The sequence below is a fragment of the Paraburkholderia sp. J41 genome, from assembly GCF_905220235.1.
Taxonomy (GTDB): Bacteria; Pseudomonadota; Gammaproteobacteria; order Burkholderiales; family Burkholderiaceae; genus Paraburkholderia.
In genome coordinates, this window is the sequence record NZ_CAJMZE010000040.1 from 1 (window position 1) to 48,639 (window position 48,639).

The 48,639-nt window shown below is 66.8% G+C and carries 38 protein-coding genes; 18 read left to right on the plus strand and 20 right to left on the minus strand.

Features of this window, described 5'->3' with window-relative positions; translation table 11 throughout:
• Positions 1-39: 39 nt before the first annotated feature.
• From U5805_RS27560 to U5805_RS27580, 5 genes are all read right to left on the minus strand, one after another.
• Positions 40-1,350, minus strand: a complete 1,311-nt coding sequence (locus U5805_RS27560; RefSeq protein ID WP_322106678.1) for a class I SAM-dependent RNA methyltransferase — start codon at positions 1,348-1,350, stop codon at positions 40-42.
• Positions 1,351-1,458: 108 nt separating this feature from the next.
• On the minus strand, positions 1,459-2,193 hold the full coding sequence (locus tag U5805_RS27565) for a PqiC family protein (RefSeq protein WP_322106679.1): 735 nt from the start codon (positions 2,191-2,193) through the stop codon (positions 1,459-1,461).
• Positions 2,190-3,827, minus strand: a complete 1,638-nt coding sequence (locus tag U5805_RS27570) for an intermembrane transport protein PqiB (RefSeq protein ID WP_322106680.1) — start codon at positions 3,825-3,827, stop codon at positions 2,190-2,192. Before U5805_RS27570 ends, U5805_RS27565 begins: the two co-directional genes overlap by 4 nt.
• On the minus strand, positions 3,820-4,503 hold the full coding sequence (locus U5805_RS27575) for a paraquat-inducible protein A (RefSeq protein ID WP_322106681.1): 684 nt from the start codon (positions 4,501-4,503) through the stop codon (positions 3,820-3,822). Before U5805_RS27575 ends, U5805_RS27570 begins: the two co-directional genes overlap by 8 nt.
• Positions 4,504-4,511: 8 nt before the next feature.
• Positions 4,512-5,384, minus strand: coding sequence for a paraquat-inducible protein A (locus tag U5805_RS27580; protein ID WP_322106682.1), 873 nt, complete (start codon positions 5,382-5,384; stop codon positions 4,512-4,514).
• A gap of 510 nt (positions 5,385-5,894) precedes the next feature.
• Between U5805_RS27580 and U5805_RS27585 the strand changes: the two genes are divergently transcribed.
• Positions 5,895-6,422: a YceI family protein gene (locus tag U5805_RS27585; protein ID WP_322106714.1), complete on the plus strand. Its 528-nt coding sequence runs from the start codon at positions 5,895-5,897 to the stop codon at positions 6,420-6,422.
• 109 nt (positions 6,423-6,531) lie between these two features.
• Here U5805_RS27585 and secF read toward each other — a convergent pair whose 3' ends face one another.
• From secF to queA, 5 genes are all read right to left on the minus strand, one after another.
• Positions 6,532-7,482 carry a protein translocase subunit SecF gene (gene secF / locus U5805_RS27590; RefSeq protein WP_322106683.1) on the minus strand — a complete coding sequence of 317 codons (951 nt, stop codon included), beginning with the start codon at positions 7,480-7,482 and terminating at the stop codon, positions 6,532-6,534.
• 16 nt (positions 7,483-7,498) lie between these two features.
• Entirely contained in the window at positions 7,499-9,565 is a 2,067-nt protein-coding gene (gene secD / locus U5805_RS27595; protein WP_322106684.1) for a protein translocase subunit SecD, read from the minus strand.
• A 151-nt stretch (positions 9,566-9,716) separates the two neighbouring features.
• Positions 9,717-10,046: a preprotein translocase subunit YajC gene (yajC, locus tag U5805_RS27600; RefSeq protein ID WP_158948345.1), complete on the minus strand. Its 330-nt coding sequence runs from the start codon at positions 10,044-10,046 to the stop codon at positions 9,717-9,719.
• Positions 10,047-10,228: 182 nt separating this feature from the next.
• On the minus strand, positions 10,229-11,425 hold the full coding sequence (tgt, locus tag U5805_RS27605) for a tRNA guanosine(34) transglycosylase Tgt (protein WP_322106685.1): 1,197 nt from the start codon (positions 11,423-11,425) through the stop codon (positions 10,229-10,231).
• A 138-nt stretch (positions 11,426-11,563) separates the two neighbouring features.
• Entirely contained in the window at positions 11,564-12,625 is a 1,062-nt protein-coding gene (queA, locus tag U5805_RS27610) for a tRNA preQ1(34) S-adenosylmethionine ribosyltransferase-isomerase QueA (RefSeq protein ID WP_322106686.1), read from the minus strand.
• Between the two features lie 661 nt (positions 12,626-13,286).
• Here queA and recG point away from each other — a divergent pair.
• The 6 genes from recG to ubiA all read left to right on the plus strand — a co-directional run bounded on the left by recG (position 13,287) and on the right by ubiA (position 21,091).
• Complete coding sequence (recG, locus tag U5805_RS27615) at positions 13,287-15,764, plus strand: ATP-dependent DNA helicase RecG (RefSeq protein WP_415914678.1); 2,478 nt, start codon at positions 13,287-13,289, stop codon at positions 15,762-15,764.
• A gap of 222 nt (positions 15,765-15,986) precedes the next feature.
• Positions 15,987-16,946 carry a hydrogen peroxide-inducible genes activator gene (locus U5805_RS27620; RefSeq protein WP_322106688.1) on the plus strand — a complete coding sequence of 320 codons (960 nt, stop codon included), beginning with the start codon at positions 15,987-15,989 and terminating at the stop codon, positions 16,944-16,946.
• A 473-nt stretch (positions 16,947-17,419) separates the two neighbouring features.
• The gene (locus tag U5805_RS27625; protein ID WP_322106689.1) at positions 17,420-18,868 is read left to right on the plus strand and encodes a catalase; all 1,449 of its coding nucleotides are present in this window, start codon (positions 17,420-17,422) and stop codon (positions 18,866-18,868) included.
• A gap of 192 nt (positions 18,869-19,060) precedes the next feature.
• On the plus strand, positions 19,061-19,237 hold the full coding sequence (locus tag U5805_RS27630) for a hypothetical protein (protein ID WP_322106690.1): 177 nt from the start codon (positions 19,061-19,063) through the stop codon (positions 19,235-19,237).
• A 170-nt stretch (positions 19,238-19,407) separates the two neighbouring features.
• Entirely contained in the window at positions 19,408-19,899 is a 492-nt protein-coding gene (locus U5805_RS27635; protein WP_322106691.1) for a Dps family protein, read from the plus strand.
• Positions 19,900-20,224: 325 nt separating this feature from the next.
• The gene (ubiA, locus tag U5805_RS27640; protein ID WP_322106692.1) at positions 20,225-21,091 is read left to right on the plus strand and encodes a 4-hydroxybenzoate octaprenyltransferase; all 867 of its coding nucleotides are present in this window, start codon (positions 20,225-20,227) and stop codon (positions 21,089-21,091) included.
• Between the two features lie 175 nt (positions 21,092-21,266).
• Here the strand turns inward: ubiA and proC are convergent, their stop codons facing one another.
• The 6 genes from proC to U5805_RS27670 form a co-directional block, all read right to left on the minus strand.
• Positions 21,267-22,082, minus strand: coding sequence for a pyrroline-5-carboxylate reductase (proC, locus tag U5805_RS27645; RefSeq protein ID WP_322106693.1), 816 nt, complete (start codon positions 22,080-22,082; stop codon positions 21,267-21,269).
• Between the two features lie 22 nt (positions 22,083-22,104).
• On the minus strand, positions 22,105-22,803 hold the full coding sequence (locus tag U5805_RS27650; protein WP_322106694.1) for a YggS family pyridoxal phosphate-dependent enzyme: 699 nt from the start codon (positions 22,801-22,803) through the stop codon (positions 22,105-22,107).
• A 219-nt stretch (positions 22,804-23,022) separates the two neighbouring features.
• Positions 23,023-24,264 (minus strand): glycolate oxidase subunit GlcF, encoded by a 1,242-nt coding sequence (glcF, locus tag U5805_RS27655; RefSeq protein WP_322106695.1) that lies wholly within the window; start codon positions 24,262-24,264, stop codon positions 23,023-23,025.
• A 27-nt stretch (positions 24,265-24,291) separates the two neighbouring features.
• On the minus strand, positions 24,292-25,380 hold the full coding sequence (glcE, locus tag U5805_RS27660) for a glycolate oxidase subunit GlcE (RefSeq protein WP_322106696.1): 1,089 nt from the start codon (positions 25,378-25,380) through the stop codon (positions 24,292-24,294).
• 281 nt (positions 25,381-25,661) lie between these two features.
• Complete coding sequence (locus U5805_RS27665; RefSeq protein WP_322106697.1) at positions 25,662-27,167, minus strand: FAD-linked oxidase C-terminal domain-containing protein; 1,506 nt, start codon at positions 27,165-27,167, stop codon at positions 25,662-25,664.
• 96 nt (positions 27,168-27,263) lie between these two features.
• Positions 27,264-28,679 (minus strand): FAD-binding oxidoreductase, encoded by a 1,416-nt coding sequence (locus tag U5805_RS27670; RefSeq protein ID WP_322106698.1) that lies wholly within the window; start codon positions 28,677-28,679, stop codon positions 27,264-27,266.
• A 212-nt stretch (positions 28,680-28,891) separates the two neighbouring features.
• Here U5805_RS27670 and U5805_RS27675 point away from each other — a divergent pair, with 212 nt between their 5' ends.
• Together U5805_RS27675 and hmpA are read left to right on the plus strand one after the other, a co-directional pair.
• Positions 28,892-29,494: a cob(I)yrinic acid a,c-diamide adenosyltransferase gene (locus tag U5805_RS27675; RefSeq protein WP_322106699.1), complete on the plus strand. Its 603-nt coding sequence runs from the start codon at positions 28,892-28,894 to the stop codon at positions 29,492-29,494.
• 328 nt (positions 29,495-29,822) lie between these two features.
• On the plus strand, positions 29,823-31,025 hold the full coding sequence (hmpA, locus tag U5805_RS27680; protein WP_322106700.1) for an NO-inducible flavohemoprotein: 1,203 nt from the start codon (positions 29,823-29,825) through the stop codon (positions 31,023-31,025).
• A 108-nt stretch (positions 31,026-31,133) separates the two neighbouring features.
• Here hmpA and U5805_RS27685 read toward each other — a convergent pair whose 3' ends face one another.
• A complete protein-coding gene (locus U5805_RS27685; RefSeq protein WP_322106701.1) occupies positions 31,134-32,138 on the minus strand; it encodes a GlxA family transcriptional regulator in 1,005 nt (334 codons plus the stop codon).
• 293 nt (positions 32,139-32,431) lie between these two features.
• Here U5805_RS27685 and galU point away from each other — a divergent pair, with 293 nt between their 5' ends.
• Positions 32,432-33,388 carry a UTP--glucose-1-phosphate uridylyltransferase GalU gene (gene galU, locus U5805_RS27690; RefSeq protein ID WP_322106702.1) on the plus strand — a complete coding sequence of 319 codons (957 nt, stop codon included), beginning with the start codon at positions 32,432-32,434 and terminating at the stop codon, positions 33,386-33,388.
• Between the two features lie 232 nt (positions 33,389-33,620).
• Here galU and U5805_RS27695 read toward each other — a convergent pair whose 3' ends face one another.
• Both U5805_RS27695 and U5805_RS27700 read right to left on the minus strand, forming a co-directional pair.
• Entirely contained in the window at positions 33,621-34,073 is a 453-nt protein-coding gene (locus tag U5805_RS27695; RefSeq protein WP_322106703.1) for a GDP-mannose mannosyl hydrolase, read from the minus strand.
• A gap of 223 nt (positions 34,074-34,296) precedes the next feature.
• Positions 34,297-36,186: a hypothetical protein gene (locus tag U5805_RS27700; protein WP_322106704.1), complete on the minus strand. Its 1,890-nt coding sequence runs from the start codon at positions 36,184-36,186 to the stop codon at positions 34,297-34,299.
• Between the two features lie 754 nt (positions 36,187-36,940).
• Here U5805_RS27700 and U5805_RS27705 point away from each other — a divergent pair.
• The 7 genes from U5805_RS27705 (at position 36,941) to U5805_RS27735 (ending at position 47,211) form a co-directional block, all read left to right on the plus strand.
• Positions 36,941-37,936, plus strand: coding sequence for a GlxA family transcriptional regulator (locus U5805_RS27705; RefSeq protein ID WP_322106705.1), 996 nt, complete (start codon positions 36,941-36,943; stop codon positions 37,934-37,936).
• Between the two features lie 117 nt (positions 37,937-38,053).
• Entirely contained in the window at positions 38,054-39,646 is a 1,593-nt protein-coding gene (locus tag U5805_RS27710) for a mannose-1-phosphate guanylyltransferase/mannose-6-phosphate isomerase (RefSeq protein ID WP_322106706.1), read from the plus strand.
• A gap of 30 nt (positions 39,647-39,676) precedes the next feature.
• Complete coding sequence (locus U5805_RS27715; protein ID WP_322106707.1) at positions 39,677-41,065, plus strand: undecaprenyl-phosphate glucose phosphotransferase; 1,389 nt, start codon at positions 39,677-39,679, stop codon at positions 41,063-41,065.
• A gap of 95 nt (positions 41,066-41,160) precedes the next feature.
• On the plus strand, positions 41,161-43,392 hold the full coding sequence (locus tag U5805_RS27720; RefSeq protein ID WP_322106708.1) for a polysaccharide biosynthesis tyrosine autokinase: 2,232 nt from the start codon (positions 41,161-41,163) through the stop codon (positions 43,390-43,392).
• A 114-nt stretch (positions 43,393-43,506) separates the two neighbouring features.
• Positions 43,507-44,625, plus strand: a complete 1,119-nt coding sequence (gene gmd / locus U5805_RS27725) for a GDP-mannose 4,6-dehydratase (RefSeq protein ID WP_322106709.1) — start codon at positions 43,507-43,509, stop codon at positions 44,623-44,625.
• Between the two features lie 5 nt (positions 44,626-44,630).
• Positions 44,631-45,704 carry a GDP-L-fucose synthase gene (locus U5805_RS27730; RefSeq protein WP_322106710.1) on the plus strand — a complete coding sequence of 358 codons (1,074 nt, stop codon included), beginning with the start codon at positions 44,631-44,633 and terminating at the stop codon, positions 45,702-45,704.
• A gap of 136 nt (positions 45,705-45,840) precedes the next feature.
• Entirely contained in the window at positions 45,841-47,211 is a 1,371-nt protein-coding gene (locus tag U5805_RS27735) for a glycosyltransferase WbuB (protein WP_322106711.1), read from the plus strand.
• A 401-nt stretch (positions 47,212-47,612) separates the two neighbouring features.
• Here U5805_RS27735 and U5805_RS27740 read toward each other — a convergent pair whose 3' ends face one another.
• Positions 47,613-48,206, minus strand: coding sequence for a hypothetical protein (locus U5805_RS27740; RefSeq protein ID WP_322106712.1), 594 nt, complete (start codon positions 48,204-48,206; stop codon positions 47,613-47,615).
• Between the two features lie 164 nt (positions 48,207-48,370).
• Between U5805_RS27740 and U5805_RS27745 the strand changes: the two genes are divergently transcribed.
• Positions 48,371-48,639: hypothetical protein (locus tag U5805_RS27745; protein ID WP_322106713.1), on the plus strand; the 269-nt coding region annotated here is incomplete at its 3' end.

The window sequence follows — 48,639 nt, forward strand, 5'->3', positions numbered from 1 at the left end:
AATGGCGGCTTCGAGCCGCCATTTTTCTTTGCGCCGGACTTACTGCGCGTCGCTGTTTTTATCCGCCGGCGAGGCGGATTGCGCGGGACGCTGACGCACGCTGCCCGCGATCAGATCGAAGCGGAACAGGCGGCATTCGAGCGCGCCGTTGTAGAGCGGCGTCTTGGCCGACTCGCGCAGGCGCAACTGGCCCGGCAGCTTGCGGTCGGACGTGAGGACGAACGCGCGCCAGTTGGTGAAGCGCTGCTTGAGCGCGTCGCCGAGGGCGTGGAAGAACTCGGCGTCGGGCGCGTCGTCCTGAACGCGGCGGAAACCGTCGTCGTCGCCGCGCAGCTCGCGCGCGGTCGGTCGCGCCTCGCCGCGCGCGTTGCGGCCGCGCACTTCGATACGCTCGCCGTACGGCGGATTCGCCACCAGAATGCCGGGGCCGTCGGCGGGCGGCGTCATGTTGCGCGCGTCGAGCTGCTTGAGCGGCACATTGCCGAAGCCCGCGCGCTTGAAGTTCGCGCGCGCCTTGTCGAGCATGACGTCGGAAATGTCGCTGCCGAAAATCAGCAAATCGGGCTTGCCGCTCTGCGCGAGGTTGCGCGCGGTATTCGCCTCGCTTTTCAGATGACGCCACGCGGCCATTTCGGCCTGCTTGAGCCGCTCGAAGCCGAAGCTGCGGTCGAGGCCCGGCGCGATGTCGAGCGCGACCTGCGCGGCTTCGGCGAGGAACGTGCCGCTGCCGCACATCGGATCGTAAAGCGGCGTGCCGGCGGTCCAGCCCGTGAGGCGCAGAATGCCCGCGGCGAGATTTTCGCGCAGCGGCGCCGCGCCCTTGTCGAGACGCCAGCCGCGCTTGAACAGCGGCTCGCCGGAGGTGTCGAGATAGAGCGTGCAGTCGGTTGCCGTGAGGAAAGCGAACACGCGCACGTCGGGGTACGCGGTGTCGATGCTCGGGCGCGCGCCGGCCTTGTCGCGCATGCGGTCGCAGATGCCGTCCTTCACGCGCAGCGTGGCGAATTCGAGGCTACGCAGCGGCGACTTGATCGCGGTGATGTCCACGCGCAGCGTTTCGTTGGGCGTGAACCACTGGTCCCAGCGCTGCTCGCGCGCGAGTTCGTAGATGTCGTTTTCGCTGCGGTACGGACGCTGTGCGATTTTCAGCAGCACGCGGCTCGCGATGCGCGAATGCAGGTTCGCGGCCATGCCGCCGGCCCAGTTGCCGCGAAAATGCACGCCGCCGGGCACCTCGTTGCCGACCGAGAGCGCGCCGGGCGGCAGGCGGTTTTTGGCGGTCTCGATCAGTTCGGAGACGAGCGCGGCTTCGAGGCCGCGCGGGCAGGGGGCAAAAAAGTCGAAAGACATGAGGGAGAATGCGGACGCAGCGAGGAAGGCGCTATTGTACGCGCGTTGCGGCGTGCGGCCTTCCCGGCGGCCTCCGCGGTGGCTTCCGCGGCGGCCTCCCCGGCGACATTAACCGCCCGCCGCGCCGGCCAGCACCTGCGGACACGCCACGCCCGCCGGTTTCGCCTTTTGCGCCGCCGGTTTCGCGCCGCCCGGCGTGCCGGAAACGCTCAGGCGCGGCGCCGCCGCCAGCGCGCGCACGCCGCTCGCAATCGCGTCCGAAAGCGCCGCAATCGCGCGCCGGTGCCCCATCACCAACGCGTCGTAGCCGCCGCTCACCGGTTCGTCGAGTGTGCTGCGGCACGTCATGACGGTTTGCGAGTCGAGCGAGCGCACGCTCCACACGGCGTCGACGAGCGCGTGCGAGCCGGGCCACGACTCGAAGCGCTGCACGTTCACGCTCACGCGGTACACGGGCACGCCCGCGGGATGCGGCGAACCGTACACGTCGATGGTGTTGAGCGCTTGCGTGAGATCGCCCGAAAGCGCGCGGCGGATTTCGTCGCCGGGCAGCGAGGCCCAGCGCTCCTGTTCGAGCACGCGCACCTGGTTGGCGTCGGTTTGCACCACGAACTGCGCCTTCGCGACTTGCGGCGGAACTTCCACCGGCGCGAGTTCGATCAGCATCGACGGATTGCCGGCCGTGGTCGCGGCCGGCGTGGCGGCCGAAGCGCGCGAGGCGTCGCCGGTCGGGCTGAGCGTGTAGAAGTTGCTCGCGGGCGACGCGCAGCCCGCGAGCAGCGCCGTCAGCGCGAGCGAAGCGGTTGCCGCCGCGAAGCCGAAGGGGACACGTCGGAACGTCATGGCTTGTCTCCTGATTTGCCGCGTAGCAGCGATTCGGGATGGCGCTCCAGGTAGTCCGAGAGCGAGTTGAGCGATTGCAGCGTGCGCGTGAGTTCCTGCATCGCCTGATGCACGTCCGATTGCAGCGGCGAATCCTGCTGCAAGGTGGACTGCGCCGCGGCGAAGGTCTTTTGCGCTTCGTCGAGCGTGCCGCGCATCTGCGGCAGCACCTGGTCGTTCACCTGCGCGAACAGCTTGTTGGCGTTCACGAGCGACTCGTTCAGATTGTTGCCTATCTTGTCGAACGGAATCTTGTTGAGCTTCTTCGTGATGTCCGCGACCTGCTGCTGCAACTCTTCGAGCGAGTTCGGCACCGTCGGCAGTTCGATCGGCTCGTGGTCGAGATCGACCTTCGCCGGACCCGCCTTCGGGAAGATGTCGAGCGCGATGTAGAGCTGGCCCGTGATCAGGTTGCCCGTGCGCAACTGGCCGCGCAGGCCGCGCGCGACGAGCCGCTTGATCAGATCCTGGCTCTGCGGCGTATGCGGCTCGGGCGCCTCGCCTCGCGTGCGGCGCGACAGGCGCAGCGGATACAGGTCCATCGTCACCGGCATGGTGAAGTTGTGCGCCTTCGCGTCGTATTCGATGCCGATGTCGGTCACCTGGCCGAGCGCGATGCCGCGGAAGTCCACCGGCGCGCCCACCGACAGCCCGCGCAGCGACTGGTTGAAGTACATCACCACGCGCACCGGCGCGCCGTCGGGCTCGCGCATCGCTTCGTTTTCGTCCGAGGCGAGGTTGAAGGTGGCGTTGTCGGGCGCTTGCGGGCCGGTCGGCTGGCCGGCCGGCGCCTGGAACGCGAGGCCGCCCACCACGATGGTCGCGAGCGACTGCGTGTTGACCTTGATGCCGCTGGAGTCGAGCTGCACGTTCACGCCGCTCGCGTGCCACCAGCGCGTGTTGGTGCCCACGTACTGGTCGTAAGGCGCGCTCACGAACACCTGCACCGTCACGCCCGTGCCGTCCTTGTCGAGCGAATAGCCCGTCACCTGGCCCACCTGGATGCGGCGGAAGAAGATCGGCGTGCCGATGTCGAGCGAGCCGAGCGTCGAGCTATGCAGCGTGTAGCGATGGCCTTTCTCGTCGACGGTGACGGCGGGCGGCGCTTCGAGGCCGGTGAATTCGCTTTGCGATTCCTGCGAGCGCCCGGCGTCCGCGCCGATGTATGAGCCCGAGAGCAGCGTGCTCAGGCCCGAGACGCCGCTCGCGCCCACGCGCGGCTTGACGACCCAGAAGCGGCTGTCCTTCACGGCGAACGCTTCGGCGTCCTTCGTGAGTTCCACGGTGACGATCACGTGCGAAAGGTTCGGCGAGAGCTTGATCGTGCGCACCGAGCCGATGTCGACGTCCTTGTACTTGACCTTGGTCTTGCCGGGCTCGAGGCCTTCGGCGCTGGAAAAGCTGATGGTGATGGTCGGGCCGCGCGTGGCGACCGATTTGACCACGAGCGCCACGCCGATCAACGCGGCGACGAGCGGCACGATCCACACGAGCGAGGGCAGCCAGCGCCTGGGCTTGACGATCTGCGGCTCGGGCAGGCTGGGCGGGAGCGGTCCGCCACCCGCTGGCGGGGTCGGTCCTTTCGGGCTATTCATGAGGGTGGTCCTGAGTGAGTTGCGCGGGTTTGTGTTTGTCTTCGTCCACCGGGTCCCAGATCAGGCGCGGATCGAATTGCATCGAGGCGATCATCGTCAGGATCACGACCGAGCCGAACGCGATCGCGCCCGGCCCCGCCGTGATCACCGCAAGCGACTGAAAGCGTACCAGCGCCACGGTAAGCGTAACGACGAAGATGTCCAGCATCGACCAGCGTCCGATGAATTCGACGATGCGGTAAAGCTTCGTGCGCTCGACGGGCCGCCAGGTCGAGCGGCGTTGCGCGGTGAAGGCGAGCAGCGCGAGAACGGAAAGCTTGAGCATCGGCACGAGAATGCTCGCGATAAAAACGATCACGGCGAGCGGCCAGTCGCCCGAGGTCCAGAAGTAGACGACGCCGCTCATGATGGTGTCGTCCTCGTCGCCGACGAGCGAGGCCGTGTGCATCACGGGCAGCAGATTCGCGGGAATGTAGAGCAGCGCCGCGGCGATCAGCAGCGCCCACGTGCGCGCGACGCTGTCGGGATGGCGCGCGTGCATGGGCGAGCGGCAGCGCTCGCAGCGTTCGTGAGCGTGCTGGCGCGCCTGCGCGGCATCCGGCTCCACGTGCGGCTGGACGTGGCCGCACGCGTGGCAGGAGACATAGCCGGATTCGTGGGCGGTGTGGAATTTCATCGGGCGCCTCAGTGTGCGGGCTTGCCGGGCGGGCGCGGCGGCGCGGCAGCGCTCGTCGTTCCCTGCGCGGGCGCGCCGGGGTCGCGGATCTCGGGTTCGGCGAGCGTGCCCGGAAAAGGCTGCACCGTGCCGCTCGCTTTCGCAACGCCGGTTTCATTGGCTTCGCGCGCGACAGGTGCCGGCGCGCCGGGCAGCGCGGGCGCCGGCGGCGTGCCGGGCAGGCCGCCGCCCGGGTTGCCGGGTCCGGCGCCGCCTTCCCGGGGCGCGCGCGCGGCGTCGCGCAAGCCGTCGGCGATGTCCCAGAGCGTGCGCGAATCGAAGGTGACGACCACGGTGAACATCAGCGTGAGCACGCCGAACGCGAACAGCGCGGTTTCGGGAATCACGCGCGCGAGGCTCACCATCTTCACGATGGTAATGAGCACGCCGAGCATGAACACTTCGAGCATGCCCCACGGCCGCACGAACTGGATGGCGCGCAGCACCAGGTCGAAGCCGGGCGGAATATAGCCGCGCCGCACCGGCAGCAGCACGTAGAGGAGCGCCACCATTTCAGTGAGCGGGAACAGCACGGTTGCGCAGAACACCATCACGGCGACCACCTGCATGCCTTCCTGCCAGAGCACGACGAGTGCGCCGAACAGGCTCGATTCGGTGGTGATGCCGTTGGCGTCGAGTTCGATGATCGGAAACGACTGCGCGATGATGAACGTGACGAGCGCCGCGACCGTGATCGCGCAGATGCGGTCGAGCTGCGCGGACGCGCTGCTGTAGAGCGTGGCGCCGCAGCGCGGGCAACGCGCGCTCTGGCGGCCGAGCAGGCGCGGTTTTCGGAAGAGCGCGTCGCAATCGTGACACGCGATCAATTTGTCCTGGGCCATGCGGGCAGGTGACGCAAAACGACATGAGCGAAAGGCGCGCGGCGCCTCGCGCGCATGTCACGGGTTACGCGGAGCGCCTCGCGGCCATGTTACCAAAACGGCTCTCGCCGACGCGGCCAGGCGAAAGGGCAGCGCCGTGGCGGGGCCGGGCAGCAGCGCAAGCGGCGTGCCGCGAGGCTTGCGAGTGTGCCACGTTTTGACCCCTGAATGTATTCCGCGGCGGGGGGGCGCGGTAATGCGGCGTAACCAACCGCGCTGCGTTTATGCGCGCGCCGCCGTCGTCGGAATGTTTGCAGTCACGCGAATGGATTATCTTTCTCGCATGGCGGCGCGGCCGTGGGCCGATCGCACGCGAGCTATCCACGGCATCGCCGCGGATCACGAGCAGATCACGAGCAGATAACAACGCAGCCGTCGGCGAGGACAAGCGAGTCAAGCATGAAAGCATTAGCGGGGTGGAGGCATTCTTATCGGCATGGCGCGGCGGCGCGCGGCGTCGTCACGCTCGCCATGTTCGGCGCGGCATGGTGCGCGGCCGGCGCGGCGCGCGCGCAACTGGAAACGACGGCCAGCACGATTGTCGCGGTGTCGCGGCAGATGGGCGTGGCGGTGCAGGGCAGCTTCACGAAGTTCGATGCGCGGATCGCCTTCGATCCCGCGAAGCCCGCGGGCGGCACGGCGCGCCTCGTGGTGGATACGGGCAGCTACGATCTCGGCGACCAGACCTACAACGACTCCGTGCGCGGCGCGCAATGGTTCGACGCGAAGGCGTTTCCGCAGGCGATATTCAGCTCGACCGCGATCGTGCCGACCGCGCCGAACCAGTACCGCGTGGACGGCAAGCTCACCATCAAGGGGCACACGGAAGACGTTTCGGTTCCCGTCGTGCTCACGCAGCAAGGCGCGATGCAGACCTTCGACGGCACGCTGCCCGTGCATCGCTCGGCGTTCGACATCGGCACGGGGCAGTGGAAGGACACCTCCGTGGTCGCCGACGAAGTGCTGATCAAATTTCATATCGTCGTGGCGCGCAAATAAGCGCTCGCGGCCTGCGCCAGAACGAAAAAAGCCGGTTCGCGAGAACCGGCTTTTGCATGTCGTGCCGACGAAACGGCGCGACCACGAACGCAACGGGGAAGCGGAGCGCTTAGACCTGCGCGCCCGCGTTCGGATCGTTCGGATCGTACTTGTCCTTCTTTTCCTTGATGAGATCCTCGCGCTTCACGCCGAGCCACATCGAAAGCGAGGCCGCCACGAACACCGACGAGTAGATGCCGAACAGAATGCCCACCGTCAGCGCCAGCGCGAAATAGTGCAGCGTCGGGCCGCCGAAGAAGAACATCGAAAGCACCATCATTTCCGTACAGCCGTGGGTGATGATGGTTCGCGACATCGTGCTCGTGATCGCGTGGTTGATGACCTGCGTGACCGTCATCTTGCGTTCGCGGCGGAAGGTCTCGCGAATCCGGTCGAAGATCACGACCGATTCGTTCACCGAATAGCCGAGCACCGCGAGCACGGCGGCCAGCACGGAAAGCGAGAACTCCCACTGGAAGAACGCGAAGAAGCCGAGAATGATCACCACGTCGTGCAGGTTCGCGATCACGCCGGCCACGGCGTATTTCCATTCGAAGCGGAACGACAGATAGAGGATGATGCCCGCCACCACGCACGCGAGCGCGAGCAGGCCGTCGGTGGCGAGTTCCTTGCCGACCTGCGGACCGACGAATTCCACGCGCTGCAACTGCACCTGCGCGTTGTCGGCCTTGAGCGTGTTCATCACCTGATCGCTCTGCTGCGCCGACGAAAGCCCCTGCTTGATCGGCAGACGGATCAGCACGTCGCGCGAGGTGCCGAAGTTCTGCACCTGCGCGTCGCCGTAGCCGATCTTCGCGAGCGAGTCGCGCACCGGTTCGAGCGGCACCGCCTGCGGATACTGCACTTCGATGACCGTGCCGCCCGTGAATTCGATCGACAGGTGCAGGCCGCGGTGAAACAGGAAGAACACCGCGGCGATGAACGTGATGAAGGAGATCGCGTTGAAGATCAACGCGTGCTTCATGAACGGGATGTCCTTGCGGATGCGGAAAAATTCCATGATCTATGACTCCGTATCAGCGGGACGAACCCGGATTGCCGGGACCGTTCGGATCGTTGCGGCGGCGCACCTGCGGCTTCGCGCGCGCGCCGCCGGCATTGCCGGCTTTCGCGCCGGCCCGGGCCGTTTCGCGCTTCGCCACGGCGGCGTTGGCGCTCACGGCACGGCCCGTGCCGGTGCCCGCGTCGCCGGCGCTCAGCGCGGGCGCGGCCGCCGCTTCGGGCTCGGGACGCCAGACCTGGCCCACGGCCAGCGACTTGAGCTTCTTCTTGCCGCCGTACCAGAGGTTCACGAGCCCGCGCGAGAAGAACACGGCCGAGAACATCGACGTGAGAATGCCGATGCAGTGCACGATCGCGAAGCCGCGCACCGGGCCGGAGCCGAATGCGAGCAGCGCGAGGCCGGCGATGAGCGTGGTCACGTTCGAGTCGAGAATGGTCGCCCACGCGTGCGCGTAGCCGTTCTGGATGGCCAGTTGCGGCGGCGCGCCGTTGCGCAGTTCCTCGCGCACGCGCTCGTTGATGAGCACGTTCGCGTCGATGGCCATGCCCAGCGCGAGCGCGATGGCGGCGATGCCGGGCAGCGTGAGCGTGGCCTGCATCATGGAGAGCACGGCCACGAGCAGGAGCAGGTTCACCGAAAGACCGATCATGGAGATCAGGCCGAACAGCAGGTAGTAGACGAGCATGAACACGGCGATGGCGGCGAAGCCGTAGACCACCGAGTCGAAGCCCTTGCGAATGTTGTCCGCGCCAAGGCTCGGGCCGACCGTGCGTTCTTCGATGATGTCCATGGGCGCCGCGAGCGAACCGGCGCGCAGCAGCAGCGCGAGGTCGGCGGCGGCCTGCGGCGTGGGCTGGCCCGTGATCTGGAAGCGGTCGCCCAGTTCCGACTGGATGGTGGCGACCGTCAGCACTTCGCCCTTGCCCTTCTCGAACAGCACCATCGCCATCGGTTTGCCGATGTTGTCGCGCGAGACCGAGCGCACCGCGCGCCCGCCCGCCGAATCGAGACGGATGTTGACCGAGGGGCGCTGATGCTCGTCGAAGCCCGCCGAGGCGTCGATGATGCGGTCGCCCGTGAAGATCACGGCCTTGCGCAGCAGCACCGGCGCGGCGTTGCCTTGCGTGAAGAGTTCGTCGCCCGGCGGCACCGGGTCGCCCGGATTCGGGTGCAGGCCGTTCGGGTCGGCGAGGCGCGCTTCGAGCGTGGCCGTGCGGCCGATGATGTCCTTGGCCTTCGCGGTGTCCTGCACGCCCGGCAGTTCGACCACGATGCGGTCGTCGCCTTGCTGCTGGATGACGGGCTCGGACACGCCCAGTTCGTTCACGCGGTTGTGCAGCGTGGTGATGTTCTGCTTGAGCGCGGCGTCCTGCACCGCCTTCTTCACGGCCGGCGTGAAGGTGCCGACGAGCTGGAAGCCGCCCTCGGGCGCGTTCTGCTGCGACCACACGAGTTCGCTCACGCCGCCCGTGCCCGAAAGCAGGCTGCGCGCCTGGTCGGCGACGGCGGCATCGGCGAAATTGACCACCACGGTCTGGCCGACGCGGTTCACGCCGCCGTCGCGCAGGCCCTTGTCGCGCAGCAGCGAGCGCACGTCGGAAGCGTCGGAGTCGAGCTTCTTGTTGAGCGCGCCGTTCATGTCGACTTGCAGCAGGAAATGCACGCCGCCGCGCAGGTCGAGACCGAGGTACATCGGCAGCGCGTGCAGCGCCGTCAGCCAGCGCGGCGAGGCGCTTTGCAGATTCAGCGCGACGATGTACTGCGGATCGGTCGGGTCGGCGTTGAGCGCCTTGTTGAGTGCGTCTTTCAGACGCAACTGCGTGTCCGTGTCGGCGACGCGCACGCGGATGTTCGCGTTCATCGACGAATTGTCGAAGGTGACGTCGTCGGCCTTGATGTGGCTCGCGGCGACCGCGGCTTCGACCTGCGCGAGCGTGCCCGAGTCGAGCTTGACGGTGGCTTTGCCGCTCGACACCTGGACGGCGGGCGCTTCGCCGAAGAAATTGGGCAATGTGTACATGAAGCCGATGACGAGCGCCACCAGCATCACGACATATTTCCAGAGGGGATAACGGTTCATTGGTTGGCCCAACGGGGGAGGGAAATGGCCGCTTCGAATCGCGCGTCCGGCCGGCCGGGATGTTCTCGCCTGGGCGTGAAGGCGGGGCCGGACGCACGAGGCCGTGCGTTTGCGTGCCTGGCGCCGGTAAGGGAAAGCACGCGCAACGCCCTTACAGCGACTTGATCGTGCCCTTCGGCAGGATGGTCGAGACCGACGACTTCTGGACGGTGATTTCGTTGCCGTCCGACACTTCGACGCCGACGTAGGCTTCGCCGACCTTGGTGATCTTGCCGACGATGCCGCCGCTCGTGATGACTTCGTCGCCCTTGGCCATGGCCGCGAGCATGTTGCGATGTTCCTTCTGGCGCTTCATCTGCGGGCGGATCATGATGAAGTACAGCACGGCGAACATCAGGATCAGCGGCAGGAAGCTCATCAGGCTCGATTCAGCGCCACCGGCGGCGGAGCCTTGAGCGAAGGCATTGGTAATGAACGACACGTTGGTCTCTCCGTTTATACGAACGATCACAAAAAGCAAGCCGGTTATTCTACCACCGGCATTCGTCGCGACGATGACGCCAAATGGGCTTTGCGATCAAGCATTTACGCGAAAGCGGCCGGGCGCGGGGCGCGCCGCCGCGCCATCGTCGAGAAAGGCAATTGTAAGTTATGCGCGCGGCGTCAGTCCGTGCCGCGCGCGCGTTGCGCGGCAAAGCGTTGGCGGAACGCCGCGAAAGTTTGGGTTTCGATCGCCGCGCGCATCTCGCTCATCAGTTCCAGGTAGTAGTGCAGATTGTGGATCGTGTTGAGCTGCGCGCCGAGAATCTCGCCCACGCGGTGCAGGTGATGCAGGTAGCCGCGCGTGAAGTGGCGGCAGGTGTAGCAGCCGCATTGCTCGTCGAGCGGGCGCAGCGAGTTGCGATGCACGGCGTTGCGGATCTTGATGTCGCCGTGGCGCGTGAAGATCCAGCCGTTGCGCGCGTTGCGCGTGGGCATCACGCAGTCGAACATGTCGACGCCCGCGGCCACGCCCGCCACCAGGTCCTCCGGCGTGCCCACGCCCATCAGGTAGTGCGGCTTGTCGGCGGGCAGCTTCGGCGCGATGTGCTCGAGCACGCGCATCATGTCCTCCTTCGGCTCGCCGACGGAAAGGCCGCCGATCGCGTAGCCGTGGAACGGCATTTCACCGAGCCCCGCGAGCGATTCGTCGCGCAGGTCCTCGAACATGCCGCCCTGCACGATGCCGAAAAGCGCATTCGGGTTGCCGAGCCGGTTGAATTCGTCGATGGAGCGCTTCGCCCAGCGCATCGACATGCGCATGGAGTCGGCGGCTTCCTGGTGCGTGGTGGGCACGCCGTTGGTCGCGTAGGGCGTGCATTCGTCGAACTGCATGACGATGTCGGAGTTCAGCACCTTCTGGATCTGCATCGACACTTCGGGCGAGAGAAACAGCTTGTCGCCGTTGACGGGCGAGGCGAAGCGCACGCCGTCCTCCGAAATCTTGCGCAGGTCGCCGAGCGAGAACACCTGGAAGCCGCCCGAATCGGTGAGGATCGGCCGGTTCCAGCCCATGAAGCGATGCAGGCCGCCGTGCGCCTCGATCACTTCCAGCCCCGGACGCAGCCAGAGATGGAACGTGTTGCCGAGAATGATCTGCGCGTGCATTTCCTCGAGTTCGCGCGGCTGCGTGGCCTTCACGGTGCCGTAGGTGCCCACGGGCATGAAGATGGGCGTTTCGACCACGCCGTGATTGAGCGTGACGCGCCCGCGCCGCGCGAGGCCGTCGGTGTTGAGCAGCTCGAATTTGAGGCCGTTTTGCGGCTTTTCGCCGAGATAGGCGCCGTGTTCGGCGCGTGCGTTTTGCTGACCGTCGGTCATGCGTTGGACTCCTGTGCAACCGGCGCTTTGCGTGGGACCGGCGTCGGCGCCAAAGCGCCGACGCCGGTCGGCAAGTTCGGCGCAGTTGAAAAAACGTTGCCGCACGGGGCGCGCGCGGCAGTGGAAAAGCGGTGGGCGTTACTGATCGAGCGCGTTATCGGTGCGCGTGAGCAACATGGCATCGCCGTAACTGAAGAAGCGGTAGCGCTGCGCGATGGCGTGCCGGTACGCCGCGCGTATCGTCTCGATGCCGGCAAACGCCGAAACCAGCATCAAGAGCGTCGATTTCGGCAAATGGAAGTTCGTCACGAGCCGGTCGACCACGCGGAACGTGTAGCCCGGCGTGATGAAGATGTCGGTTTCGGCCTGGGTGGCCGCGAGCGCGCGGTGTTCGTTCGCGGCGTCGCGCGCGGCGGCTTCGAGCGCGCGCATCGAGGTCGTGCCCACGGCAATCACGCGGCCGCCGCGCGCGCGCGTGGCGGCAATCTTGTCGACGAGCGACTGCGGCAGCTCGTACCACTCGCTGTGCATCTTGTGGTCGTCGATGTTCTCCACGCGCACCGGCTGGAACGTGCCCGCGCCCACGTGCAGCGTGAGCGTCGCGCGCTCCACGCCTTGCGCGTCCAGTTTCGCGAGCAGCGCATCGTCGAAGTGCAGGCCCGCCGTGGGCGCGGCCACCGCGCCGGGATTCTGCGCGAACACGGTTTGATAGCGTGCTTCGTCGGCGTCGTCGGCGTCGTGCGTGATGTACGGCGGCAGCGGCAGGCGGCCGTGACGTTCGATGAGCGCGAGGCAGTCGTCGGGGAAATGCAGCGTGTAGAACGGCTCGGCGCGCGCGCCCACGGTCACGTCGAACGCGTCGGCGAGACGCAGCACCGTGCCTTCGCCGGGGCTCTTGCTCGCGCGGATCTGCGCGAGCGCCGTGCGCGCGCCCGTGAGCCGCTCCACGAGCACCTCGATCTTGCCGCCGCTGGCCTTTTGGCCGAAGAAACGCGCCTTCAGAACCTTGGTATCGTTGAACACGAGCAGGTCGCCGGGCGCGATGCACGCGGGCAAATCGGCGACGGTGCGGTCGGCCAGGCGCGCGGGCTGCACGCGGTTGTCCACTTCCAGCAAGCGGCTCGCGCTGCGCTCGGGCAGCGCGGTCTGCGCGATCAGCGCTTCGGGAAGGTCGAAATCGAAATCGGAAAGCTTGAACATGCGGCCTGATAAAACGGAAAAGCGCCAAAGCGCAGGCGTGGGCGGCCGAGCGGCGCAACGGTGCGACGGCGCAAGTCGGCAAGTCGGCAAGTCGGCAAGTCGGCAAGTCGGCAAGTCGGCAAGTCGGCAAGTCGGCAAGTCGGCAAGTCGGCAAGTCGGCAAGGGCGCGTGGCGGACGGCGCGCGGCGGCGCATGCCGCTCGCAGCGCCGCTGCGGCGCGTGTTGCGGCGAATTCACATTTACGCACGCCACATTCAACGCGCACGTCGATGGCGGCTTGGCCGCCGCTTTCTGCGCCGTGCTCGATGCCGTGCTTCGTGCCGCTTGCTTCGCGTGCTCGATGCCGCGCCGCGTGCCGTGCTTCTGCCGCGCCTTTCGCCGCCTTTCGCCGCGACCGTGCCGCGCTTCGCCCGCGTCTTTTGCCGCGGCCGTGCCGTGCTTCTTGTCGCACTTCTTGCCGCTTCGATCCCGCCGCAAATCCTGCTTCTTACGCCGGATCGTGCCCCGGATGGCGCCCCTTATGACCTCGCGAGGCTCGCCAGCCGGCGTCGAGCGGCTATGATTGCGGCGATGCGCCCGAAAGCCGGTGCGTCGCGCCGGTCCCTCGGACCGCGCGCGCGTTGCCGCGCCGGATGCCGGAAAGCCGTTATTGTACTTGCGAATGCCCATGCCCTCGTCCGCCTCGTCCGCTAGCCGATTGTTGTCCGACGCCGACTCTTCCGGCGACGACACCGCGCGCGCGTCCGGTTTGCAGCCCGACGTGCAGCCGGACTCGCGCCCGCTCGCCGACGACAGCGCCCAAGCGGCTGCGCCCGCACGCAAACGCGCCGCGAGGACAACCGCCGGGAAAGTTGCCGAAAGCGCTGTTGAAGGCGCCGTGGATAAAGCCGCGGAGAAGTCCACGGCAAAGAGCGCAGCCAAAAAAAGCGCGGACCCAAAAAGCGCGGACCAAAAAGGCGCGGACCAAAAGAGCGCGGACCAAAAGAGCGAAGGCCAAAAGAGCATCGACAAGAAAAGCATCGACAAAAAAAGCACCGACAAGTCGAAGCTCACCAAAACCGCCGACCGCCTCGCCAGGCTCGGCCTGCGCAGCGACATCGACCTCGTGCTGCATCTGCCCATGCGCTACGAGGACGAAACCACGCTCACGCCCATCGGCGAACTGCTGCCGGGCGGCGTGGCGCAAACCGAAGGCACGGTGTTCGACAACGAGATCGCCTATCGCCCGCGCCGCCAACTGGTCGTGAAACTGCACGACGATCGCGGCGACGAGCTGCATCTGCGCTTTCTCAACTTCTACGGCTCGCAGGTCGCGCAGATGGCCATCGGCAAGCGTCTGCGCGTGCGCGGCGACGTGCGCGGCGGTTTTTTCGGCATGGAAATGGTGCATCCGGCCGTGAAGGTCGTCGACGGCGACACGCCGCTGCCGCAGGCGCTCACGCCCGTGTATCCGTCCACGGCGGGCGTGAGCCAGGCGTACTTGCGCAAGGCCATCGACAACGCGCTTTCGCGCGCGTATCTGCCCGAACTGCTGCCCGAGCCCATTGCCGCCGAATTCATGGCGCCGCTCGACGTGCCGCCGCTCATGAGCGCCGTGAAAACGCTCCATCATCCGCCCGTCGACGCCGACGAGCATGCGCTGATCGACGGCACGCACCCCGCGTGGACGCGCATCAAGTTCGAGGAACTGCTCGCGCAACAGTTGTCGCTCAAGCGCGCGCACGAGGAGCGCCGCACGCGCGCCGCGCCCGCCATGCCGCGCCACGTCGCGGGCCGCAAGAGCGAAGACACGCTGCTCGCGCGTTTGCGCGCGGCGCTGCCGTTCGCGCTCACGAACGCGCAGGAGCGCGTGGTGGGCGAGATCGCGCACGACCTCGAAGAACCGCATCCGATGCAGCGTCTGCTGCAAGGCGACGTGGGCAGCGGCAAGACCGTGGTCGCGGCGCTCGCGGCCGCCCAGGCCATCGACGCCGGTTATCAGGCCGCGCTCATGGCGCCGACCGAAATTCTCGCGGAGCAGCACGCGCGCAAGCTGCGCGGCTGGCTCGAACCGCTCGGCGTGCAGGTGGCGTGGCTTTCGGGCAGCCTCAAGGCGAAGGACAAGCGCGCGGCGCTCGAAGCGGCGGCGCTCGGCACGGCGCAGCTCGTGATCGGCACGCACGCGATCATTCAGGACGCCGTGGAATTCGCGCGCCTCGGTCTCGTGATCGTCGACGAACAACATCGCTTCGGCGTGGAGCAGCGGCTCGCGCTGCGCGCGAAGGCGCAGAACGCGCGGTTGGTGAACCCGTCCGCCGATCAAGCCAGCCGCGAGTTCCAGCCGCATCAACTGATGATGTCGGCCACGCCGATCCCGCGCACGCTCGCCATGACGTATTACGCGGATCTGGACGTTTCCACCATCGACGAACTGCCGCCGGGCCGCACGCCGATCCTCACGAAGCTCGTTTCCGACGCGCGCCGCGAGGAAGTGATCGCGCGCGTGCGCGCGGCGGCGCTCACCGGGCGCCAGGTCTACTGGGTGTGTCCGCTGATCGAGGAAAGCGAGACCTTGCAGTTGCAAACCGCCGTGGAGACCTACGAAACGCTCGTGGCCGCGCTGCCCGAACTCGCGGTCGGGCTCGTGCATGGGCGGCTCGCATCCGCGGACAAGGCGGCCGTGATGGACGCGTTCTCGCGCAACGAAGTGCAGTTGCTCGTGGCGACCACGGTGATCGAAGTGGGCGTGGACGTGCCCAACGCCTCGCTGATGGTGATCGAGCACGCCGAGCGCTTCGGCCTCGCGCAGTTGCACCAGTTGCGCGGGCGCGTGGGGCGGGGCACGGCGGCTTCCGTCTGCGTGCTGCTCTACACGGGGCCGCTCTCGCTCACGGGGCGCGCGCGTCTGCAAACCATGCGCGAAACCACGGACGGTTTCGAGATCGCGCGCAAGGATCTGGAAATTCGCGGCCCGGGCGAATTTCTCGGCGCGAGGCAGTCGGGCGCGGCCATGCTGCGCTTCGCGAGCCTCGAAAACGACGCCTGGCTGATCGAGCCCGCGCGCGAGGCGGCCGGACGCCTGCTTCACGAATATCCGCTCGTCGTCACGCAACATCTGAATCGCTGGCTCGGCGCGCGCGAGCAATATCTGAAGGCGTAACGCCGACGGCGTAGCGAACGCTTGAAGGACGTTTGCGCGCTTACGGCGGGCGCAATCGCGCCAGGACCGGCGGGAACCCCCACGCCGCGAAATCGTCAGACGAATGGGATCGCTCCCCTGAATGGGCGCCGGTCATTGGCGAATCGCCTTCATCGGTGTATAACTACAAACTATTGATTCAACGTTTCGATTGTTGATGATGTTCCCCCAATTGGTCCTCCAATGACGCTCACAGAACTGAAATACATCGTTGCCGTCGCTCGCGAGCGCCACTTCGGACGGGCCGCCGAAGCCTGCTTCGTGAGCCAGCCCACGCTCTCGGTCGCCATCAAGAAGCTCGAAGACGAGCTAAACGTGCAGATCTTCGAGCGCGGCACGAGCGAGGTGAGCGTGACGCCCATCGGCGAGCAGATCGTCACCCAGGCGCAGCGCGTGCTCGAACAAACGCTCGCCATCAAGGAAATCGCCAAGCAGGGCAAGGACCCGCTGGTCGGGCCGCTGCGGCTGGGCGTGATCTACACGATCGGGCCGTATCTGCTGCCCACGCTCGTGAAGCAGATGATCAAGCGCGTCCCGCAGATGCCGCTCATGCTTCAGGAAAACTACACGCTCAAGCTGATCGAACTGCTCAAGCAGGGCGAGATCGACGTGGCGATCATGGCGCTGCCGTTTCCCGAAACCGGCCTCACGCTGCGCCCGCTCTACGACGAGCCGTTCGTCGTCGCGCTGCCTTCGGGTCACGCGTGGGAGCAGCGCGCGAAGATCGACCCCGACGACCTCAAGCAGGAAACCATGTTGCTGCTCGGCAGCGGCCATTGCTTCCGCGATCACGTGCTGGGCGTGTGCCCCGAACTGATGCGCTTCTCGCAGAACGCCGACGGCATCCAGAAAACCTTCGAAGGCTCCTCGCTCGAAACCATTCGCCATATGGTCGCGAGCGGCGTGGGCATCACGGTGCTGCCGCGCATGTCGGTGGCCGAGGTGAAGCCGCATGCGGGCGGTATCGACGCCGGGCTGCTTTCGTACGTGCCGTTCGACGATCCCGTGCCGGACCGCCGCGTGGTGCTCGCCTGGCGCAAGAGCTTTACGCGCATGCCGGCGATCGAGGCCATTGTCGAAGCGATCCATGCCTGCGAGCTGCCGGGCGTGAAGAAGATCGAGACGTCCGCCGAAACGGTCTGAACCGGTGTTCAGCGTGTAACGAGCGCACGCAGGCGCACGCGGGGCGCGGCCTCGCGCCGCGCGTTCGTTGTTGCCGTTTCCTCTTTCGCGCGGTGTATTCGTCGCCGCCCAACTCCTTATCTTGCGACCCCAATAATCAACGACTATCTAATAGATTGAATAAATCAAATTTTTGATATTGATAGTTGTTGATAAAGTTTCCTCCATCCCGCCCGAACCCGGACCGCCCCGGAAAGCCGGCACCCACAGGAGGAAGCGATGCAAAACCCCGCCCCCGGCACGAACGCCACGCCCACGACCGCACGCAGCGCTTCGGGCCTGCGCACGGTCGCGTTCTCGCTGCTCGTCGACCGCGCGCTTTCGGCTTGACGCACGCAGCGCGAGCGCGCCGCGCCTTTTTCGCATTCCAGCCGCATTCCCGTTCGCCTTTATTCGCAACCCTTAGCCGAACCCACGCATACCAGGAGTTCCAGATGACCGAACGCACTCTCACCTCGGCCGCCGGCGCACCCGTCGTCGATAACCAGAATTCGCTCACCGCCGGCCCGCGCGGCCCCGTGCTGTTGCAGGACGTGTGGCTGCTCGAAAAGCTCGCGCACTTCGACCGCGAAGTGATTCCCGAGCGCCGCGTTCACGCAAAAGGTTCAGGCGCGTTCGGCACGCTCAAGGTCACGCACGACATTTCGCGCTTCACGAAGGCCCGCGTGTTCGCCGAAGTCGGCAAGGAAACGCCCCTCTTCATGCGCTTCTCGACGGTCGCCGGCGAGCGCGGCGCGGCCGACGCCGAGCGCGACGTGCGCGGCTTCTCGATCAAGTTCTACACGGAAGAGGGCAACTGGGACGTCGTGGGCAACAACACGCCGGTGTTCTTCATTCGCGATCCGCTCAAGTTCCCCGACTTCATCCACACGCAAAAGCGCGACCCGCGCACCAACATGCGCAGCAACGTGGCGGCGTGGGACTTCTGGTCGCGGCATCCGGAATCGCTGCATCAGGTCACGATCCTGATGAGCGATCGCGGCATTCCGCGCAACTACCGCCAGCAGCACGGCTTCGGCTCGCACACGTTCTCGTTCGTCAACGCGAACAACGAGCGCTTCTACGTGAAGTTTCACTTCAAGTCGGCGCAAGGCGTGGAGAACTACACCGACGCCGAAGCCGCGCAGGTGGTCGCGCAGGACCGCGAGAGCGCGCAGCGCGATCTCTTCAACGAGATCGAGAAGGGCAATTTCCCGAAGTGGCATTTCCGCGTGCAGGTAATGCCGGAGGCCGACGCCGCGAAGGTGCCGTACAACCCGTTCGACATCACGAAGGTGTGGCCGCATAAGGATTACCCGCTGATCGACGTCGGCACGATCGAGTTGAACCGCAATCCGGAGAATTATTTCGCCGATGTCGAGCAGGCCGCGTTCACGCCGGCCAACGTGGTGCCGGGCATCGGCTTCTCGCCGGACCGGCTGTTGCAAGGCCGTTTGTTCTCGTATGGCGACACGCAGCGTTATCGCCTCGGCATCAACCATCACCAGATTCCGGTGAACGCGCCGCGTTGTCCCGTTCACTCGTTCCATCGCGACGGCCAGGGACGCACCGACGGCAATCTGGGCGGTACCGTGAACTATGAGCCGAGCCGTTTCGGCGACTTCACGCAGCGCCGCGACGCGGGCGAGCCGCCGCTCGCGGCCGGTGCGGTCGATCATTACGATCACCGCGAGGACGACGATTACTACAGCCAGCCGGGCGCGCTGTTCCGCCTGTTCGACGCCGCGCAGCGCGAGCGGCTTTTCGGCAACATCGCGCGGCATATTGCCGGGGTGCCGGCGGAGATCGTGCAGCGCCAGCTCGAGCACTTCCGCCGCGCCGATCCGGCGTATGCGCAGGGCGTGAGCGACGCGATCGCGAAACTCGCGGAAGAAACGAAGTAAGGCGCGGAAGTCAGGCGCCGAACTGAGTCGCGGAAATAAGCTGCGGAAGTAAGTCGCGGAAGTAAGTCGCCGAGGCAAGCCGCCGAAGCAAGCCGCCGAAGCAAGCCGCGCATTTAGCCGCGGCGCCGATGCCGCGCGCGGCACGGTGTCGCGCGCGGCATCGGCGAAACGCAATACCCAAGGAGCACGATCATGACCCGAACGATGACGATGACGATCAAGACCCTCGGTCACGGCGAGGCCGCCGCGATGGCGCGCACGCGCGCGGAAGGCACGCAGCTCGTGCGCCGCGTGGTTGGCTACGCGGTGCTCGCGAGCGGCGTCGTGGCGATCGCGGCGCAGAGTCTCGCGCATCTCGCCGGGCATTGAGCGTGCGGCGCGCACGGTGCGCGTTGCCGGCGGAGCGTCGAGGCGCCAGCGTGCCCGACGACCCGGATTTTTCGTATTTCCAGGCTACACTGACGTCCGGTCGAGCGTTCGCGCACGAGAGAAACTTCGCGTCGCGAGCGCATAGTCTCACTGCTACAAAAGGAATCGTCATGGCGAAAAAAGCAACCACCGTGCAGCACGTGAATATCGGCATCAGCGACAAGGATCGCAAGAAGATCGCTGACGGGCTCTCGCGCCTGCTGGCGGACACCTACACGCTGTACCTCAAGACGCACAACTTCCACTGGAACGTCACGGGGCCGATGTTCAACACGCTGCACCTGATGTTCGAAGGTCAGTACAACGAACTGGCGCTGGCCGTGGACGCGATCGCCGAGCGCATTCGCGCGCTGGGCGTGCATGCACCGGGCAGCTACAGGGACTTCGCGAAGCTCTCGTCGATCCCGGAAGCCGACGGCGTGCCGGCGGCCGAAGACATGATCCGCCAGCTCGTGGAAGGCCAGGAAGCCGTGGTGCGCACCGCGCGCGCGATCTTCCCCGCGACGGAAGCCGCTAACGACGAGCCCACCGCCGACCTGCTCACGCAGCGCATGCAAACCCATGAAAAAACCGCGTGGATGCTGCGTTCGCTGCTCGCCTGAGCGGGCGTTTGACGCAGAACCGTTTGAAAAAGCCGCCGGTATGACCGGCGGTTTTTTTATCTGGAGCGGCCGGTTTGCGCGCGGCACCCAGCAAGGGTTCATCTGACGCTCGCGTGGCGCACGGCTGACATTCGGCCGGTATTCGACCAGCATTCGGCTGATATTCGGCTGATATTCGGCTGGGGCGGAGCGGCGCGAACGTGCCCCGCATGCGGCGCGCGGTGCGGCTGGCGGCTTCGGGAAAGGCGCCTGGCCTACAATAGCGGGATTGCATAACCGCACCACGCGCACCCGCGCGCATCGACACGCACGGATCAGCCCGATCATGTTCGCCCGACTCCCGCTCTATCTGCGGCTCGTCCGCATGGACAAGCCGATCGGCAGCCTGCTGCTGCTGTGGCCCACGCTCAACGCGCTCTGGATTGCCGCCGACGGCCACCCGCCGCTTTCGCTCATCGTGATCTTCGCGATCGGCACCGTGCTGATGCGCTCGGCGGGCTGCGCGATCAACGATTACGCCGACCGCGACTTCGACCGCTACGTGAAGCGCACGGCCGAGCGCCCGATCACCTCGGGCCGCATTCGCGCGTGGGAAGCCGTGGCGATTGCCGCCGCGCTCGCGCTCGTCTCGTTTCTGCTGATCCTGCCGCTCAATGCGCTCACCAAGCAGCTTTCGGTCGTGGCATTGTTCGTGGCGGCCTCGTATCCGTTCACAAAACGTTTCTTCGCGATTCCGCAGGCGTACCTGGGCATCGCGTTCGGTTTCGGCATTCCGATGGCGTTTGCCGCGGTGCAGGATCACGTGCCCGCGCTCGCGTGGATCATGCTCGCCGCCAACGTGTTCTGGTCCGTGGCCTACGACACCGAATATGCCATGGTCGATCGCGACGACGACATCAAGATCGGCATTCGCACTTCGGCGCTCACGTTCGGCCGCTTCGACGTGCTCGCCATCATGCTCTGCTACGCGGTGACGCTCGGCATTTACGTGTGGGTGGGCGTGACGCTCGCGTTCGGCTGGCTCTACTGGCTCGGCTGGGCCGCCGCCGTGGGCTGCGCGATCTACCACTACACGCTCATCAAGGACCGCGAGCGTATGGCGTGCTTCGCCGCGTTCCGCCATAACAACTGGCTGGGCGGCGCGGTGTTCGCGGGCATTGCCGCGCATTACGCGGCGACGACGGCTTTGTAAAACGCGCATTCGAAACCGGCGCGGGGTGTCGACTGACCCCGGCGCCTGTTCGCGCGCCCGGCAATGACCAGCGCTTACTGTGCTTCGCGCTTACTGCGCTTCGCGCTCATTGCCTGCCGCTTATCGCCTGTCGCTCATTGCCTGCCGCCCACTGCTTGCCGCTCATTGCCGCCGCTCACTGCGTGCCGAACTCCTCGCCCATTTCCTTCGCGCGCGCGTCGGCAGCCAGCGCGCCCTTGACGATGGCCGCCTTCACGCCCGAAGCGTCGAACGAGGCGAGCGCCGCCGCCGTCGTGCCGCCCTTCGAGGTGACGCGCTCGCGCAGCACCGCGGGCGGTTCGTCCGATTGCAGCGCCAGTTGCGCCGCGCCCGCGAAGGTGGCGATGGCGAGCGCGCGGCCTTGCTGCTCGTCCATGCCGAGCTGGCGCGCGGCTTCTTCCAGCGCTTCGATGAAGTAGAACACGTAGGCCGGGCCGCTGCCCGAAATGCCGGTCACGGCGTCGATCTTCGCTTCGTCGTCGAACCACACCGTTTGCCCGACCGCGCCCAGCGTGTCCGAGGCAAGCTGGCGGCCCGCTTCGTCCACGCCGCGGCTCGCCACGAGGCCGGTCGCGCCCATGCCGATCAGCGCGGGCGTGTTCGGCATGGTGCGCACGACGCGCGCGTGGCCGTTCAGCCAGCGCGACAGGTCGGCGATGCGAATGCCGGCCATGATGCTGATGACCACCTGATGCGCGCCCAGATGCGGCGCAAGACCTTCCGCGACGGCTTTGGCGATTTGCGGCTTCACGGCGATCAGCACGGCGTCGTAGCCGGCGAGCGCCGCGTCCGCCGCCGCGCCGGTACGCACGCCGAATTGCCCGGAGGTGCGCTTGCGCGCCTCTTCGTTCGGGTCGATCGCGTAGAGATTCTCGGCCAGCACACCCTTGCGAATGAGGCCGCCGATGAGTGCGGCGGCCATGTTGCCGCCGCCGATGAAGGCAATTTTCATGGTGATGGTGAGGTTCGGGAAATCAGTGGGAGTAGTCGCGCGCGCCGAAGATGGCGGTGCCGACGCGCACGGCGGTCGCGCCTTCGAGCACGGCCGCTTCGAGATCCGCCGACATGCCCATCGAAAGCGTGTCGAGCGCGAAACCCTGCGCGTTGAGCGCGTCGAACAGCATGCGCAATTCGCGGTGCGGCGCGCGCTGCGCTTCGAGCGTTTCGGCCGGTTCCGGGATCGACATCAGCCCGCGCAGCCGCACATTGGGCAGCGCGGTGATCGCGCGCGCGATGCCGGGTGCTTCGTTGGGCGCCACGCCGCTCTTGCTCGCCTCGCCGCTCACGTTCACTTGCAGACACACGTTGAGCGGCGCCATGCCTTCGGGACGCTGCGCCGAAAGCCGCTCGGCGATCTTCAGGCGGTCGACCGAATGCACCCAGTCGAAGCGCTCGGCCACGGGGCGCGTCTTGTTCGATTGCAGCGGCCCGATGAAATGCCACTCGAGGCTCGCGCGCAGATCGGCAAGCGCCTCGACCTTATCGACGGCTTCCTGCACGTAGTTCTCGCCGAACGCGCGCTGACCGGCGGCGTACGCGGCGCGCACGTCGTCAGCCGGGAATGTTTTCGACACGGCGAGCAGCGCGACGCCATGCGGATCGCGGCCGGCGTTGCGGGCCGCGGCGGCGATGCGCTCGCGCACCGCCTCGAGATTGCGGGTGAGATCGGTCATGGGCTGAAGGACGGCGCGCGCTGGCGGGCGCCGTGCGGGCAAAGCGAAACGGAACAAACGTAACCAAAGCGAACGAGGGCCATTATACGGATTGCGCCGAACGCGAAACACTGGCCGAACGGTCTATGACGAATGGCCGACTGTTGGCGCGAACGGCGCGCGGTTACGCTGATTCCGTTCCCGAGGCGCGTGCGCCCCGGCCCGCGGTTTCCCGCTTTTTCAGTTCGCCGCCAGCATATGTTCCACCAGCTCGATCCAGTGCGTGACCGGAATCGACGTGCCGCTTTGCAGGTGCGCGATGCAGCCGATGTTCGCCGACACCACCAGTTGCGGTTCGAGCGCCTTGAGCCGGTCCACCTTCTGGTTGCGCAGCGAATACGAGAGGCGCGGCTGCAAGATCGAATACGTGCCCGCCGAGCCGCAGCACAGGTGACTGTCGGCGGGCAGGCGCACGTCCAGACCGAGCGCCGTCAGCAGCTTTTCCACGCCGCCGCGCAGTTGCTGGCCGTGCTGAAGCGTGCAGGGCGGGTGCCACGCCACGGTCTGGATGCCGCGCCGCCGCGTGGCCGCGACGAGCTGATCCTGAAACGCGGGCAGCCATTCGGAAAGATCGCGCGTGAGCGCGACCACGCGGCGCGCTTTTTCCGCATACGCGGGATCGTCGCGCAGCAGGTGTGCGTATTCCTTTACCGTCGAGCCGCAACCCGAGGCGTTCATCACGATCGCTTCCACGCCTTGCCCGGCGGCCGGGTCGATATAGGGCCACCAGGCGTCGATGTTGGCGCGCGCGTCGTCGAGCGCGTCGTCGGCATAGCCCAGATGCAGGTGAATCGCGCCGCAGCAGCCCGCTTGCGGCGCGACCACGGTTTCCACGCCCAGCGCGTCGAGCACGCGCGCCGTCGCCGTGTTGATGTTCGGCATCATCGAAGGCTGCACGCAGCCTTGCAGCATGAGCACCTTGCGGGCGTGCTTCGCGGTGGGCCATGCAAGCGCGCGCTGGCGCACCGGCACCTTGTCGCGCAGGCGCCTCGGCAGCAGCGGGCGCATCTGCTGGCCGAGGCGCATCGCGGGCGTGAAGAGGGCGCGGCGCGGCAGGACGCTCGCGAGCAGACGCCGCATCAGGCGCTGGCGCAACGGCCGCCGCACCATCTGTTCGGCGTGCTTGCGGCCGACTTCCACGAGCCGCCCGTATTGCACGCCCGAAGGGCAGGTGCTCTCGCAACTGCGGCAGGTGAGGCAGCGGTCGAGATGCGTGAGCGTGCTCCGGGTCACGGGCGCGCCTTCCACCATCTGCTTCATCAGATAGATGCGGCCGCGCGGCCCGTCGAGTTCGTCGCCGAGCAACTGGTAAGTCGGGCACGTCGCGGTGCAGAAGCCGCAATGCACGCATTTGCGCAGTATCGCGTCGGCTTCGTCGCCGTCGGGGGTGTTGCGAATGAAGTCCGCGAGGTTCGTCTGCATCGCCGCGTATGGGTTAAGTCGGTGAGATCAGAAGTCGGAATAGAGCCGGCCGCGATTGAAGATGCGCGCCGGGTCGAAGGCCGCCTTGAGGCCGCGATGAATTTTCATGAGCGGCGCGGGCAGCGGCGTGAACACGCCCGCGCTGCGGTCGTAGTCGCGTCCGGTGCGAAAGATCGTGGCGTGGCCGCCTGCCTGCTTCGCGCTGATGCGCACCGTTTGCGCGTCGGTTTCGGTGATCCACCAGCGTTGCGCGCCGCCCCATTCCATCAGTTGCGCGCCGGGCAGTTGCAACGGCTCGGCAATCGAGGGCAATGCCAGGCGCCAAAGCGCGGCGTTGGGCGCGATCGCCGCGAAGAACGGATCGGTCTGCTCGCGCAGGCCGGCCCAGAAGCGCTCGGCTTCCACCACGTCCACCACTTCGCCGCCCAGCGTGTTGCGCGCCGTTTTCACGGCGGCTTCCGCGCCCGCGAGACGCACCGCGAGCGTGCCGTTGCGCCAGGCGCTGGCCGTCATCGGCAGCGGGTGGCCGCCCCATTCGTTGAGCTTGCGCACGGCGTCGGTGCCGTTCACGTCGAACTTGAGCGTGGCTTCGGCTTGCGGCATCGGCAGCACTTTCACGGAAAGTTCGAGGATCAGGCCGAGCGTGCCGAGCGAGCCCGCCATGAGGCGCGAGACGTCGTAGCCGGCCACGTTTTTCACGACCTGTCCTCCGAAGTGCAGCACCTCGCCGCGCCCGTTCATGATGACCGCGCCCAGCACGAAATCGCGCGCCGCGCCCGCGCTCGCGCGCCTCGGTCCCGCGATGCCCGCCGCGATGCAGCCGCCGAGCGTGGCCCGCTGGCCGAAGTGCGGCGGCTCGAACGGCAGCATCTGGCCGTGTGCCGCGAGCGTCGCTTCGATTTCCGCAAGCGGCGTACCGGCGCGCGCCGTGATCACGAGTTCGGCGGGGTCGTACGCGATGATGCCGCGGTGCGCGCGCGCGTCGAGAATCTCGCCTTCGAGCGTCTGGCCATACCAGTCCTTGGTGCCGCCGCCGCGTATGCGCAACGGCCGCCCTTCGGCGCTCGCGTGGCGGATGCGTTCGGACCAGTCCGAGACGATGTCGTCCTCTTCCATATCGTGCGATTGGCGCCTGTTCCTGTTCGGGTTAGCTCGGGGGTTCGTCTGTGCGTTCGTCCGCGGGTTCGTTCTTGGGTTCGTTCTTGGGTTCGTTTATGGATTCGCTTCGGGGAACGTTCCGGTTCGTTTCGATTGTACTGAGCGAACCCGCGCCGACAACTCCGCACGGACCCGCATGCGCTCCACGCGAAACGCATGGCGCGCGGGGCGTGGGCGCGCCGGTGTCGCGCCTGAAAAGGCGGTGCAGGGAAACCCTGCGCCCGCGAAAGCCGCGCGGACTAGAAGCGCGGCAGTTCGGGATGCGGCAGCAGATTGCCGCGCACGTGCATGCGCCCGTATTCCGCGCAGCGCGCGCGCGTGGGAATGCCCTTGTCGGGATTGAGCAGCGCGGCGGGATCGAAGGCGCGCTTGACGGCGTGAAACGCGTCGCGCTCCTCGGGCGAGAACTGCACGCACATCGAATTGATCTTTTCGATGCCCACGCCATGCTCGCCCGTCACCGTGCCGCCCAGTTCCACGCAGGTTTCGAGGATGTCCGAGCCGAACGCTTCGGCGCGGTGCCATTCGTCGAGATCGTTGCCGTTGAAGAGAATGAGCGGGTGCATGTTGCCGTCGCCCGCGTGGAACACGTTGATGCAGCGCAGCCGGTATTGCGTCTCCATTTCGTGGATGCGCGCGAGCAGCGGCCCGATCGCGCGGCGCGGCACGGTGCCGTCCATGCAGTAGTAGTCGGGCGAGATGCGGCCCGCCGCCGGAAACGCGTTCTTGCGCCCCGACCAGAAGCGCAGGCGTTCTTCCTCGCTGCGCGAAATGGCGATGCGCGTGGCGCCGTGTTCGCGCAGCACGGCGGTCGTGCGCGCGATTTCGTCGGCGACCTCCTCGGGCGTGCCGTCCGACTCGCACAGCAGGATGGCGGCGGCTTCGAGGTCGTAGCCCGCGTTCACGAACTCTTCCACGGCGTGCGTGGCGGGCTTGTCCATCATTTCGAGGCCGGCCGGAATGATGCCCGAGGCGATGATGCCGGCCACGGCGTCGCCGCCCTTCACCACGTCGTCGAAACTGGCCATGATCACCTGCGCCATTTGCGGGCGCGGAATCAGCTTGACGGTGACTTCGGTGACGATGGCGAACATGCCTTCGCTGCCGATCATCACCGCGAGCAGGTCGAGGCCGGGCGCATCGGGCGCGAGCGAGCCGAATTCGACGATCTCGCCGTCCATCGTCACCGCGCGCACGCGCAGCACGTTATGCACGGTGAGGCCGTATTTGAGGCAATGCACGCCGCCCGAATTCTCGGAGACATTGCCGCCGATCGTGCAGGCGATCTGCGAAGAGGGGTCGGGCGCGTAGTAAAGCCCGAACGGCGCGGCCGCCTCCGATACCGCGAGATTGCGCACGCCGGGCTGCACCGTGGCGGTGCGCGCATACGGGTCGACTTCGAGAATGCGCCTGAAGCGCGCGAGCGAGAGCACGATACCGTGCCGGATCGGCATGGCGCCGCCCGAGAGGCCGGTGCCCGCGCCGCGCGGCACGATCGGCACGTCCAGACGCCGGCAGATCTGCACGATGCGCTGCACCTGCGACTCGGTCTCGGGCAGCGCCACGGCGAGCGGCAGGCGCCGGTAAGCGGCGAGTCCGTCGCAATCGTAGGCGACCGTGTCTTCCTCGCGATGCAGCAGGCAATGCGCCGGCAGCACCGCCATCAGCGCCTGCACGACTTCGCGCTGGCGTTGCGCGAGCGCTTCCTCGCCCAGCTCGGGCAAATTCGCTTCGGGTGCGTTCATGTCTCCTCCGGCTTGATGGGCGCGATGAGCTTGATCCGTGGCGCGACGCGTCCGGTCCCCGGCGTGATCGGCGCGGGTCCTGGCGCGCGGCCGGGCTTACGCCGCCCAGCTAAAGATCTTGCCCGGATTCATCAGGTTATGCGGATCGAGCGCGTGCTTGATGGAGCGCATCGTGTCCACGGTGTCCGCGCCGTGTTCTTCCACGAGAAAGCCCATCTTGTGCAGCCCCACGCCGTGCTCGCCCGTGCAGGTGCCGTCCATTGCAATCGCGCGCTGCACGATGCGGCGATTGAGGCGCTCGGCTTCGTCGATTTCCCCCGGCTTGTCCGGGTCGATGAGAATCGCCACATGGAAGTTGCCGTCGCCCACGTGACCGACGATCGGGCAGGGCAGCGGCGAAGCCTTGAGGTCGGTTTCCGTCTCCATCACGCATTCGGCAAGGCGCGAGATCGGCACGCACACGTCGGTCGTCACCGCGCGGCAACCCGGCTTCAGTTGCAGCATCGCGAAATAGGCGCTGTGGCGCGCGTTCCAGAGCCGGCTGCGGTCTTCGGGGCGCGTGGCCCATTCGAAGCCTTCGCCGCCATGCTGCGCGGCAAGCTCCTGCACGAGCTGCGCCTGTTCCTCCACGCCGGCGGGCGTGCCGTGAAATTCGAAGAAGAGCGTGTGCTTTTCGCGCAGCGTGAGGTTCGAATGCTTGTTGATGGCGCGCACGGCGAGCGCGTCGATGAATTCCACGCGCGCGATCGGCACGCCCATCTGGATCGTTTCGATCACCGTATTAACAGCGTCGCCCATGGACGGAAACGCGCACACGGCCGCCGAAACGGCTTCCGGTTGCGGATACAGCTTCACGGTGATTTCGGTGATCACGCCGAGCGTGCCTTCCGAGCCCACGAAAAGGCGCGTGAGGTCGTAGCCCGCCGACGACTTGCGCGCGCGAGAGCCCGTCCTGATCGCGCGGCCGTCCGCGAGCACGGCGGTCAAACCCAGCACGTTCTCGCGCATCGTGCCGTAGCGCACGGCATTGGTGCCGGAGGCGCGCGTGGCCGACATGCCGCCGATGCTCGCGTCCGCGCCCGGGTCGATCGGGAAAAACAGGCCCGTGTCGCGCAGCGCTTCGTTCAACTGTTTGCGCGAGATGCCCGGCTCGACCGTTACCGTGAGGTCTTCGGCGTTGATCGAAAGTACCCGGTTCATCTGCGAAAGGTCGATCGACACGCCCCCTTGCACGGCCAGCAAGTGGCCTTCGAGCGAGGAGCCGTTGCCGTAGGGAATGATCGGCACGCCGAAGCGCGCGCACAGCTTCACCACGCGCTGCACTTCCTCGGTGCTCTGCGCGAACACGACGGCGTCGGGCAATTGCGGGTCGAACGGCGACTCGTCGCGGCCGTGATGGGCGCGCACGGCTTCGGAAACGGAGATGCGCTCGCCGAAGGCGCTGCGCAGTTCATCGAGGAGTTCGGCGGGGAACGGGCGGCGTGCGAGGGCCGGCGGCGCGGGATGGTTCACGCGGATGTCTCCTTCCTGTGGATTCGTGTCTGGGCACTGCGGGATCGGCTCATTTTACGCCGACGTTCGCGCTCGCGCGGGCCGCGGTCCTCGGGCTTTTCCCGGGGCGGTCATGCGGTGGCCGATGCTGCGCCGCACGAAACCTATAATGGCCGCCACTCCTGGGCGCGCGACGTGCGCGCCAGGCAACCACACGCTGCGGAGAACACATCATGGGCAATCGCTTGAGCAAGATCGCCACGCGCACCGGCGACGACGGCTCGACCGGGCTCGGCGACGGCAGCCGCGTGCGCAAGGACGACGCGCGCATCGCGGCGATCGGCGACGTCGACGAACTCAATTCGCAGATCGGCGTGCTGCTGTGCGAAGCGCTGCCCGACGACGTGCGCGCCGCGCTGGTCGCGATCCAGCACGACTTGTTCGATCTGGGCGGCGAGCTGGCGGTGCCCGGCTACACGCTCGTTACCGACGATCACCTCGCCCGGCTCGACGCGTGGCTCGCGCATTACAACGCCACGCTGCCGCCGCTCGCCGAGTTCATTTTGCCGGGCGGTTCGCGCGCGGCCGCGCAGGCGCATGTGTGCCGCACGGTATGCCGGCGGGCGGAACGTTCGATAGTGTCGCTGGGCGCGCCGGAGCGTGCCGCGGCTTCGGCAGAAACGGTGCCGTCCGTCGCCGATACGCCGCGCCGTTATGTGAACCGGCTCTCCGATTTGCTGTTCGTGCTGGCGCGCGTGCTCAACCGCGCGGCCGGTGGCAGCGACGTGCTGTGGCGGCACGATCGCGGCGTCGGCACGGCGGGCCACGGCAAGTAAAAGGGCGTGATCGGTATAGATGCGGTGGCGAGGCATGGCAACGCTAAGCCAGCGGCGCATCTAATCCAACATAGCCAGCAGCGTTAACTCCAACGTAGCCAGCAACATTAGCCAGCAACGTTAGCCAGCAACGTTAGCCAGCAACGTTAGCCAGCAGCGCCGCACCTGCCGCGTCACCACCGCGCCGTCCCCGTTTCTTCCGCGAAACCCCACGCCGCGCGCTAATAACCCCGGCCGCCCGCCGATGCTGGGGTGCGACAAAATGCCCGCAGCGACGCGCCGCGTTAAAGATGTATCGTTTATGCATCTTAAAAAGGAGAAGCCGCAAATGACTGCGCTCACCGCCGACCAGATGGCCCTCGTCAAAGCCACCGCACCCGTTTTCGCCGAGCACGGCGCCACCATCACGAAGCACTTCTATCAGCGCATGTTCGCAGCGCATCCGGAACTGAAGAACGTCTTCAACCAGACGCACCAGAAAAGCGGCAGCCAGCCCGAAACGCTCGCTCGCGCCGTCTACGCCTACGCGGCCAATATCGACAATCTCGGCGCACTGGGCGGCGCGGTCACGCATATCGCGCACAAGCACGCGAGTCTGAACATTCGCCCCGAGCACTATCCGATCGTCGGGCGGCATTTGCTGGGCGCAGTCGTCGACGTGCTGGGCGAAGCCGTCGATCAACCGACCCTCGACGCCTGGACCGTCGCCTACGAACAGCTCGCCAACATCATGATCGGCGTGGAGGCGAAGCTTTACGAAGGCGCGTCGTGGAGCGGCTTTCGTCCGTTCAAGGTGATCCGCAAGCATGTCGAAAGCGACGAGATCACCTCGTTCTATCTCGCGCCCGCCGACGGTTCGCTCGCGGGCGGTTTCCAGCCGGGTCAATATGTGAGCGTGACGCGTTTCGTCGACCGTCTTGGCGTCGATCAGCCGCGCCAGTACAGCCTTTCCGACGCGCCGCACGGCAAGTGGCTGCGCATTTCGGTCAAGCGCGAGGCCGGTCGCGGCGAGGCCGAGCCGGGCCATGTCTCGAACCTGCTGCACGACGGCGTGGAAGCCGGCGCCATCGTGCATGTGAGCGCGCCGATGGGCGAATTCACGCTCGATCGCAACCGGCGCACGCCGGTCGTGCTGATGAGCGGCGGAGTGGGCGTCACGCCGATGATGTCGATGCTCGCGACGCTCATCGCCGAACGCAGCGAACGCGAGATTACGTTCGTGCATGCCTGCCGCGGCGCGCGCGTGCATGCGTTTCGCGACTGGCTGCGCGGCATCGCGGCCGAGCACGCGAACGTGAAGCGCGCCGTGTTCTACGAGGAAGTGGGCGCGCAGGATCGTCGCGGTGTCGACTACGACTTCGAAGGCCGCATCGACCTTGGCCGCATCGAATCCGTCGCGTTGCCGCCCGACGCCGACTACTACGTCTGCGGCCCCGTCGCGTTCATGCGCGAACAGCGCGACGCCTTGCTCGCGCGCGGCGTGGATGCTTCGCGCATTCACACCGAGATTTTCGGCTCGGGCATGCTGTAAGCGCCGATCAACGCCCGGGAAAACGCGCAGGAAAACGCGCAGGAAAGCGCGCAGGAAAGCGCCGCGCATCGCACGCGGCGTGGCTGCGTCGGCCCGCGAAAACCAGGCCTATTCGTTCGATGCGCGCCGGTTCACCGCGCGATAGCCCGAAGGCGAGATCGACAGTCTGCGGCGGAAAATGCGCGCGAGCCGTTCGCCGCGCGGCACGCCGCAGCGCTGCGCGATTTCGTCGATCGGCAGATTGGTTTGCGCCAGAAGCAGGCAACTCGCGTCGAGCCGGGCGCGCAACAGATATTCCGAGGGCGTGAGCCCGGTTTGGGTTTTGAAGTGGCGCAGAAAATTGCGCATGCTCATTTGCGCGACGCGCGCGGCGTCGGCGACCGAGATCGGCTGATGGTAGTTTTCGCGCAGCCAGTGCGCGGCCGAGCTGATCTTCACGTTGGCGCTGTCGGTTTCGCCGTCGTCGAGCATCGCGCCCAGGCGCTCCCACGAGCCCGGCATCGAATCCTCGGACACGCGCTGCGCGAGCGCCACGCCGTGATTGCGCTTGACGACCTTGAGCGCGGCGACCATCGCTTCGGGCGGCGCGACCACGGAAGCGCTTGCGTTGCGCGCTTCGAGCGCGCGCCGCAGTTGTTGTGCCGATGCCGCCGTGTTCACGCTGCCGCGCAGGAACGACACGTCGGCGGCGGCGAGCACGGTGCGCCCTTCGCCGAGCGCGCGAATGATGCGCACTTTCGGGGCGAGCGCTTGCAGGCGCGCGAGCAGGCGCTCGTTGCCGCGTGCGAGCGCGGCGCCGGGGCCGCCCGCGATGAAGAGGGTGTCGAAGCCGCTGCGCAGCGGCCCGTGCAGGCTTTCGGTCCAGACGCGCAGCCCGCAACTGCTGGAGACGCTGCCGCCGGCTTCGGAGAGCATCGCGAGCGAATAGGCGGGCAGCGTGTCGGCGCCGGCGTCGTTGGCGAGACGAAACACGTCCGCGAGCAGGCTCACGTCCCCGAGCGGGAAGCCTTCGAAAACGAGAATGCCGATGCGTTTGGCCACGGTTCCGAACTTGAAGTGAGCGCCGCGCGGCCGTAAAGCGGCTTGCCGGCAGATCACCCGATCGATGTGCATGGCCGGTTTCCTCGCGCAGGAAAAATTCGCAGGAGTGCGTTGCTTTCGCGCGTCGGCGTGGCGTGTGACTTCAGGCGCGATTTCGGTGGAGACCGTTCGGTTCCTACCCCTCGGTTCATTCCGATCGTCGCGACTCGCCGACTCGAGTTCATGATAGGCCCGGCGCCAGGCACGCCGCACACCGCAGTCGGAAAATGCCGAGAAGTTGGCAGAATGGCTCGATATGCGCTGGTTAAGCTGGCCTTGCGTCCCGTGAAGGGACGCGCCACCGAACCCTTCGCGAGACGACCATCATGATAAGAGTGCGCAAGGCCGTTTTCCCCGTCGCGGGCCTCGGGACGCGTTTTCTGCCGGCCACCAAGGCGAGCCCGAAGGAAATGCTGCCCGTGGTCGACAAGCCGCTCATTCAGTACGCGGTCGAGGAAGCGGTGGCGGCGGGCGTGACCGAACTCATCTTCGTGACGGGGCGCGGCAAGCGCGCGATCGAGGATCACTTCGACAAGTCCTATGAGATCGAGCGCGAACTCGAAGCGCGCGGCAAGGCCGCGCTGCTCGCGACCGTGCGAGGCATCAAGCCCGCGCACGTCGAATGCATTTTCGTGCGTCAGGCCGAGCCGCTCGGGCTCGGGCACGCGGTGCTGTGCGCGCAGAAGATCATCGGCGACGAACCCTTCGCGGTGCTGCTCGCCGACGACCTGATCGACGCAAACCCGCCCGTGCTCGCGCAAATGCTCGAGCGCTTCAATCACTATCACTGCTCGCTCGTGGCGGTCGAGAACATCGAGCGCGCGGATTCGCGCGCGTATGGCGTGGTGACGGGCAAGCCCTGGGACGATCACGTGTTTCGCATGTCGCGCATCGTCGAGAAGCCGGAGCCCGCGCTCGCGCCGTCCACGCTCGGCGTGGTGGGCCGCTACGTGCTGATGCCCGGCATCTTCGAACACCTGCGCCGCGTGCGTCCCGCCCAGGCCGCGCGCGGCGAGGAATGGCACTTGAGCGACGCGATCCAGTCGCTGCTCGCCGACGAGCAGGTGCTCGCGTATCGCTACAACGGCCGGCGCTTCGATTGCGGCAGCAAGCTCGGCTATCTCAAGGCGAGCGTCGAATACGCGCTGCGCCATGCGGAAGTGGGCGAGGCGTTCGGCGCGTGGCTGCATACGCGCGAGGCCGCCGATGCGCTGCGTGCATTGCGCGGCACGGCGCCCGCTGCCGCCGACGCACTCGAAGCCGACGCGCCGCTCGCGGGCTGAAGCCGCCGGCCGGAATCCGTCGAAACGCCTGCGCGATCACGCCCCCGATTGCGCGGGCCGCATCGGCCGAACGATCTCATTGGCCATTCAGCGGCACTCCAGCGGCACTCCAGCGGCACTCCAGCGGCACTCCAGCGGCACTCCAGCGGCACTCCAGCGGCACTCCAGCGGCACTCCAGCGGCACTCCAGCGGCACTCCAGCGGCACTCCAGCGGCAATTATTACGGCATCCTTAGCAAAAATACGCCTTCGTATTCGGATGCACGTCGTCGCGCGCCACGAGGTCTTCGGGCGCGAGCCACGCGTACTGGCTGTGCTGGTCGAAGCGCCCGACCGGCACCGTGCTGTCCAGCGTGAACGTATAGGCGAGCACGACGTAATGCGTGCCGATGCCGTTCTCGGCCGCGAAATTGTCCGGGTACAGATGCTCGTACACGCCGCCGAAGCGCGCCGACACGCGCTGCATGCCGACGATGCCCAGCTCCGTTTCGACAATGCGCGTGAAGGCCGCGTCGAGCCGCTCGTCCTTGCGGATGCGCCCGCCGGGCACGAACCAGGTGCCGCGCGCCGGACGGTTGCGGCGCTGCCCGACCAGCACGCGGCCATCGGCGTCGGCGACGATCAGGTCGATCGCGACGAGCGGCGCGAGGCGCACGACGTCGAGAAATTCGGTGGGCGACAGCATGAGCGGGCGTGTCCCTGTCGTAACGGTAGCGTGTGTGGGGTGCGGCTTGTTGACGTCTTATGGCGAAGCCGGAATGCGAAAAATTCCTATGCAGTCTAGGCGCAGCCGTTTTTTGCCGCACTGTCCGATACCGCCTAAGTCTCGTCACGGAGTGCCAATATGCGTTCGCCCGCGTGTGTCCCGTTCGCGAATGCGCCGCCGCCCGCTCGCGTCGCCGGCGGATTTACGGCGCGACGTAACCGGCGGGCGTGATCGCGCGCTGTTTGAGCACGGCCACGTTGTCCGACACCACGTACACCGGCGACGCCGTGAGGCTCAGCGTGAGCGCGCCGTCTTTATAGGGCATCGTCGTGGCGTTGCCCATCATGTCGAACACGCTCACGTTGCCCGAGCGCCCGCTCGCGTCCACCTGCAAGGTCCACGGCGTCGCGCGCGCGGCGTCGAAACCGGTTTTCGCGTTCCAGCGCGCGTTGTCGTGGCTCCAGAGCGCCGTGACGACCTTGCCGTTCGGGCGCGCGAACGCGTAGGCGTAGACGCCCGCGGGCGTGCCGCGCAGCGGCCCGAGCGTATAAGTGCCGTCGATCAGGCGCGTCATCGCGGCCACCGCGAGCGCGGCCGGCTTCGGGCTCACATTGGTCGCGCCGTACATGCCTTGCGCGTGGTCGAGTTCGAAAAACACGCCATAGCCCGGCGTGTTCTCGGGCATGTCCTGGGTGTAAAAGACGAAGGTGGTGTTCGCGCCCTCGCCGAGCAGGATCAGATGCGTGCGCGCCACCACGGCGCCTTGCGCGTAGAGCGTGTTCGCGTCGGGATAGTGCGGGCCGTATTTCGTGCCGATGTCGTAGCTGATGCCGGTTTCGGTCACGAAGAGCGGCGCGCCCGGCTTGAGCACGTCGTGCATCGCGGCGCGCAGCGCGCGCATCGCCACGGGCAGCGAAGTCGTGCCTTTCTCGTTGGTGTCGCCGAGCCGTTCGGGCGGATGCGAGGGGCTCGTGCCGAAATCGTAATAGCCATGCGCGGTCACGCCGTCGAGATATTTCGCAATGCCAAGCGGCGCGAACTTGCGCAGCCATTTGGTGTTGCCGTCGACGCCCGCGTAAGTCGGCCCCATCACGATCGCGGAAGGATCGGTCGAATGCACGCCTTCGTACACGGCCGCGTAGAGATCGACGAAATGCTGGTCGGTGTCTTTCCAGGGCAGGCCGCCGTCGGCGTCGGGTTCCCACGTCACCTGATAGTAGTTGTGCGCCTGATGCGGAAAATAGCGCGCCCGCACGCGCGCCGATTCCGCGCCCACGCGCGCCATATAGTCGCGCAGATCCGCGCTGGAAGTGGGCGCGAAGCTGTGCGTCTCCTGGCCGTTCGGGCTCGCCCACGCGGGAATGCCGTCGAGCAGGATCAGCCGCAGGATGTCGCTCTGGCGGAAATACGGCGCCAGTTCGCTGGTGTCCGGATTGAAGGTGTTGCGCGCCTTCGGCTCCATCGTGTACCAGCGGCGTTCGTCGTTGGCCCAGTTGAGCCCGAGGTCGGTGTAAAGCGGACGAAAGCCGTCGCCGCCGCAGCAATGCTGACCCGGCGCGAGATACGCGGTGCCTTGGCCGCCGAAGCGATGCAGGTCGTCGTGCGCGAATTTCGGCGCGGGCAGCACGGCGCTCACGTCGGGCAGCACGCCGAAGGTTGCGATGCCGGCGGGGCGCGTGCCGCGTTGCGGCAGGGTGGCCGCCTGCGCAACCAGCGACGCCGAAAACGCGAAATAGCCGGCTTGCGGCACCGTGCAGGCGAGTGTCGTCACGCGCGCGCCCGCCGCCACGCCGAACGTGCCGCTCGCTTGCGGACGATTCCACGCGTCCGCGATTTGCCACTGCACCTTGTCGTCGCGCGCGGCTTTCGTCGTCACCTCGATGCGGATCTCGCGGCCGCGCGCGAAGAGACGCGTGCCGTCGCTGCCCGGCGTGTCGGCGGAAATGGGCGCGTCGTCGGAAGACGCGGCTTGCGCACGCGTTGCGGCGCTGCGGCACGAGAGCGCGTCGGCGGCATGCGCGTTCGCGCTCGCGAGTGCAATCAGGAGTGCAAGCGCGGGTAAAAGCGACGATCTCGGCGCGACGCTTCGCACGAGAGTTCGCACGCCGTTAGCGAACGTCCACGCGGCATGCGATGCGCGCGCGGGGCTGGGCTTCGGCAAATTGCCGGGGCGAACTGCGGATCGCATCGAGGCGGCACCCTGAAAGTTGATCGACATGAACGCCAAGCCTAGAGGCAAGCGGGCGCCGCCCGCCGCCAGGGTCCAGGCTTTTCACGCAATCGCGGCGGATGCCATACGTCGCGTATCGGCCGCGCACCAGGCTATGTGCGCCAACGCACGCACCGAAGCATCCGATAAATAACGGCGCGGATTATCTGTTATTGTGCAGTGCACCCGGGAATAAAAGGTTTAATATCCCGACTGCACGCGCTTCAGGGATGCTTAAAGCTTATAAAACATCCTTTTAATCAGACGAATTAGCGCGCTGTCTTTTTTAGTCTTTCAGTTTAATCACACAGCTCCATCCTGCACTTAAGTGCATTGATCGGAATGCTTCCAGGTTTTCATCGTAATAAAGGCGAAAATACCGCCCGGACCAAACGGGGCGGCACTTTTGCCCTGTCTTGCGTAATCGGACGAACGACTTTGATAACGGCTTGCGCGCTCGCGCTCAAGCCGTGATGCGCATGCTTCAAAAGGTCCGCGACCGGACTTAATGCGCCAATGTCTCGCTAGTTTCGGTCAGTCGTGGTTGCGTCGATTTTTATCTGTCTATGATGCACTGCACACGGAATGCTATTACCACGACTTTTCACTTTGGACGGGGGATGTTTAGGGGAAAAGCATGGCGTACGCAAGTCTGGATTTACCGTCGTATACCCGTCCGCATTTCGTAACCGCGGGCGTCAGTCGAGAAGTGCGTCATATCGCAATACTGTTGTTCGATGGCTGTTCACTGCTTGGCGCCGGAATCGTGGCCGAAGTGTTTCATGTGGCCAACGAACTGTCTTCCGACACCTCTCGTAGCTTGCCTTACGACGTCAGCATTCTTTCCGCCGACGGCGGCAACGTGACCTGCTCGTCGTCGGTGCGGGTCTGGACCGATGGACTCGATGCGCGTCATTTCGTCGGCTTCGACGCCCTCTTCGTAGCGGGCGGCAAGGGTGCCTACGCCGCCGCCAACGACGAGCGCCTCATCGCCTGGCTTCGGCACGTGCATGCGAATACCGGAACCATTCGCCCGATCGGCGAAGGCCGCGCGTTGCTCGAAGCGGCCAATCTGTGCGGCCAGCGCGTGCAGCGCGAGTTCGGCTCGTACACGGTGCAGAGCACGCGCGACGAGAGCGGCGGCGACGCCGGCGACCGTCTGGAGTCGATGAAAAGCGCGCTGACGCTCGTCAAGCGAGACCTGGGCGTGGATGTCGCGCGTTCGGTCACGGAGCGTCTCATGCCCGATTCCGGAGGCAACCTCATGCCGTTCCTTGGCGACGCGCTGGGCAGCGCGCCCGCCGACAAGGTGCGCGCGGCGGCACGCTGGCTTCAGGAAAACTGCCAGCGGGCCATTTCGATCGCGGACGCCGCGCAGGTGGCCGCGATGAGCGAGCGCAACTTCCTGCGCCGCTTCAAGCTTGAGATGGGCATTACGCCATCGGATTACCTGTTGCATGCGCGGCTGGCGATCACCTGTAGCCTGCTCACCGATTCGGAGCTGCCGGTCGACAAGATCGCGCGCCGCACCGGCATGGGCAACGGCGACCGCCTCGCCAAGATTTTCCGCAAGCGCATGATGATTTCACCGACTGAATATCGCGAGCAGAGCCGTCGCGAAGCGGGCGCCTAAGGCCGCCTTCAGCTTCGCCGCGTCTTCGACACGCCGGGCCGGTTCGCGGGGAACCGGCCCCAAGGTATCGCTCGTCGCGAGACGGAGCGATCCTGCACTATTGTCAGGAGTCCGAACATGATCGAGAAATCAGCCAGCGGTCCGGATCAGCAACAGTCGCGCGCGCCGCAGCGGGAAGCGCCGCCGCAAAGCCAGCAGGAACCGGAGGCGCAAGCGGGGACGCAAGCGCAGACGCAAGCGCCCCCGGAAGCCGCGCAGGCCTGCACGCGCATCGTGCCCGTGGTGCTCGCGGGCGGCTCCGGCACGCGTTTGTGGCCGATGTCGCGCGAACAGTTTCCGAAGCAGTTGATCGGCGTGGTGGGCAGCGACTCGCTGTTGCAGGCCACCGTACACCGGCTCGACGGCTTCGCGCCCGAATGGCAGGTTTCGCAGTCGCCCATCGTCGTATGCGGCGACGAGCATCGTTTCGTGATCGTCGAGCAACTGCGCGCCTGCGGGCGCGACGCGCGGCTCGTGGTCGAACCGGCGCGGCGCGATACGGCGCCCGCGCTCACGCTGGCCGCCGCGCTCGCGTGCGCCGAAGGCGAGGACGCGATTCTCGTCGTGATGCCGTCCGATCACGCGATCGGCGACGTGAGCGCGTTGCAGCGCGCGCTCGCGGTGGCGGCGCGGCACGCGCAGCGCGGCGCGATCGTCACGCTCGGCGTGCCGCCGCGTTCGCCTGAAACGGGCTTCGGCTATATCCGCGTGGGCGAGGCGATCGCCGACGGCGCGCATCGCATCGACGGCTTCGTCGAAAAGCCCGCGCCCGAACTCGCGACGCAATATGTGGCGCAAGGCGGCTACTGGTGGAACAGCGGCATCTTCGTGATGCGCGCGAGCGTGTGGCTGGACGCCTTGCGCGCGTTGCAGCCCGACATGCACGCGGCCTGTCTTGCCTCGTTCGTCGACGGCAAGCTCGACGGCACGACCTTCCGCCCGGCCAGGGATGCGTTCGGCAACACGCCCGCGGACTCGATCGACTACGCCGTGATGGAGCGTCTTGCCAAGAGCAGCGGCTGGGCGCCCGAAGGCGTGGTGGTCGCGCTCGACGCGGGCTGGTCCGATCTCGGCTCGTGGGACGCCGTGTGGGCCGCGCTCGACAAGGACGAGGACGGCAACGTGGGGCGCGGGCGCGTGGAGTTCGAAGGCGCCGTGGCCACGTATGCGCACTCGGAAGGGCGGCTCGTCGCGTGCGTGGGCACCTCCAATCTCGTGGTGGTCGAAACCGCCGACGCCGTGCTCGTCGCCGACCGCTCGAAAGTGCAGGACGTGAAGGGACTGGTCGCGCGCATCAAGGCGCAGCGCGCGCCCGAGGCCGCCTCGCATCGCAAGGTGCAGCGTCCGTGGGGCTTTTACGATTCGATCGACCAGGGCGAGCGCTTCCAGGTCAAGCGCATCGTGGTCACGCCGGGCGCGCGGCTTTCGCTGCAACTCCATCATCATCGCGCGGAGCACTGGACGGTGGTGCGCGGCACGGCGCTCGTCACGCGTGGTGAGGAATCCTTTCTATTGAGCGAGAACGAGTCGACGTACATCCCGCTTGGCGTGCGTCATCGGCTCGAAAACCCCGGCAAGATGCCGCTCGAAATCATCGAAGTGCAGTCGGGCGCGTACCTGGGCGAGGACGACATCGTGCGCTTCGACGATACCTACGGCCGTTGCAATTGAACGGCACGGCGCCAGCAGCAGGATAACGATATGCGCGAGCTTCAAAACTTGATGGCGAGAGCGTTGGATGTGTCCGCGGTCATGCTCGGTGCGAGCCTGGCCTCGGAAATCCGCTTCGACGACGTCGCGCCGCGCGGCGTGAACGAAGCGTTCGTATTGCTGGCGGCGGCGTTCGCGCTCGTCATTTTTCCGGCCTTCGAGCTGTATCAGTCGTGGCGCGGCCGCTCCAAGGTCCTGCTCGCAAGCCAGGTGTCGTTAGCCTGGCTCGTGGTGCAGGGCTGCGCGCTGCTCGCCATGTACTCGACGATGCATCACGTGGATGCGGTGTCGCGCCTGTGGTTCGCTTATTGGACCGCACTCGCGGGCGGCCTGCTGATTACGTGGCGCGTAGCCGCGCACGGCGTGCTCTCGCACGTGCGGCGCGCCGGCCACAATCTGCATCAGGTGGCGATTGCGGGCTCGGCCTCGCAATGCGCGGAGATCGTGCGCCGCATCGGCAACGAACCGGGCTCGGGCTTTCGCGCGAGCGCGCTGCTGCACACCGTGCCGCACGCCGCGCCGGCGAGCGCCAACGGCGCGGCGGTGTGCGAGACCGTGGAGTCGTTCGCGCAGTTCATCCGCGAGCACGACGTACACGAGTTGTGGCTCGCGCTGTCGCTCGCCGAGGAGCGCACGGTCGCGCGGCTCGTCACCGAATTCCGCAACGACCTCGTGAATATCCGCTTCATTCCCGACGTGCGCTCGCTCGCGCTGTTCGAGACCAGCAGCGTGATCGAGTTGCTGGGCGTGCCGGCCATCAACCTCGTGGCTTCGCCGTTGCCCGCGAGCGCGCAGTTCAAGAAGGCGCTGTTCGACCGCATCTTCGCGAGCGCGGCGATCCTGAGCCTGCTGCCGGTGCTGATCGCGATCGCGCTGGCGGTCAAGCTCACCTCGCGCGGGCCGGTGCTGTTCAAGCAGCGCCGCAAGGGCGCCGACGGCCGCGTGTTCACCATCTACAAGTTCCGCTCGATGCGCGTGCATACCGAAGCCGCGGGCGTGGTGAGCCAGGCGACGCGCGACGACCCGCGCGTGACGAAGCTCGGCGCGTTCCTGCGCCGCACGAGCCTCGACGAGCTGCCGCAATTCTTCAATGTGCTGCGCGGCGACATGTCGGTGGTCGGGCCGCGCCCGCATGCGCTCGAACACGACGACCTTTATCGAGGCGTGGTGGCGGGCTACATCCATCGCTATCGCATCAAGCCCGGCATCACGGGCTGGGCGCAGGTCAACGGCTTTCGCGGCGAGACCGATCGGCTCGAAAAAATGGAGCTGCGCGTCGCGCACGATTTGTACTACCTCGGGCATTGGTCGTTCTGGCTCGACATGCGAATCATCGCGGCGACGGTCGTGCGCGGCTTTCTCGGCTCGAACGCGTACTGAACCGCGCATGAACAACAACACAACGACGCGCGCACGAGGCCGTGAATTCGGGCGCGCGGGGGCTCACCAGACTCACCGGTATCGGGAGAGGGAAGATGGCGATGAACTTTGAGAGCGGTTATGGCTATGCCATGGCCGGCACGGACGAACGGTATCTGGGCGATTACCTGCAAACGCTCGCGGCGAACTGGCGCGTGATCGCGCTCGTGACGTTCGCGGTCACGCTGCTCGGCGCCGCGTATGCGTTCGTGGCGCAGCCGACTTATCGCGCGGACGTGCTGTTTCATCTCGTCGACAAATCCGACGACGGCAAGAAGAACGCGACGCTGCCGCCGCTCACGGGCATGTTCGACGAAAAGACTTCGGCGAACGGGCAGATCGAAATGCTCAAGTCGCGTATCGTCACCGAGGAAACGGTGAAGCGGCTGCATCTCGACATCAGCGCCCATCCGCGCGAAATGCCGGTTCTGGGCGGCGTGCTTTCGGGCTTCATGAACGGCAAGTGGGGCTTCGCGCCGCCCGCGTTCCTCAAGTCGTCGAACTATGCGTGGGGCGGCGGCGACATTGCGGTGTCGCGCTTCGATACGCCCGAAGCGTTGTTCGACCGGCCGTTCACGCTCGTGGCGGGCGAGAACGGCAGCTACGTGCTGCGCGACCCCGACGGCATTCCGCTTTTCGACGGCCATGTGGGCCAGGACGTGAGCGCCAATACCGCCGACGGCGCCATCGCGCTGCACGTCGATCGTCTGAGCGGCGCGCCCGGCACGCCGTTCGTGCTCACGCGCGCCTCCACGCTCACCACCGTCGAGCGGTTGCAGAAGTCGCTCGACGTATCGGAAGTCGGCCTGCAATCGGGCGTGATCCGCGCGAGCCTCGAAGGCCACGACAGCAAGCTCACGGCCGCGATTCTCAACAGCATGGCGAGCGAATTCATCGCGCAGGACGTGGAAAGCCGTTCCGCCGAAGCCGAGCACATGCTTGCGTTCCTCGATCAGCAGTTGCCGCAACTGCGCGCGCAGGTGGACGCCGCCGAGCAGAAGTACAACAACTTCCGCAACGCGCACGGCACGGTCGATCTGGGCGAGGAAAGCCGCCTGCTGCTGCAACAGGTGGTGGACAACAAGACGCGCCTCGTCGATCTGCAACAGCAGCGCGCCGAACTCGTGCAGCGCTTCACGGAACATCATCCGGCCGTGCAGGCGCTCGACGCGCAGATCGCCACGCTGCAAGGCGCGCAGTCCACGCTCACCAAGCACGTGCAAACGCTGCCCGACACCGAGCAAACGGCCGTGCGCCTCCTGCGCGACGTGCATGTGAACACGGAGCTGTACACGAACCTGCTCAACAGCGCGCAGCAACTGCGCGTGGCGAAGGCGGGGCAGGTGGGCGACGTGCGCGTGGTGGACTACGCGCAGGCGCCCGACGATCCCGTGCGGCCCAAGCGCGTGCTGGTCATCATCGTTTCGATGGGCGTGGGCCTGATTCTCGGCATCCTGATCGCGTTCGTGCGCAAGTCGCTGTACGGCGGCGTGGAGCGCCCCGACGAACTCGAAACGGCGCTGGGCGTGCCGGTGTTCGCGGTGGTGCCGCGCAGCCCGAAGCAGTTGCGCCTGCAACATCATGTGTCCACGCGCCGCCGCGGCCTGCACGTGCTCGCGCAGCAGTCGCCGCAGGACGTGGCCGTGGAAGGCGTGCGCAGCTTGCGCACCACGCTGCAACTGTCGCTTGCCGAAGCGGGCAACAACATCGTCATGCTCACCGGCTCGCGGCCCGACGTGGGCAAGTCGTTCCTCTCGGTCAATCTTTCGGCGCTCGTGGCTTCGGTGAACAAGCGCGTGCTGATCGTCGACGGCGACATGCGGCGCGGCGACGTTCACTCGCACTTCGGCATCGCGCATCAGCCGGGGCTTTCCGACGTGCTGCTCGGCGCCGATCTCGCTGCGTCGATCCAGCGCGACGTGCTGCCCGGACTCGACGTGCTCGCGAAAGGCTCGCTGCATTCGCATCCGTCCGAACTGCTGATGAGCGGCCGCTTCGAGGCGCTGCTCGAAGACCTCAAGACGAAGTACGACCTCGTGATCATCGACACGCCGCCCGTGCTCGCGGTCACGGATTCGACCGTGATCGGGCGTTACGCGGGCACGACGCTGCTCGCGATCCGTCACGGACGCCACCCGCTTTCGGAGCTGGAGGAAACGGTCAAGCGCCTGCGCATCGGCGGCGTGAATCTGCGCGGCGTGCTGCTCACCGACGTGCCCAAGACGGGGGCGTTCGTCGGCGGCGGCTATCGCGGCGGCTACTACGGTTACGAGAGCATCGCAGGCTAACAGCAGTAACACACACGCCCGGCCTCCACCGGATCGACGGCATGACGGAAGGCAGGGCACGAGGCGCAAATCCGCATATAACCCGTTTCGCGTACGCGCGAGGGAGAGAGAACGATGTCACGTAAGGTTGCGTTGATCACCGGCGTCACCGGTCAGGACGGCTCGTATCTGGCCGAGTTGCTGCTCGAGAAGGGCTACGAAGTGCATGGCATCAAGCGTCGCTCGTCGCTTTTCAACACGGACCGCATCGATCACCTGTATCGCGACGTACACGACCCGGAGCCGGGCATCCAGCTCCATCACGGCGAACTGACCGATTCCACGGCGCTCATGCGCGTGATCCAGCGCGTCGGCCCGGACGAAATCTACAACCTCGCGGCGCAAAGCCACGTGGCGGTGTCGTTCGAGGAACCGGAATACACGGCCAACGCCGACGGTCTCGGCACGCTGCGCATTCTGGAGGCGATCCGCATTCTCGGCATGACGAAGAAAACGCGCTTCTATCAGGCGTCGACCTCGGAACTCTACGGGCTCGTGCAGGAAGTGCCGCAGCGCGAAACCACGCCGTTCTATCCGCGCAGCCCCTATGCGGTCGCGAAGCTGTTCGCGTACTGGACCACGGTGAATTATCGCGAGGCGCACGGCATCTACGCGTGCAACGGCATTCTGTTCAACCACGAGTCGCCGCAGCGGGGCGAGACCTTCGTCACGCGCAAGATCACGCGCGCCATCGCGCGCATTGCCGTGGGTCTGCAAAAAGAGCTGTATCTGGGCAATCTTTCGGCGATGCGCGACTGGGGCCACGCGCGCGATTACGTCGACATGCAATGGCGCATGCTTCAGCAGGACACGCCGGAAGACTTCGTGATCGCCACGGGCGTGCAGTACAGCGTGCGCGATTTCGTGCGCCATGCGGCGGCGGAACTGGGCGTGACGATCCGCTTCGAAGGCGAGGGCGTGGATGAAGTGGGCATCGTCGACAAGGTGGAAGGCCGCGAGACGCGCCTCGAACCGGGCGCCGTGATCGTGCGCGTGGACCCGCGCTACTTCCGCCCGACCGAAGTGGAAACGCTGCTCGGCGACGCCACCAAGGCGCAGGAAAAGCTCGGCTGGCGCCCGGTCACGACCTTCCAGCAACTCGTGAAGGAAATGGTGCGCTCGGACTTCCAGATCGCGCGCCGCGACGCGCTCGTCACGCTCGCGGGCTTTCGCGCGCTCGAACATCACGAGTAAAGCGCATGGACAAGAACTCCCGCATCTTCGTGGCCGGCCACCGCGGCATGGTGGGGTCGGCGCTCGTGCGCGCGTTGCAGGCGCACGGCTACTGGAATCTCGTCACGCGCACGCACGCGCAGCTCGATCTCACCGACCAGGGCGCCGTGAACGCGTTCTTCGAAACGGAGAACATCGACGCCGTGCTGCTCGCGGCCGCGAAGGTGGGCGGCATTCTCGCCAACGCCACGCAGCCCGCGCAGTTCGCCTACGACAATCTCGCGATCGAAACCAACGTGATTCGCGCGGCGTATGGCGCGGGCGTGGAGCGGCTCGTGTTCTTCGGCTCCTCGTGCATTTATCCGCGCGAATGCCCGCAGCCGATCCGCGAGGATTATCTGCTCACCTCGCCGCTCGAACCGACCAACGAAGCCTATGCGATCGCCAAGATCGCGGGCCTCAAGCTGTGCGAGGCGTACAACCGCCAGTACGGCACGCGCTTCGTTTCGCTGATGCCCACCAATCTCTACGGGCCGAACGACAACTACGACCTCAAGAGCAGCCACGTGCTGCCCGCGCTGATCCGCAAGGCGCACGAGGCGCGCGCGAACGGCGACGCCGCGCTCGCGGTCTGGGGCTCGGGCACGCCGCGCCGTGAATTCCTGCACGTGGACGATCTCGCCGACGCGACGATCTTCGTGCTCGAACACGATACCGGCGACGGCGTGTACAACGTGGGCGTGGGCGAGGACTTGTCGATTCGCGAACTCGCGCAGCGCATTTGCGCGGTGGTGGGATTCGAGGGCGAACTCGCGTTCGACGCGAGCAAGCCCGACGGCACGCCGCGCAAGCTGCTCGACGTTTCGCGGCTCGGCAATCTGGGCTGGCGCGCGCGCATCGGGCTCGACGAAGGGCTCGCGCGGACGTATCGCGATTTCCTGGAGGCGCGCGGCGCGGGTTCGCCGGCCGATTCGACTCCCGATGCGACGCCCGATTTGAAGCCCGATTTGAAGCCCGATAACCACGCGGATGCCCAGGCCGATTCGATGCCCGCGCCGCAAGCGGCCAGGCCGGCCGCGGTGGCGCAAGCGCGGGCCTGAACACGCCGGGAAGGCGGTTATTGGCGGGCGTCGTGTTTGGACCGGATATCGACGCCCGCCTTTTTTACGTGCGGCACGCGTTGCCGCAAGCGTGGCCTCGCTCGCCACGAATCGAACGGAGCAGGAAGGCGCCGCAATGAGAATCCTGATCTACGGTTTGAATTACGCGCCCGAAGTCACGGGCGTGGGCAAGTACACGGCGGAGATGGCAGAAGGGCTCGCGGCGCGCGGGCACGAGGTGCGCGTGGTGTGCGCGCCGCCTTACTATCCGCAGTGGCAGGTGCATGAAGGCTGGCGCGCGTGGCAATACCGGCGCGAAAGCGCGCACGGCGTGCGCGTGCGGCGCGCGCCGCTCTGGGTGCCGGCGCGGCCCGGCGGCGCGAAACGCATCCTGCATCTCGCCAGCTTCGCGCTGACCTCGTTGCCGCTGTTGCTGCGCGAGGCGTTCTGGCGTCCGCATATCGTCATGCCGATCGCGCCCACGCTGCTGTGCGCGCCCGGCGCGCTCCTGCTCGCGCGCGCGGCGGGTGCGCGAGCGTGGCTGCATATTCAGGACTTCGAAGTGGATGCCGCGTTCGAACTCGGCTTGCTCGAAGGCGGCGACACGGCGAAGGCGGCGCGCGCCGCGCGCGGCTTCGAGCGTGCGTTGCTGCGCCGCTTCGACATGGTTTCGTCGATCTCGCCGCGCATGGTCGAGCGCGCCATCGGCAAGGGCGTGGACAGTTCGCGCGCGGCGTGCGTGCCGAACTGGGTCGACACCAACGCGATCTATCCGCTGCCGCAGCCGAGCACGTTTCGTAAGCGACTGGGCATTCCGGCCGCCAATACCGTGGTGCTCTACTCGGGCAACATGGGCGCGAAGCAGGGCATCGACATTCTCGCCGACGTGGCCACGGCGCTTGCCGCGCGGCGCGACATCAGCTTCGTGTTTTGCGGCGACGGCGCGGCGAAGCGCGATCTCGTCGCGCGCTGCGCCTCGCTGCCGAACTGCCACGTGCTGCCGCTGCAACCGGTTGCGCTGCTCAACGAACTGCTCAACGTCGCCGATATCCACGTGTTGCCGCAACGCGCCGACGCCGCCGATCTCGTGATGCCTTCGAAGCTCACGGGCATGCTCGCGAGCGGGCGCGCCGTGGTGGCGATGGCGCGGCCCGGCACGAGTCTGCACGAAGTGGTTTCGGATCACGGCATCGTGGTGCCGCCCGAGGACGGCGCGGCGCTCGCGGGCGCGATTGCCGCGCTTGCCGGCGATCCCGCGCGGCGTGCCGCGCTCGGCCGCGCCGCGCGCCGCTACGCGCAGCAGAATCTCTCGCCGGAGTCGATCTTCGGCGCGCTCGAAGCCCGCATGGCGGCGCTGGCCGGCGTGCCGGCGATCGCGCGCGTGCAAGGCGCCGAAGCGCCGCGCGCGGCGAAATCGGGCAACGCCGCGGCCGGTGCGGCCGGAGCGGCGAGCGTGAAGGAAACGGGCGGACCGCCGCTGCCGGAAGTCGAGCGCTCCGACGTTTAGGGCGCGGGCGGAACGTCGAGGCGGGTGCAAGGTCGAGGCGGACGGCACGTTAAGGCGGGTGGAACACATCCACGCGGCCAGCGCGTCGAGGCGGGCGGAGCGTCGAGGCGGGCGGGACGTCAAGGCATGTGGAACGTCGAGGCGGGCGTGACGTCAAGGCGGGCGGCACGTCGAGGCGGGCGTGACGTCGAGGCGTGTGGAACGTCAAGGCGTGTGCAACGTCAAAGCGGGCGGCACGTCGATGCTGGCGGGACGTTAGGTGGGTGGGGCGTCCAGGCGGGTAACGTCGATGCGGGCGGAACGTCGAGGCGAATGGATGAACGGCCTGGATGAGCGGCCCGTATGAGCGCAACATCCGGGCGCCGTCAGGCGCGGCACAGGCTGCCGCGCCTGACGGCGCTTCACCACGGCGACTTGTAAAGCTGCGAAGCCGATTGCCGTTGCGACGCATACGGGCTGCCATAAAGCGGCGTGTTCGGCGAGGTTTGGCTCGCGCCGTAGTCGTACGCGGCCTTGGCGTCGCTGGCCGCGCCGCCGCTGTATTTCGCGCCGCCGTGGCCGATGCGCTTGCGCAGATCCGCCGAGCCGCTGCGCGTCGGGCTCGCGGCCGCCGCGTTGCTGGCCGCGTAGAAGTCGGAGGGATTGACCATCTGCATGCGCGATTCGCTCGTGAGCGCGTGTTCGGTGGCCATCGGCGAGGCGCCGTCGGTGGTGTAGGGATTGGCGTCGTACGGACTGTCCTGCGACGCCGACGGGCCGCCCAACAGGCGCTTTTCGTCGGCTTTCGAGCGGCGCAGGGCGCTCGTCATCGTGTCGCCCTGGAAGCTGCCGCCGTTCGCATCGCTGTCCGGCGACGATGCCGACGACGAACCGCTGTCGCGCTGCTGCGCGTGGGCGAGCGGCGATGCGACGCCGAGGAGGCACGTGACGCACGCGAGCCACGCGCCTGTCGCCGCTAACGCCGATGATCGAAACGAACGAGTGAGCCGGGCCATGACCGTGTTCCGCGCGCCGCGCGTGATGGCGGCAATGCGTTCATGGTGCGCGCCGCGCCTCGCGCGGTCGCGCCAAAACCCCGGCGGCGTCGGCCAGGCGAGCGATGCTGCGCGGGCGCGGCCCGATAATGGTCCACACGTTCGCAGCCCGCGAAGGAGGGCGCATGACGCAAGCGGTGGAAAGCCTCGGCACGATCGACAAGCGCGAGCAAGCGGCGCGCGCGGGATCTCGCGCGAACCTGGCGCAGGCGCAGACTCGCGCGGCGCCGCGCACGCGCGACGCCAGGCTGCGCGAAGCCGGAGCGCACGGAGCGAAAGCGCGGGAACTCGACGCGCAGCAGCCGGAAGCGCAGCAGCCTGAAACGCAGCAGCCTGAAACGCAGCAGCCTGAAACGCAGCAGCCTGAAACGCAGCAGCCTGAAACGCAGCAGCC

Excerpts from the sequence above, each read along its gene's own strand:
- U5805_RS27560 (WP_322106678.1), bottom strand. The coding sequence starts at position 1,350 with ATGTCTTTCGACTTTTTTGCCCCCTGCCCGCGCGGCCTCGAAGCCGCG.
- U5805_RS27565 (WP_322106679.1), bottom strand. The coding sequence starts at position 2,193 with ATGACGTTCCGACGTGTCCCCTTCGGCTTCGCGGCGGCAACCGCTTCG.
- U5805_RS27570 (WP_322106680.1), bottom strand. The coding sequence starts at position 3,827 with ATGAATAGCCCGAAAGGACCGACCCCGCCAGCGGGTGGCGGACCGCTC.
- U5805_RS27575 (WP_322106681.1), bottom strand. The coding sequence starts at position 4,503 with ATGAAATTCCACACCGCCCACGAATCCGGCTATGTCTCCTGCCACGCG.
- U5805_RS27580 (WP_322106682.1), bottom strand. The coding sequence starts at position 5,384 with ATGGCCCAGGACAAATTGATCGCGTGTCACGATTGCGACGCGCTCTTC.
- U5805_RS27585 (WP_322106714.1), top strand. The coding sequence starts at position 5,895 with ATGTTCGGCGCGGCATGGTGCGCGGCCGGCGCGGCGCGCGCGCAACTG.
- secF (WP_322106683.1), bottom strand. The coding sequence starts at position 7,482 with ATGGAATTTTTCCGCATCCGCAAGGACATCCCGTTCATGAAGCACGCG.
- secD (WP_322106684.1), bottom strand. The coding sequence starts at position 9,565 with ATGAACCGTTATCCCCTCTGGAAATATGTCGTGATGCTGGTGGCGCTC.
- tgt (WP_322106685.1), bottom strand. The coding sequence starts at position 11,425 with ATGACCGACGGTCAGCAAAACGCACGCGCCGAACACGGCGCCTATCTC.
- queA (WP_322106686.1), bottom strand. The coding sequence starts at position 12,625 with ATGTTCAAGCTTTCCGATTTCGATTTCGACCTTCCCGAAGCGCTGATC.
- recG (WP_415914678.1), top strand. The coding sequence starts at position 13,287 with ATGCCCATGCCCTCGTCCGCCTCGTCCGCTAGCCGATTGTTGTCCGAC.
- U5805_RS27620 (WP_322106688.1), top strand. The coding sequence starts at position 15,987 with ATGACGCTCACAGAACTGAAATACATCGTTGCCGTCGCTCGCGAGCGC.
- U5805_RS27625 (WP_322106689.1), top strand. The coding sequence starts at position 17,420 with ATGACCGAACGCACTCTCACCTCGGCCGCCGGCGCACCCGTCGTCGAT.
- U5805_RS27630 (WP_322106690.1), top strand. The coding sequence starts at position 19,061 with ATGACCCGAACGATGACGATGACGATCAAGACCCTCGGTCACGGCGAG.
- U5805_RS27635 (WP_322106691.1), top strand. The coding sequence starts at position 19,408 with ATGGCGAAAAAAGCAACCACCGTGCAGCACGTGAATATCGGCATCAGC.
- ubiA (WP_322106692.1), top strand. The coding sequence starts at position 20,225 with ATGTTCGCCCGACTCCCGCTCTATCTGCGGCTCGTCCGCATGGACAAG.
- proC (WP_322106693.1), bottom strand. The coding sequence starts at position 22,082 with ATGAAAATTGCCTTCATCGGCGGCGGCAACATGGCCGCCGCACTCATC.
- U5805_RS27650 (WP_322106694.1), bottom strand. The coding sequence starts at position 22,803 with ATGACCGATCTCACCCGCAATCTCGAGGCGGTGCGCGAGCGCATCGCC.
- glcF (WP_322106695.1), bottom strand. The coding sequence starts at position 24,264 with ATGCAGACGAACCTCGCGGACTTCATTCGCAACACCCCCGACGGCGAC.
- glcE (WP_322106696.1), bottom strand. The coding sequence starts at position 25,380 with ATGGAAGAGGACGACATCGTCTCGGACTGGTCCGAACGCATCCGCCAC.
- U5805_RS27665 (WP_322106697.1), bottom strand. The coding sequence starts at position 27,167 with ATGAACGCACCCGAAGCGAATTTGCCCGAGCTGGGCGAGGAAGCGCTC.
- U5805_RS27675 (WP_322106699.1), top strand. The coding sequence starts at position 28,892 with ATGGGCAATCGCTTGAGCAAGATCGCCACGCGCACCGGCGACGACGGC.
- hmpA (WP_322106700.1), top strand. The coding sequence starts at position 29,823 with ATGACTGCGCTCACCGCCGACCAGATGGCCCTCGTCAAAGCCACCGCA.
- U5805_RS27685 (WP_322106701.1), bottom strand. The coding sequence starts at position 32,138 with ATGCACATCGATCGGGTGATCTGCCGGCAAGCCGCTTTACGGCCGCGC.
- galU (WP_322106702.1), top strand. The coding sequence starts at position 32,432 with ATGATAAGAGTGCGCAAGGCCGTTTTCCCCGTCGCGGGCCTCGGGACG.
- U5805_RS27695 (WP_322106703.1), bottom strand. The coding sequence starts at position 34,073 with ATGCTGTCGCCCACCGAATTTCTCGACGTCGTGCGCCTCGCGCCGCTC.
- U5805_RS27705 (WP_322106705.1), top strand. The coding sequence starts at position 36,941 with ATGGCGTACGCAAGTCTGGATTTACCGTCGTATACCCGTCCGCATTTC.
- U5805_RS27710 (WP_322106706.1), top strand. The coding sequence starts at position 38,054 with ATGATCGAGAAATCAGCCAGCGGTCCGGATCAGCAACAGTCGCGCGCG.
- U5805_RS27715 (WP_322106707.1), top strand. The coding sequence starts at position 39,677 with ATGCGCGAGCTTCAAAACTTGATGGCGAGAGCGTTGGATGTGTCCGCG.
- U5805_RS27720 (WP_322106708.1), top strand. The coding sequence starts at position 41,161 with ATGGCGATGAACTTTGAGAGCGGTTATGGCTATGCCATGGCCGGCACG.
- gmd (WP_322106709.1), top strand. The coding sequence starts at position 43,507 with ATGTCACGTAAGGTTGCGTTGATCACCGGCGTCACCGGTCAGGACGGC.
- U5805_RS27730 (WP_322106710.1), top strand. The coding sequence starts at position 44,631 with ATGGACAAGAACTCCCGCATCTTCGTGGCCGGCCACCGCGGCATGGTG.
- U5805_RS27735 (WP_322106711.1), top strand. The coding sequence starts at position 45,841 with ATGAGAATCCTGATCTACGGTTTGAATTACGCGCCCGAAGTCACGGGC.
- U5805_RS27740 (WP_322106712.1), bottom strand. The coding sequence starts at position 48,206 with ATGGCCCGGCTCACTCGTTCGTTTCGATCATCGGCGTTAGCGGCGACA.